Raw genomic sequence first — 48,844 nt, 5'->3', positions numbered from 1 at the left:
CACTGGTAGTTCTGCTTGCCATAGCTTTTTTTGCCGTGTATCGAAAAACTGGGACTGTGACAGTCGGGGCAATTGATCTGTATTTGTGTCTTCATAACCTCAAATATATCATCTTGCTTTGGCTGTCACCCTCCTTTCATCTCCTCAGCATACTTTCTGACACACCACCCTTTTTTTTAAAATTTCAACAAACGTAAAACTGGATAAATATCACCGATTAATGATTTATTTTTGGTAAATATTTATTCTGTCGTTAAACGTTACGGTCAGTATACGAAGCATTACTTAGTTGCCTGTTACGCTGTAATATTATTCAATATAAACGATTATTAAAGCATAATTTTGTCGTCTATTGGTTTTTGCCTTAGCATCACTGTTATTACTGTTATTACTGTTGGTGTAAGCCTTAGCTATTTTCAGCATCCATATTTAGTTATTTTTTATCCAACTTATTTGGTCTTTAAGCACTACGCTCTATAACACTGCCCCCTATCAGGCTCGGCCTAAGGACTCTCCTTTGTTCAACCACACGACGCTTATTATCATTATTACGGTTATTGTCAGTTTATTGGCGTGGCAAAACAAAACCCTGTTTAATCGCCTGATTTTTTATCCGCCGGCGGTGAATAACGGTCAATGGGATCGTTTTGTGACCCACGGCTTTATTCACGCCGATGCGATGCACTTGCTGTTTAATATGTTCACCCTGTACTTTTTTGGCCGGGCTATTGAAGGCTTATATCAGCCGTTTTTATTCGGTTATGGTTTTGTGGTTTTTTATGTGCTGGCTATCGTGATTGCCATGGTGCCAAGCTATCTTAAAAATAAAAAAAGCGCCAGTTATTTGAGCCTTGGTGCTTCGGGTGGGGTTTCAGCGGTGCTATTTGCATTTATTTTGCTGGCTCCGTGGGAAAAAATTTATCTATTCGCCATTATTCCTATTCCAGCGATAGTTTTTGCTGTCGCTTACGTCGCTTATAGTATTTACGCCGATAAACGCGGCGGCTCCAATATCAATCACATGGCGCATATGTGGGGCGGCGCATTTGGAGTGATTGCGACCATTATTTTAGAACCTCGCGTCTTGCCACACTTTTTAAATGCGCTATTGTCGCCTGGCCTTTAGAGCGGTTAGTTTTAGAATCTTTAGTTTTAAATTTGCTAATTGATAACGTTTGATGTTTTGCCCTAATTTGTATTTAACAACATGTTTAAGAATTTGATAAAGAATTATGATTATAGATATTATTGGTGATATTCACGGTTATGCAGACAAGTTGATTGGGCTGCTAAAACAATTGGGTTATGTGCATAATGGCAGCCACTTTGTACCGCCGTTAGGGCATCGGGCGCTCTTTATTGGTGACCTGATTGACCGTGGTTCGCAGCAGGTAGCTACTCTTGAAATTGTTTTTGCGATGCTAGATGCAGGCGTGGCCGATGCGGTGATGGGCAATCATGAATACAACGCCTTGGCTTTTGCGATGCTTGACCCAAAGCAGCCCGAGCGCTATTTACGCTCGCATAGCGATGTTCATGTACGCCAACATGAAGCGTTTTTAGCCGAAGTGTCCTTTGGCTCAGAAGCGCATCAATACTGGTTGCAGCGCTTTTATGAGATACCGCTTTGGCTTGAGACCGATTATGCCTGTTTTGTCCACGCTTGCTGGGATGTCGATAGCATGGCGGTATTAAAACCTTTATTAACTACTGATAATTGCCTAACCCCCGAAGCGGTCATTGCCAGCTCACAAAAACATAGCCCCGCCTATGAGGCGCTTGAGCGTGTGTTAAAAGGTGTGGAAACTGCGTTACCTGAAGGTTTGGTTATGGTCGATAAAGACGGTGCAGCGCGCTCACAAGTACGCGTGCGCTGGTGGCTTGATGAGCTAAATAAGCGGCCTATACATGAAATCGCCCGTGCGCCAAAATCGGGCTTGGCGCAGATTCCAAACGATGCCATGGCAGAGAACATTGAATTTGCCCTTAAAACGCACAAACCCGTGTTTGTTGGGCATTATTGGCTCACTGGCAATCCTGAACCATTGAGCAACCAAGTGGTTTGCACCGATTATTCAGCAGCCATAGATAGCGGTTATATGACCTGTTATCAGCTGGATACTGAGCTGCCATTACCATTGAAAGCCAGTAACTTTGTGCAATATCGCCATGATGAAGGCCCATTATAAATCGATAAAACCGCGACATAAAAAACTGCTATTTAGTCAGCTTTGACATTAAACGACAAACTTGGCTTTACGAAGGCAGCAAAACTTTTGTATGATGGTCTTTTTGAGGATATCAAAGCATGTGCACCACCTCCGCTACTGTGAACCCTACTACACAAAACGCTGCTATTGAGCAAAACGGCCCCATTACCTCCCCTGCTGGTCAACCAAAAGTTGGCATTATCATGGGCTCGCAGTCGGATTGGGCGACCATGAGTGCAGCGGCGCAGTTGCTTGCTGACTTTGATATTGCCTTTGAATGTGAAGTGGTGTCAGCCCATCGTACGCCAGATAGATTGTTCGATTATGCCAAAAGCGCGAAAAATAACGGTTTGCAGGTGATTATCGCTGGAGCGGGCGGCGCCGCGCATCTGCCCGGTATGTGTGCCAGTCAAACGCCGCTGCCTGTGTTTGGTGTGCCTGTTAAATCATCGATGCTTAGCGGTTGGGACAGTCTGCTTTCTATCGTGCAAATGCCAAAGGGCGTGGCTGTTGGCACCTTAGCCATTGGTACTGCTGGTGCCTATAATGCGGCCCTCCTTGCCATTCAGGTGCTGGCCTTGCATGATGAATCGCTTGCCACTAAGCTTGATAACATGCGTCAAGCGCAAACAGAGACCATTCTTGCAAGTCCAACACCCGGTATTATTAATCAATAAAGTAAGCAAGATGAGTTAACCTTTTAGCAAAAACTGCTGTTATCAATACTCTTGCTAGTAATATTTGATACTTACCATGCGCTAAACTTGATATTTATAGCCAAATGAGTTTTACTAAAGATAAGGTGCATACGGTGCACCTTTTCCTATTTCTAACCTTAATTTTTAGCCAATCATTTACTAAAAATCCTTATTCATTTTAAATGTAAAGAGCCTGCCATGACTACCGCCAATGCTTATCCTGTTACCCAAACCATCCGTACCATCGGTATTTTAGGCGGCGGTCAGCTTGGTATGATGCTCGCCCAAGCTGCCCTGCCGCTCGGTTATCAGTGCGTGTTTTTAGAAGACAACGCCGACTGCCCTGCCAGCCTTTACGGAAAAGTTTTTTCTAGCGAGCAATTAGATGAATTTATCGCGGCAGCTGACGTCTTTACTTTAGAGTTTGAAAACACGCCAACGGCGACTGTCGAGCAGTTAGCGCATCTATCAAAATCAGGCAGCAAACAAGGCATGTTTCCGCCACCGCTTGCCCTTGATATCGCCCAAGATCGCTTAAAAGAAAAAGGCATGTTTAATGAGCTTGATATCGCCACCGTACCATTTATGGCGGTCAATTCTGAAGCTGAATTGAAGCAAGCTTGCGCTGAGCTAGGATTGCCGATAGTGCTCAAGACCAGCCGCGGCGGTTATGATGGTAAGGGTCAGTTTGTCATCAAAGAAGACAGCGATATCAAAGCCGCTTGGCATGAGCTAAAAGACGCGGTTAGCGGTAAAGGTTCATTAACCCCAACGCCTGCGCCATTAATTGCAGAGGGCTTTATTAACTTTAGCCGTGAAGTGTCTATCATTGCCGTACGCGCGCAAAATGGTCAGGTGCGCTGCTATGATTTGGTCGAAAATCACCATCATCATGGTATCTTAGCCAAAACTCGCGCCCCAGCCGTTGGTACCAGCCATTTATTTCAGCAAGCAACCGATGCCATTACCACGGTGATGAATCACTTGGGTTATGTCGGTGTGATGGCGCTTGAGCTGTTTGTGAGTAAAGATGCGCGCGGTAACGATTATCTGCTAGCCAACGAGATTGCTCCGCGCGTCCATAACTCTGGACACTGGAGTATCGAAGGTGCGATTACCAGTCAATTTGAAAACCATATCCGCGCGGTGGTCAATCTGCCCTTAGGCGATACCGACAACGTCCATCCAGCAATTATGCTCAACGTCTTAGGTCAATATCCTGATATCAGCGCGGTGCTCAATATCGATGGCGCCCATTATCATAGCTACCATAAGGCTGAGCGCGAAGACCGTAAAATTGCCCATATCACCTTGATGCCAAATGACGTGGCGGATTTAGAACCTGCGCTAGCAAAACTGGTTGCCGTCTTACCAAATAAAGTGGGGCTTGATAAAAAACTGGCGCCAACCATGACCGATAAGCAAGCACTTGTATCTGTACCAGAGCAATCTACCAATGCCGAAACTGAGCGTACTTTAGAAAATACTAAAAGTGACGTGAAAGGTAGTCAAAAAGATGCCTTAGCAGAGGCATTATTAAAGACCGATAAGGCTGAGAAATAATGCAGATTTGGGTAGATGCCGATTCGGTGCCATTGATTGCTAAAGACTTAATCATCAAAACGGCTGAACGTACCCAAACGATGGCGATATTTGTTGCCAATCAGCCGATTAAATTGCGCAAATCACCGCTGCTTGTCATGACCGTGGTGCCGTCAGGGTTTGATAAAGCTGATGATTATATCCTCGAGCAAATCCAGCCAGGTGATTTGGCCATTACTAGCGACATTCCTTTGGCCAATGACATTTTGGATAAAGGCGGTATGGTTTTGACCACCCGCGGTGTGGTTTATGATAAAAACAATATCAAGCAAAAGCTCAATATGCGCGACTTTATGGATACCATGCGCGGTACAGGCGTGCTTGAATTGCAAGAAATGAGCGGGCATAAACCTTACGGCGACCGCGACAAGAAAGCCTTTGCCGATGGTCTTAATCGCTTGGTTCGTTAATTGGTGCAGTCATTTCTTTTACTTATCAATTTGAAAACCCTACTTTTTAAAACTTCTTAAAAAATTTCTTATCTCTCTAAATATTAACCTTCACAAAGTCCATTCTTGCAAACCCTATACACTCCATAACCAAACACTATGCAATCAGCACGCTTCATAACGAAGTGTGCTCGTCATTATTGTTAGGCTATATGCAGCTCTTAAAACAAATTATTTTAAAAAAATAGTTTTTGATTAAACGGTTCTTGAATAATCAGTTTTAAAACATAAATCTTTAAATAAAGATAAAGCATATAAAATTCATATAATAATAGGAATGATAATGAAAATATTAGTAATTGGCGCTAGCGGTCGAGTGGGTTCTGATTTGGTTAAACAACTATTAGCGGATAACCATCAAGTGATTGGCACAACCCGTCAAGATGAAAAATTATTTAGCGATAACAATTATAGTCAGTTAGATTTAGATATTACTGCTGAGAAAGACGCCATTCAACAGCAAATTAAATCAGATATCGATGCGGTTTATTTTGTTGCCGGCTCTGGTGGGAAAGATGTCTTAGAAGTCGATTTGCATGGCGCGGTTAAGACGATGCAAGCGGTTCAAGATAAAGGTATCAAACGCTATATCATGCTAAGCACGGTATTTTCCCTAGATACCAGTAAATGGAACCAGCCTGGTATTGCCGATTTAAAAGAATACTATATCTCTAAGCATTACGCCGATCAGTGGTTGGTTAAGAATAGCAGTCTTGATTACACCATTGTACAAGCAGGTGCGCTAAAAGAACGCGCTGGTACGGGTAAAATCATTATTAATGATGATAATGCGGGCGAAAACGCTATTGAAGATGTGGCCATGACGTTAGCAGCGGTACTTAATGCTGATAATACGATTAAAAAAGTCTTTAGTATGCATAATGGTGAGACTGCCATCGATGCAGCGCTGGCTAAACTTTAGTAAGTAAAAGCTATAACAAATAATAAGTAGTTTGTAGTGTAATAAAAAGTACAAAAATAAAAAAACACGTAAGCCCTGGTTTACGCGCTTTTTTCTTATGGGTTTTTTAATCATTGGCGACTATGTCAAAATCTACTAGCAAGCAACTAAGCTAGGCCACTTGGAAATGGAATGACGTCTTCTAAGCTGCTAGCGCCTGTGATGACCATCAGTAATCTATCAATACCGACAGCGATACCGCTACAAGGTATTAAGTCATCAGATGCTGCTAATAAATGCTCATCGATTGGCATTTGCGGCAGATTATGCTGCTTGCGCAATTGATTATCACGCTCAAATCGCGCTCTTAACGCCTGCCCGTCCGCCAGCTCATCATAAGCATTGGCAATTTCAATACCGTTAATATACAGCTCAAAGCGCTTGGCCACTGTATTACCGTCTTTATCGATGGCCGTCTTTGCTAGTGCTGCCGTCGCAGGCGGATATTCTATAATCAATGTCGGCAAATCGTGCCCCAAATTTGGCTCGACGGCATGACTAAACAATAAATCTAACCAACTTTGGCGAATATCTTCTTCACTATTGCTGGCACCATTTTCTGCACTATTAAAATCAAACCCTGTTAAACCTTTGTCTTCTGCCACCGCTTGTAGCGCGGCAAGATTCGCCGTTAAGGGATGAATACCCACAAAATCCATAAAGGCATCGACGTAACGATAATGGCTTAGCACAATCGGATAACCGTAAAGCGCTTCCAATAGCTCGCCCAATTCAGTGCCCATGTCCTCTAGACTATAGTTCGGCTGATACCACTCAAGCATAGTAAATTCAATATTGTGGCGCACGCCTATCTCGTTATCACGAAATACCGGACAAATCTGATAAATGGGCATCTGCCAGCTGGCAAGTAGGCGCTTCATGGCAAACTCAGGCGACGTATGCAGATAATAGGTACAAGGTTTATCTTGATACGTGACCTGCGCCGCTACCGACTGTAAAAAGGTATCGGTATTACCCGCTTGTGAGAGCAACGGCGTCTGCACTTCAAGCACGTGGCGACTGGCAAAAAACTGCCGAATAGCATTGATAAATTGCGCGCGCCTTTGTGCCATCGCTAATGTCATCGTTGGCGCATAACTGGGTTTAGAGGAAAGGTTATTTGCTTGGGTCATTACTCTCTACTGTAGTTTTCGAATAAAAAATCAAATAATTAAAATAGGCTTTGAAATTGAGTTTTAATCTTTAAAGCTGGTTGTCTTCTAAAACTGCCATTCGCGACGTAAATGATAATCTCGGCGCAATTGATCAAAGTCAGTACCCTTTATTTGTCCGTCTATTAATTTATCTCGCAGTGCCGCATCATCTGCCATGATGTCATAAAATTTCACCAATCTATCTGGATGCGCCTTTAATTCAGACCATAAAAACATATTGAGTGGCAGCAATTTATGCATGGTTTGCACAGGGGTCACTGTTAATTTTTCACACAGCGCATCATAAATCATTTGCGTACCGCGGAGCTTACCCTCCAAGGTATAGCCAGCAATATGTGCTGTGGCAATCGCAAGTTTCGATAGCAAACTTTCCGCTATCTCAGGCTCATGCTCAAACACATCAAGCACCACTTGGCGTCCAGTACGGGCAATATCTGCCTGCAAATCACCGGCATTAATCACTGGTCCACGCGCGCTATTAATCAACAAAGTATCTACTGGCATCGCAGCCAATGCTTCTTTATCAATTAAATGACGAGTTGGATAGTCGCTACCATTAGGATTAGTGGCATCTTTTTTATCGGTTAACGGCACATGCAAGCTAATTACATTACTTTGGCTCAATACTTGCTCAAAGCTGGCGTTATTGATGTTCGATGCAGGCAGTAGCGGATCGTAACCCAATACTTGCCAGCCTAAATCATGGGCATATTGCGCAAGAGTACTACCAATATTACCCAGTCCGATAATGCCCAAGGTCGCGGGCGGCGTCGATTGCTGCCAATATTGCGGACGTAAAGTTAAGATAGCGGTCAATACGTACTGCGCAACCGAGTGCTTACTGCAACCTGCGGCATTGGCAAAGGTGATATTGCGCGCTGCCAAATAGGCTTGATCGACATGGTCGGTTCCAATCGTCGCCGAACCAACAAATTGAACGCTATTATTGTTTGCCAATAGCGGCTCGCCTACTGGCGTCACCGAGCGTATCAACAGCACATCAGGTTGACACTCTGCAAGCAAATCGGCATTGATCGCGCGCCCAGCAACGCTAATAATATTTACTGGTCGTTTATTATGTTGCCCAAGCGTCGACGCATTAAAAAACTCATCAAGGCTAGCGATATTGCTATCAGCAACGATAGTTAGAGGACGCATATTTTCATTATTTGAAGCGCTCGCATGTGGCATTTTTAAACATCCCTATTTCTAAAGGTTTATTATCAATGATTGCTGGATTAGCAAGGTGTATTTTTTATAGGTTGGTTTTAATAGTTTTTAAATTGCTGTTTAAATTAAGCACATACCCTAATCCGTAGAAACAATATTTTCGTCTTTATTATTTTGTGCCGTAACTTTTGGTTGCAGCTGGGCGTCAGCAAGCATATCTTCGTGCTGCGCAAATAAATCATTCTTATGCTGCGATATCCATTCACGCCATACTGCAAGGCCGATTGCCAATACCACAGGACCAATAAACAAGCCGACAAAACCAAACGCCGTCAGACCGCCCAATACTCCGATGAAAATAATAATAAAAGGAATTTTGGTCGCACCGCTGATGACGATAGGACGTATAAGATTATCAACCCAGCTGATAACCAGTATACCCCAAAGCGCCAAACCAATCCCTTCTACGGTATGACCTTGGCTTAATAACCAAATCGATACCCCGCCCCAAACAAATGGCGTACCAAATGGGATTAAAGCGATAATAAAAGTGACAATGGTCAGTAGAATAGGACTTGGTGCACCAGCGAAATAATAACCAATACCAGCGAGCAAAGCCTGAGCCAATGCGGTCAAACCAATGCCATAGACTACCGCGCGCGTGGTCGTACCGACCGAATCAATATAACCATCGATGCGATTGCCAATGATATTGCGTAAGGCTTGGCGGATTTGACGTACCAAACTGGTACCATCGCGATAAAAGAAAAACAGCGTCATCAGCGCCATCCCCATTTTGGCAAGACCACTGAAAACGACATCGAACGCGACTTTGCCATAATATAGATGCGACTGTACCCACAGACGAAAGGCCTCTAGCGTGCCTTCTGGGTTTTTATTAATTCTCCACAACACATCTTTGACTTGCTGTCCGATGACGGGTAAGTCCTTGATAGAGTCTGGCACATCCAAATAGCCAACCTTGATACGATAAATTAAGTTGCTAATCAGGCTTAAGGCTTCTTGCTGCAAAATAAAGATACCAGCAACGAGCGGCAGACCTATCATCAATGTGATGCTCACCGTCATAATAGCGGCGCTAAAGTTTGAGCTAAAGCGAACGCGCTGATGAAAAAAATTATAAATAGGAAAGGTGACGTACGCCAAAATCGCTGCCCACAGTGCCGGTACAATAAAAAACTGTACGACTTGAAAGCACAATACAATCAGCACCACCAGCAAAGTAATAGCCAATAAGCGCTGAATAATAAATTCTTTTGTCCAGTTTTCGATCATAGCGTATAAACCAAGAGCGGGCAGCAGACAGCCAATTTGGCGCTGCTGTAACGTTTATAAATAGGTGGATAAAAATCACAGACCGTGTCCATTATTTATATCCCTTAGCGAGTGTGTTGCGTTATAAATTCTACGTTGTCAGCTTTGCGAGATATTTGCTTCATAAATTAGGCGAAATCATTGCGGAAAATAAGTCTAATAATAGCGCTACCGTACCATAGCGCGCTTTTATAAACATGTTATTTGGTTATAAAAAACAGTATTCATCTATAAAAATAATTGTGATTCATAAAATCGCTCTTAACTTGCCATTTCTCTATATTTAGAAGAGTAAGCCCAAACATAATAACGGCTTATTATGCCTCAAAGCCTGCCAAATAAATAAGGCTATGTTGTAATCTTTACTTACAATTACCTGCACGCTATCGGCACCAATATTATTAAGTATTAATAGGTACTTTCAAAAATACCTTATTAGAATCATTGCTTTAAAACAATAGTTATTTATCTGCTTTTTAATTACTTGTACGCTGACAACTTGCGCGCTAAATCACTGTGCAGTTCTATTTGTGCAGACAATTGATGTTATACTAAAGGGATTAATTTGCACATTTAAACGCTGTTAAGCAGGTTTGCTGTTATTGGTTTATAGCAAAATCAGCCCTAGCGTTATTAACACTATTTCTGAAAACCTTTATTGATTGCCCTATTCTAAGCGGTTTTAAGCACTACCATTTAGAGCAGCGCCGCATATTTTAGTAATACCGATATTCATTGTATTAATGGCTATCCAAGTGCCGCGCTCAGCATAGGCTCACGATTTATGAGCCTTGATATGGGGGCATAAGTGCATACTCATATTTTGCATTACTTTCATAACCTATTTTGCTTTGGTTTTATTTAAAACCCAGCTAGATTCAATACATTTACACAACCTATTGATAGGAACAATAACAATGTCAAAAGACACCACCAAAGATACTGACAATCCCAACTTTAATTCGTCAAACGAGGCCAATACAGGCTCTAAATCGCAAGACAGCGTTACTTTTGCGTTAGCACAATCGCATTTTTTGGTCGGCGATATCACCGCCAATGCTGAAAAAATGCGCGCCCTTGCCCTACAAGCCCGTGAGCAAGGCGCTGATGTCATCATTTTCCCAGAGCTTGCTTTATTAGGCTATCCTCCGCAAGATTTGCTGCTACGTCCTAGCCTATCTGGCCGTGTCAAAAGCGCGCTGTCTAGCCTGAGTGATATCGATGATATCGTGATGATCGTGGGCTATCCGCATGTCGATCATCATGGTACCTTTAACTCGGCTGCGATTTTGCATAACGGTCATCAAAAAGGCTTTTATCATAAGCAAATCTTACCAAATTATGGCGTTTTTGATGAGCGTCGTTATTTTGATAAAGGTCGCAATCAAGTCTTATTTGACTATAAAGGCATCACCATTGGTCTGCTAATCTGCGAAGATTTGTGGGAAAAAGGTCCGATTGCCGAGCTTAAAAAACAAGGTGCTGACCTTGTGGCCTGCTTAAATGCCTCACCGTTTGAAATTGAAAAACAAGACAATCGTAAAACCATGCTCGCCAAACGTAGCCGCGAAAATAACTTGCCGATTATTTATCTTAATGCCGTTGGCGGGCAGGATGATTTGGTATTTGACGGCGGCTCTATGGCCATCCAATCTGACGGCAGCGTTGCTCATGAAGCGTCGCGCTTTATGAATCAGTTTATGCTGACGACGTTTGACGTAAAAACCGCAAAATTCGATACGCAAACAAAAGCGCCGTTGTCATTGAGCCGCGAGTCGGAGATGTACCAAGCGTTGGTCGTCGGTTTGCGTGATTATGTCAACCTATCCGGCTTTACTGGTATTATCGTTGGCTTGTCGGGCGGTATTGATTCTGCGTTAACCTTGTGTATCGCTGTCGATGCGCTGGGCGCTGATAAAGTTTATGCGGTAATGATGCCGTACGAATATACTTCTCAAATCAGTTTAGAGGACGCGCAAGCGCAAGCGCGCCGCTTAAACGTTTCTTATACGGTTTGCCCGATTTTTGATGCCGTTGAAGGCATCCGTCATACTTTAGCGCCATTATTTAACAAATCGCCTGCTGATACCACCGAAGAAAATATCCAAGCGCGCGCTCGCGGTGTGGTACTAATGGCCTTGTCTAATAAATTTGGGCATTTAGTCATCACTACGGGTAATAAATCAGAGCTAGCAGTTGGTTACTCGACTTTATACGGTGATATGGCAGGTGGTTTTGACGTACTAAAAGACGTTTATAAAACGCAAGTTTATAAGCTTGCCAGCTACCGCAACCGTTTAGAAGACACGCCAGTTATTCCTGAGCGCGTCATCATACGTCCGCCATCGGCTGAGCTACGTCCTGATCAAGAAGACCAAGACAGCTTGCCAGACTATGACGTGCTAGATGGTATTTTGATGTCGTATATCGACGAAGATATGGGCTATCAAGATATTGTCGATAAAGGATTTGATGCCGATTTGGTCGCTAAGGTGATTAAGATGGTTGATAATAGCGAATTCAAACGTGCTCAAGCGCCGATTGGGACTAAAATCAGCCATAAAGCCTTTGGCCGTGAACGCCGTTTTCCTTTAGTCAATAAATGGTCGATAAAAGGCTAAGCGTCAACGACTAAAGTTGCTATTTCAATCTTTTAGATGTCTCTGTAGTCTGAATACACTATCCTTTAGATAAAGGCTAAAAGGTTGAATAACTTTACGTTTCTATATAATTTGATATAATATAATCAGAATGTTTTATAATAAGCTGGGTACTTACCCAGCTTTTTTAGTTTTTATTGATAAAGTTTTCTTTATATAAAACTCTTTGAATAAATAATTAAACCCAGTTCTCTACTTTTCTATATTTCAACTACTTTCAATTTAACTACCCTACCTATCGTTATCCGAGTCCGTCATGAGTTTGCTAACCGCTAGTATTTTTCTTTTATTATTACTGGCTTTGAGTGCCTTTGTTTCTGGGGCAGAAATTGCTATCGCTGCTGGTCGCAAGATTAAGCTGCAAATCATGGCAAAAGAAGGTGAAGTCCGCGCCCTTGATGTCCTGCATATGCAAGAAAATCCTGGTGGATTTATTACGGTAGTGCAAGTCGTGCTTAATGCTGTCGCCATTTCAGCTGGTGCGGTTGGTGAGTCGGCGATTAGCCCGTATTTACAGCTGTTAGTCAAGAATGAAGCGGTGTCATCGGTTATCTCTTTCGTCGTGATTACCAGCTTATTTTCCCTACTTGCCGATTTGATGCCCAGACGTTTGGCGATGTCTAATGCAGAAGTTTTTGCAGTGCGGCTGGTACGCCCTATGATGGCGCTGACATTTATTTTTAAGCCCGTTATTTGGGTCTTTGATGGCGCAGCAAACCTGATTTTTGAGTTTTTTAGTATCTCAACCACACGCCAAGATGATATGACGCCAGAAGACATCTATGCGGTGATGGACGCGGGCGCCGAAGCTGGGGTAATTAAAAAACAAGAACATCATTTGATTGAAAATATCTTTGAGATGCAAGAACGTACCGTTACTTCGGTCATGAATCCGCGTGAGCATATCGTCTATTTTGATAGCAAAACCAGCACCGAAGAAGTGGTTGAGGTAATGATTGCCCAGCCACATAATAAGTTTTTAGTCTGCGAGGAAGACGATTTAGAGCAAATTATCGGCTATGTAGAGTCGCGCAGCTTTCTAGCTTTGGTGCTCAATCAGCAAGAAGTTAGCCTAACCGATAAAGCGCTATTAAAACCGGCGTTATTTGTACCTGACACCTTGTCTTTGTTTGAAGTGTTGGAGATGTTTAAATCGACCGGCGCTGACTTTGCCGTGATCGTCAATGAATATGGCTTGGTAGTTGGTGTCATTACCCTACGCGATGTGATGAGTATTGTCATGGGTGAGCTAGTCACGGTTGAGGAGCAGCCTATCGTGCAACGTACTGATAATTCTTGGCTCATCGATGGTATGACGCCCATTGAAGATGTGGTTCGCGCGCTCGATATCGTTAATTTACCGCACAGTCAAAACTATGAAACCATTAGCGGCTTTATGATGTATATGCTGCGTAAAATCCCTAAAAAAACCGATACCATCGAATACGCCAACTATCGCTTTGAGATAATCGCGACTGACAATCTGAAAATTACCCAGCTACTCGTCACTAAACTTGAAGAAAAAGTTTTGTAAAAGCTGCATTTTAAAGTGCACTTCACGATAAATAACCGTATAAATTTAGAGAGTTTGAACCCCACTCTCAACTTATTTTTCTAAGGTATTGGTTTACTTAGTTTTTAAAATTTCAGTTAAAACAATTAAAATTTTAAATTCTATAAAAATCAAAGGCCTACGATAAGTTGAGATTGGCGTAGTTTGACCCTCAATTAATGGATTTAATGACATTAGAATAATCAGCCACGCGCGCCAAATATGGCTGTGCCAACGCGTACCATCGTAGAACCATTGGCAATCGCGGCGCTCATATCATCACTCATGCCCATACTCAGCGTATCCCACTGCTTTAATTCCGGATATTCTCGCTTGATACTGTCAAATAATTGTTTGGTTCGAGCAAAGGCGTCGGTATTAGCTTTCGCTGGAATAATCATCAGCCCGCGCAATTGCAAGCGCTCGTAATCTTTAATCGTGCTTATCAAGTTTGGCAGCTCAGCTGGCAAACATCCTGACTTACTGTCCTCGTTATCAATATTGACTTGTATCAACACATTAAGCGCTGGCAGCTCGGCTGGGCGCTGCTCATGTAAACGTTTGGCGATAATCTCACGCTCAAGCGTTTGCACCCAATCAAAATTCTCAGCAATATCACGGGTTTTATTACGCTGGATACTGCCAATATAGTGCCAAACGATGTGTTCGCATTGTGGCTGTTGTCGTAAAGCTTGTATTTTCTCAATAGCCTCTTGCAAGTAGTTTTCACCAAAATCTCGTTGCCCTTGACGCGCCAACGTCGCAATCATCTCAGCAGGTTTGGTTTTAGACACTGCTAATAAAGTGATCTCGTCTTTCTGCCTTTGCGCCTGTACAGATGCTTGCGCCACCTGCTCGCTTACTTGCTGCCAATTTGCAATCAATTCTGCCGCATCAAAATCATCTTCATTGTTTTTTTTATCAGCTAAACTCGTAGCGTTGTTTTGTGGTGTAGAGGTAGTGTTCATAAAAAACTCACAGAAATATTAGGTGATTATTTTATTAATTATAAATAGAAGGAGCTATGAAATTAAGCAGTTAAAATTTTGATAAAAAACAGACATAAACTTATATTAACAAAACAAAGTATATTTGGATTATTTTTACATTTTATGCATATAGTAGATGGTTAAATAGTGGCATAGAATCGTAAAGTATCATAATTTCTAAGCGTTTCTTTGTCCATTCTTGTTTGGCTCATTTTTGTCTATCAATAGGGATATTCCACTATGGCTGAAAAGCATCGTTTAAACATCGAAGACTTGTTGCGCTTTACCGTTAAGCACAAAGCGTCGGATTTACATATTTCAGCCGGTATGCCAGCGATGATTCGTGTCGATGGTGAGATGACCCGTATTAATATGCCTGAAATGACGCATCAAGTGGTGCATCAGCTTATTTATGACATCATAAATGATAAGCAACGCGCTGACTTTGAAGAGTTCTTTGAGACCGACTTCTCTTTTGAGATTCCAAATCTAGCACGTTTTCGTGTCAACGCCTTTAATCAAAACCGCGGCGCTGGCGCTGTTTTTCGAACCATTCCTTCTAAAGTTCTCACTATGGAAGACTTAGGTATGGGTGACGTCTTTAAACGAGTATCCGACTTTAAACGCGGTGTGGTACTGGTCACGGGGCCAACGGGTTCAGGGAAATCTACCACGCTTGCTGCCATGATCGATTATATCAATGAAACCCGTAAAGAGCATATTTTAACCATCGAAGACCCGATTGAATTTGTTCATGAGTCTAAAAAGAGCTTGATTAACCAACGTGAAGTCCACCGCGATACTTTGGGTTTCGAGCCAGCATTGCGCTCGGCTCTACGTGAAGATCCAGACGTTATCCTCGTTGGTGAGTTACGTGACCTTGAGACCATTCGCTTGGCATTGACCGCCGCTGAAACAGGGCATTTGGTCTTTGGCACCTTGCACACCAGCTCTGCTGCCAAAACCATTGATCGCGTGATTGACGTCTTCCCTGCAGCCGAAAAAGATATGATACGGGCGATGCTCTCAGAGTCGCTACAAGCGGTCATCTCACAAACGCTACTACGCCGCCAAACCGGCGGACGTATTGCTGCTCATGAAATCATGCTGGGCACGCCTGCGATTCGTAACTTGATACGTGAGAATAAAATCGCGCAGATGTATTCTGCTATCCAAACTGGTGCTGGTGAAGGCATGATTACTCTTGATCAAACGCTTAAAAACTTGGTTTCAAAAGGCACAATCAGTAAAGATGTCGCTCGCCCTTATGCCAAGCAGCCTGAAGCCTTTATTTAGTATGGGTTTACATAGTATTAAAAGTTTTAATATAAATTTTTGTTAAAGTTATAGGTAAACGATGAAAAACTCTTACTCAGCTTTAGTTATTTTAACGGTTGTTGTTATTGCCCGCTTTAAAAGTTTATTGCAGCAGTTTTAAACTATATATTCCAAATGTAGGTACGTTATGGACATTGATAAGCTTTTACAATTAATGATTAATAAAAACGGCTCTGACCTTTTTATTACTGCTGATGTCGCGCCGTCCATGAAAATCAATGGCAAAATCTTGCCGGTGGGTAAAACGCCGTTAACCGCTGAGCAAACCATGAGATTGGTCAAAGGGGTGATGACCCCAAGCCAGCAAAAAGAATTTGACGAAACCAACGAGTGTCAATTTGCGATTTCAGATCAAGCGCAGCAAGCGCGCTTTCGGGTAAGTGCTTTTATTCAGCGCGACATGGCAGGGATGATTTTACGGAAAATCGAAAATAAAATCCCGACCGTTGAAGAGCTACGCCTGCCCCCAGCGCTAAAAGAGCTGGCCATGAAAAAGCGCGGTATTATTTTGTTGGTTGGGGCTACAGGTACGGGTAAATCAACTACCCTTGCGGCGATGATTGGCCATCGTAACCAGAATTCACACGGTCATATTATTACCATCGAAGATCCGATTGAGTTTGTGCATAAGCACCGCGGTTGTATCATTACCCAGCGCGAAGTTGGTATCGACACCCATTCTTTTGAGGCAGGTCTTAAAAACACCTTGCGCCAAGCGCCTGATGTGATTTTGATTGGTGAGATTCGTAACCGCGAAGTCATGAGCTACGCGATTCAATACGCTGAAACGGGGCATTTGGTCTTTGCAACTTTACACGCCAATAACGCCAACCAAGCGATTGACCGTATCATTCACTTTTTTGAAACCAGTCGCCATAATCAGTTGTTTATGGATTTATCATTAAACTTGCAAGCTATTATCGCTCAGCAATTGATTCCAACGCCTGATGGTAAAGGACGCCGCGCCGCTATTGAGATTTTATTAAACTCACAGCTGATCAGCGACTACATCCGTAAAGGCGAGGTGCACGAAATCAAAGATGTCATGACGCGCTCACGTGATAGCGGCATGCAAACCTTTGACCAAGCGCTGTTTGATTTATATAAAAATGGTGAAATCACTTATAAAGAAGCCATTCTGCACGCTGACTCCCCTAACGATTTACGCTTAAAGATTAAGTTAAGTGGTAAAAATGGCAACGTCAACTTAGATGAAGGCGCCGATAGTTTATCGTTAGATATCACTTGATATGGCACTACTTACCTAGAATTCCCCATAAAAAAGCCCTCATCAAATGTGAGGGCTTTTTTGGCGTTTAAGTTAATACTTGAATAGTAATAGACTATAAATTATCAATATCAGATAATTTTTTTTCTAAAACGCTTACTTAGCGTTGTCTCTACAGGCTTGATTATCACAAATACCGTACAGCACCAAAGAATGACCAGATAGCTTAAAGCCATGCTCTGCCGCTACTTTGGTCTGCTCTTCTTCAATGGTTTTGTTATGGAACTCGACGATTTTGCCGCAGACATCACAAACCAAATGGTCATGATGCTCTTCTTGAGTAATCTCAAACACTGATAAATTGTTTTCAAAGTTGTGGCGCTCAACGATACCCGCTTGCTCAAACTGGGTTAATACGCGATAAACGGTTGCCAGCCCCACATCTTCACCTTGGTCAATCAGTGCTTTATATACCTCTTCAGCACTCATATGATGCAGCTCCGCACTTTCGAGCAGCTCTAAAATTTTGATACGTGGTAACGTTACCTTTAAACCCGCTTTACGTAAATCTTGATTGGTAAAAGAAGCCATAATATCCCTTCTGACTATGAAAGTCTTAGCAAATGAATTCAAAAAACAGGAGTTAAATAAACATCAATAGTTAATAATAAGTGCTGATAAAATATAAAAACAATAAAAAATGAACGATTATGCAGAGCATTTTTTGCGAAAAATCGCTGCCAAGTGTTTGAATTTAAAATATAAATAATAAAGGCGGTAAAATAGCACTTGGTAAATAATGTCGTAAGTGGTAGGCAATTGCAAGTAAATGACGTATCATTTGTGCAAGATTGCCTGCAAGACCCACATTATCGGTTTTTAGCGGCGCCTAACCCATTTTTTATGAGTCATTTTACCATGATAAAGACCTTTAATTTTCGTTCGTTAAGCTCTGCAAACGCATTACGTAAGATTGCCATGACGACTATGCTCGGTGCTACTGTGGCTATGTCTGGCTGCTCGTTACTGAGTGTCTATAAGATTGACTTGCCCCAAGGCACTGCCATTACCCAAGCGCAAGCGCAAAAAGTGCAAGTGGGTATGAATCAAAATCAGGTGCTTTATATTCTTGGTAGCCCAGCAATCAGAGACACGCTCGCGCCAAAACGCTGGGACTACATTTACGACTATAAAGCCGGAACAGAAGGTCGCCGTAAAGGTATCGCCGATGTCAAAAATGCCAGCCAGCATTTGATTGTTTATTTCGATGATAATGGTATAGTGACCCGCATTGAAGGTATCGATAGCCTGCCTGCATCATAAGTCTGATAGAAATTTCTAAAAACTAACCGCGAGATTTATTTTTGCGCTGAGACATGGGATCAGCGCTTAAGCTGCGATATACCTCTACCCGATCAGACGGCTGCAATATATAATTGAGTGGCTGCTTTTGCGCGTATACCCCAACATGCCAGCGCTTAGCCGTTGGCGTCATCGTATTGGCAACCTGCTCGCACCAGCTTGCTAGCTCTTCAAACTGTTTTAGCCAACCTGCCTGAGCCAAGGCCTCATACAAAGTTGTGCCCTGCCTAACTTGAACAGTTTGATAATGCTGACGCGTCGCCTCTTCTGCATACGCCAGAAATACTGTTATCAAATCACTCTGCTCAGCCTGAGTTAGGTTAACGTTAACCTCATCTTTATCAGCTGTACTATGGTTAGCAGCAGTCCTCAGCTTAACCACTGCATCACCCAACCGATTAACGCTAACAGTAATGCCAGCGGCACAATAAGGCGTATCGCCACCCGCCACAAGTTATAAAAAGCTTCATTGCCAAAGTTTAAAGACTTACGCAAGTGGCTAATTTTCATCTGCCAACCAGCAAAGACGGACAATAACAGCACGGCGATACTACTGATAATCACCAAAATACCGACTAGCCAATTGGTCGGTATGGCGACAACTAACAATAGCGCTAGCACAAACGTTAACACCACACTGACTAGCAAACCAAATTTATGCGCCAATTGCTGCGTACTATAATGGAGCAAATAGCTGACCACAAACAGCACCCCAACCCAATAAAGTAACTGCCCAATCGGTGGTAGCGCCATGCCACTGATAAATAAAGCGACCACACCAACCACTAGCTGTAATATCCAAATCGGTAATACCAGCTTGGTTGCGCGATATGCTTGCGCGGCACTATTACGAGTGGTTTGCGCATTGTGATTATCAGCCCTTACCGCCGTGACCGTTTGCTTGCTCACTAGGTGTTGACCAAACCAGTATAAACCTGTACCCGCACCGACGCTCACTAATGCCAACGCCACGGCGCGCGCCCACTCGCTCAAGCTGACATCGGTCATGGCAAAAGCGATATTTGGCAGACCGTTGGCCACACCCAATAATAAACCGACCAGCATTAAACCCAAGCCTATTGGTAACGGTGCCACGCCTAGTAAGCTTAATAAGACGGCGATAACCATCAATCCTGCAGCAATGGCGAAGCTTGGTATATTAGGTACGCTATTGAGCTCCGTCAAGGCGGCTAAAATGCCGGTGCTTGCTCCCGATATGACAAGCGCCGCAATGAGGATAGAAACCAGTGCCGCGAGCCAACCAAAACTGCGCCAAAAGGTGCTGGCATCGGCTTCACGCGTAAGCTTTTGCATACCCGCTAAAGGTGCTTCAGCGCTACGATAAGCCAACGCAATTTCCGCATACACAACGGGCAGCGAAACCAATACCATCGCCACAAGCCACAGCAACCAAAAGTCAATCTCGCCTATGGATGCGGGCGCAAACCAGCGAAATAACAATAGCGGTAGCAACGCGGCGATAAAGTAAGAAGCATAGCGAATCATCATAATCTAAATCCAAGCGATTCAAAGTGAATAATAGTTAAGGCTATAAAGTACTGATAGACATCTATATTTTCTATGATAGCGTCATATGAAAGCGCTTAATTCTTATAAGGGTTATCAAAGCTTATGCAAATTATATAAGGACTAACAGTTATAAAAAAACCCCGAAATCGGGGTTTAAGAGCTAAATCATAACGGCGGCAGCAAATTGCTTCACTTATTATATAATCTCACTAAGCGCGTCAAAGTGCGAGCCGCTACATAGGTAGCAGATTAGTGAATCGCGCTCACATAATCTGACAAGATACGAATATCGCGATCAGATAGTTTTGCCGCAACCATCTGCATCATACCCATCTCGCCTTCTTTTTCCGCATCGTTAACACGTTTTTGCTCATCGCTATCGATATCATCAACACGACCAGCAGCACGGAAAAGCTTTAGCTGAGTGGCAATATATTCAGCGTGCTGTCCGCCTAAACGCGGAAATGCAGCCCAAACGTTACCCGCAGCATCTGGACCATGACAGCCTGCACAACCGATCACGCCACGGGATTTGTCACCACCTAAAAACAGCTTAGTCGCTTCTTGCGTCGTCGCAGGATTACCAAATGCGACGCCCCAAGGTTTTTGGCTGGCATAATAGCCTGCGACGTTGGCTAAATCTTGCTGAGATAAATTGGCAACTTGTGACTGCATGATACCGTTTTTACGGTAGCCTGATTTAAAATTGACCAATTGCTTATATAAGTACTTTACGTTTTGACCGCCAAGATTCGGCTGGGCTGGCACAGGACTGACACCATCAACACCATGACAAGCCGCACAAACGGTTTCGGCAATTTGCTTACCTGCATTGACGTCATGTTCAGGAACAATAATAGCAGCTTGTACGCTGAAACTTGCAACACATAAGCTGGCGGCAGCGATTAACTTTTTCATTGATACAAATCCTACTAACTCGACGTAAGCATTATTTAGAGTGATTGCATTATCAAAAGCCGCACCCACTACAAAGATAGCATCTAATCAGCTACGCTATGTATTACGCGGTCTTTATCACAAGCAGCCCGAAAGTACTTACTAATATCAGGGTTTATTTTGGATTATTATAGCAAGACTTTTTACTATTTGCCTACTTAATCGTAGCATTGGTTATTTTTTCTGGCTGTTCGATATTTATTCACTTAATAAAAAAACAAAAAGCGCAATAGGTTTACTCACCCTGCGCCTCGTATCATTTATCATTACATTTATTTAGCCATACAAAACTACTTACTGCTTGGCTATTTATTATTCATTTACTACTTGCTCATATACTCGATAAGCTTACGGTAATCGTCATCGCTACAGTCTTGGCATAAGCCGCCCGCTGGCATTTGAATCATGCCATTTTTGACAGACTTAACCAGCGCTGGCATACCTTTTTGTTTGATAAGCTGTTGCCATTTGGCACTATCGCCTTTTTTAATCGCATTAAGTGCGCCACTATCGTGACAGGCGGCACATGAGTTATTATAGGATGTTGCAATATCGGCGGCGCCTGCACTACTGATCGTCGCCATACCAATGATTAAAGCAGCACTACTGGCAGCTAAGAAACGATAGCTTTTGGCAAAAATGTCGGTGATTGAGAACATAAGACACCTCATATCTTTTTCGTTCGCTTAATCCATAATTTTATTAAGCGGTTATCGTGCAATGATCATTCACTTTATCTGACTAAATATTGTAACAATATATGTCATATTAATATATATAAATATGGTTTAGCTTTGTTAACAACGTTTATTTAAATAAAAACTTCCACTCAAACACGATTTTATTTACGGTTATGTTGTCATTAATATGAGGGTAATTGCCTTTATTTCAATAACTAAGCGATGTAATAGTATAGAATAGGCATTATCCTAAAACACTTATATTATTAACTACCGATTTTTACCATTCATCTATTTTAGGCATCGCTCAGCGCTCTGCTTTATTCACAAACTTTTCACTACCGTATCTAATTTTTTAAGATTAATGAGTCATTTATGAGTACCCCGTTTAAAGATGTCGCCGCCGAACATGCGGATTTTAATACCAAAGCCCGTCAGCGCATTCAGCAAACTGAATTTATGACGTCAGCGCCGACTTTTCGCCTTTGTCCGCCCGATGTAGGGCTCGAAGTCGCTTTTGCTGGTCGCTCGAACGCGGGAAAATCGTCCGCTATCAACGCCCTAACCAATCAGCGCCAACTGGCACGTTCGTCTAAAACGCCTGGGCGTACGCAAATGATTAACTTTTTTAGTATCGGCGATACCGATACGCGTTTGGTTGATTTGCCGGGTTATGGTTACGCGGCGGTGCCACTTGAGATGAAAAAAGAATGGCAGGTTGAGCTTGAAGAATATCTGGTCTCACGCTCAAGTTTGGCAGGTTTGGTACTGATGACCGATATCCGTCATCCGCTTAAATTCTTTGATGAGCAAATGCTGCATTGGGCAAAAGATGGCGAGTTACCCGTGCATATTTTGCTCACCAAAGCCGATAAGCTTAAATATGGCGCGTCTAAAACTGCGCTGCTTAATACCCGTAAAAGACTTAAGCAGTTGGGTTTAGACTGCACGATACAGTTGTTTTCCGCATTAAGAAAAGAAGGTCTTGATGAGCTGGCAGGCGTCATGGGTAATTGGTATCAATATCAGGCCAGGGAGGATAAAAATGCTGAAGCGTCTGTTATTGAAAACCAAGAAAATAGAATAGAAACTAGCGACCAAAGCGCTGATAAGCAAAAAGGTACTGAATAAATTATCGTATTTGATGATTTAGAGGCTTATTTAAAGGCTAACCTGATTTAAAGACCGCCGCTTTTGCAAACGCTAAGCAGAAATTAAGAAGAGTTTATCATTTATAACGATAAACCCTTCTTTTATGGGTATTTTTTGAAAAATCTATTTGTTAAGATTAAATGGGGTTTTGGTTAAGCACTTAATTTATGCACATAACAATGCCACTAATTCTTGCGGCGTGTCCACTTGATAAGTTGGCTGCTCGGCAGCAAGCTCGCTGCTTGACGCTGTGCCATAATTGACCGCAATACTGGTCATGCCCAAACGATTGGCCATTTGTATATCGTAGATACTGTCACCGATAAATACTGCCTGCGAGATTGACTGCTTGGTGTAGTCTAAGATATCGCTCAGCATTTGCGGATCAGGTTTGGAGCCGGATTCATCAGCACAGCGCGTGATGGTAAAATAGTGATGGCTAGCAGAAGCCTCTAATACTCGATCTAACCCCTTTCTTTTTTTGCCGGTAGCGACCGCAAGCTGTTTATCTTGCTGCTTTAACGTCAGGAGCATATCGTCTATCGGCATAAAAAACGGCGTACGATGGCTGTTCGGAATATAATAATCCGCATAGCTTTGCTGAATGGCAAGCTTTTGCGTATCGCTTGCTTGCGGATATAAAATCTCAATGCCGTGCATTAAGCTTAGCCCAATAATGTCTTTGACGGCCTGATCGGTAGTCGTAAAGCCATGCGCCTCGCCTGCTACATGCATCGACTCAATGATTAGGCCAATCGAATCCATCAAGGTACCATCCCAATCAAAAATAATCAGCGTTTTATCAGCTAAATGATGCTCAGCTGCTAATTCAGAAGTATTGGTTGGCGCTGTTTTGTTAGCGCTAGATGCTGTCATGGACTAACCCTTTACAAATAACAAATGGCAAATATAAAAATGTCACAGGTCCTTATTTGGCGAATGTATGCGCAAATAAGCAACTGTGACGATTGTGTTAAATAGTCATTTCAAAACTGCATTGACTATCAGTCTTTAAACAGCCTTTAAAAAGAAATTTTTAAAACTTATTCAGGCAGCTGCATATCTGCTGGTAACCAATCTTTCATCTCATCTGGTAATGGCGCGGTAATGGTTTCATAGCCAGGAATATCTAAACGCCACGCATGTAAACACAAACGATGCACGCCCGATTTGTCATGCACATTGTATTTATCATCACCTAAAATAGCATGACCGATATGCGCCAAATGTACGCGAATTTGATGGGTGCGACCGGTCAAAGGTTTTGCTTCAAGCAGGCTCACTGGCTGATCGTTCAGCGTAAAGCGGCCATGCACAATGATATCGGTCTGGCTTTCTTTGGCTTGTGGGTCTTGCGCATCTACTTTTACGCGGCGCTCACCGCTAGCCAGCGTATAGCGCAGTAATGGCGCGTCGATACGCTGCTCATTGAGCGCAGGTTGACCTTTCGCTAGGCAAAGATAATGCTTTTGAATGGTTCTATCGACAAGATGCTGCTGGAGCACTTTCAACGTTGAGCGCTTTTTAGAAATCATCAGCAGACCTGAAGTATCTTTATCGATACGATGAATCAGCTCGAGATATTTTTTACCTGTCACTTCGCGCATGGCTTCAATAACGCCAAAATCTAAACCACTACCGCCATGCACAGCAATACCAGCAGGCTTATTAAGTACGATTAGACCCTCATCTTCGTAGACCACTCGCGCCAATAAGCTATTGGCAAATTCAGCGCTGATAATCGGTTTATCACGGGTCGCCAGCTGTACAGGCGCTATACGTACCACGTCTTCACGTTGCAATCTGTCATGCGCTTTACAGCGTTTATTATTAACGCGCACTTCGTCTGAGCGAATCATCTTGTAGATGTGGGATTTTGGCAAACCCTTTAGGCGATTGAGCAAAAAGTTGTCTAAGCGCTGGTCGTGCTGATGGCGCGTGACTTCAAGGTAATTGACCTTTTCAAAGTTACTGATTTCGTCGTCGGCACTTTGCGGGCGCGTTTTACTATTAAAGATAGCGGGCGCTTCGTGGATAGGCTGTTCGGTTGGCATTTTTGAGTTTGTCATTTTTAGTTAGGTATTTACACAAAGATTTGCTATAGTTTAGCATGTTGAGCGCCAATTAAGCAGAGGCTGCGACAATAATTCCTTGTTGTTACAGACAATATTACGCCTTTGCTACTACTGGTTAGTCAGGCAATAGCTGTTATAAAGGTTGCCAAACTTGTGCGTTTCATCTGATTTTAAGGGTGTTATATCCCTTGATATACCCTATAATGCCCCATAAATTGTAAGAACAACGCTGATAATCATCTATATATAGAATGTATCAGTACCCAAAATTTTTAGTACAACGTTTTTTAGTAATATAGTTTTTTATCAAGACAAAACACGCTGATATTAAACGACATCGCTTTGATGAATTGGCTAATAACCATTTTATCGCGCGATAACAACATAACATTTACTCACTACCGCCTAACCACGACTTATTTTGATAATTATTTATCACGCATAACTAATTATCAGCCAGTCCTTTAGCGCACAGTTGAGCAAGTATGGGTCGCTTAGAGCCAGAATCGAGCATCATTGATTGATTATCGATAGCTGCCTAAGTATTGGTGGTCAAACAGAGCACGCGAAGTAGGATAGACAAGAGACACCGCGCCGATAAGCCGGTCATTTATTCTGTTTGCCAAGTACGCCCCGCTGATGATTAGAGCAGCGCCACCTAGCTTTGAGTTACCCCAGATATTTTTGACGTGATAGCCAAAAGAACGATAAATAAAGAATGACCAATTGCTTTACCTAAAAGGATAACCGCTGCACGGCACTGTTTTATGCACTAGCACTTACCGATAAAACAGTTCTTTATTAACAGCGCTATGATTGCTAGACCTTGATTGATTAATTGTGACAACACGATGCTTTTTTGGTAATTGTGACCTCTTAAATCTCAGTCCTTATCCATCGCCGCCCTTACAAGGTGTGCGAATTAAACTTGGATAAATGGCTGTCAAAAAGACCACAAACCCGCGCGTGCCTTAATCGTTAGACCAAGCCTACTCATAATATGATATAGATAGTAGCTTTACACCCTACCTTGTCTATACGAACGTTACCGACATTAGCAGGATAAATGGCTAATACATTTTAGGTTAACAGCAGTTACGAAAAGCTCATGTGCTTGCCGTCATTTCTGCTTTACGTTCTACCGCTCATTAACATCTACTCAGGTTGATTTACCCTTAACCTCACTTGCTCACTTGCCCGAAAGCCTGCCCCGTCGTTGTTATGCGTACTCATAGGATTCAAACATGAAACGCATTTTAATCAACGCTACTCAAAACGAAGAAATTCGCGTTGCCCTTTGTAAAGGTAATCATCTTTACGATTTCGATTTAGAAAACCGTACCCGCGAACAAAAAAAATCCAACATTTATAAAGGTCATGTGACCCGTGTCGAGCCATCGCTTGAAGCGGTATTTGTCGAATATGGCTCACAGCGTCAAGGTTTCTTACCGATTCGTGAAATTTCTGCTGAATATTTAAGCGGCAATCCACGCGATGAAAACATCAAAAAACTGATCAAAGAAGGCGATGAGCTCATCGTCCAAGTTGAAAAAGAAGAGCGTGGTAATAAAGGCGCGGCTTTATCAACTTACGTGTCACTAGCAGGTCGTTATTTGGTGTTAATGCCAAACAACCCTCGTGGCGGCGGTATTTCACGTCAAATCTCGGGTAAATTGCGTGAAGATATGAAGCGTATGCTTGGCAGCTTAGATTTGCCAAAAGGCATGAGCGTTATCATCCGTACCGCCGGTATTGGCAAAACCCAAGAAGACTTGCAACACGATTTAAATCACTTGCTTAATATCTGGCAAGCCATCCAAGAACAAAATCAAAAATATCCTTCACCGCGTTTGGTACATCAAGAAGCTGGCGTCGTGACGCGCGCCGTGCGTGATTATCTACGTGATGATATTGCTGAGATTTGGATCGATAACGAAAACGCTTATATCGAAGCGGCAGGTTTTATCGACGCGGTGATGCCAAAACAAGCTGAAAAGCTACGTAAATACACCGATTATGAGCCGATGTTTTCGCGCTTTAATATCGAAAAACAAATCGAAACGGCCTATCAGCGTGAAGTACGTTTGCCATCAGGTGGCTCAATCGTTATTGACCAAACTGAAGCCTTGGTCTCTATCGATATTAACTCAGCCAAGTCAACCAAAGGCTCAGACGTTGCTGAAACTGCTTATCATACCAACTTAGAAGCCGCCGATGAGATTGCCCGTCAATTGCGCTTGCGTGATATGGGCGGCTTGATTGTCATTGATTTCATCGATATGAATGACAATAAACACCAAAAAGAAGTTGAAAAACGTTTAGTTGATGCTACCAAATATGACCGCGCCCGCGTACAGTTCGGTGATATCTCTAAATTTGGCTTGATGGAGATGAGCCGTCAGCGTCTTCGCCCATCACTAGAAGAATCGACTGGCTATATCTGCCCACGCTGTCATGGTAACGGCATGATTCGTGATTTGCGTTCGCTGTCACTATCGATTATGCGTCAAATTGAGCAAATCGCCTTAAAAGAACGTCAAGGTGAAGTACAGGCAGAAGTACCGACTGATATCGCTGCTTTCTTATTAAATGAAAAGCGTGATGCCTTGGTCTACCTTGAGCAAGACAGTGGTACGCGTATCACGATTTTGCCACACGCGCATTTAGAATCGCCAAACTTTAAGCTGCACTTTAATCGTGATGGTTTTGCCCCATCGAGCTATGAGCGTATTACCGATACCCAGCAACAAGAGCACAGCGACCTAGGTTATAACGTCGATTGGCAGACGGCTGATTCAGTGCGCCCTGAGCAGCAGCCGACGCGCCAGCCCCGTCAAGTAGCTGATAATGGCAGCAATAAAAACAGCCAAGCGACTCCTCGTGCCAATAGTCAGCAGCATGCACAGCAACAGCAGCAAAGCACGACCAGTCATAGCAATGACCATCGTAGCAATGCCAATGCTAGCGCTAGCAATGTAGCAACACGTGTACCCCAACCTCAAACTCAGTCACAAAGTACGCCAACTGTTGCGACTACCGCGGCGCCAGTAGCTTCGCAAAATAATAACGCGACTACCGCCCAACCTCAAGCAGTCGCTTGGTTATCCAACCTATTTGCCCAAGCGCCACAAGCATCGACGACGCCTAAAGTCAGTAGCCATGATGCCGCCGAAGCGATTGAAGCACTGGTAAATACTGGCGCTCAAAGCCTTGGTTCGTTTGGACAAATCGACAACAGCGCCTTAGACACTAACACTCAAGCCGCAGCAGCGCCGCAAACGTCGAGCAATCAGCAGAACACTGAGCAACAGCCGAATACTAATCTTCAGCAAGCCGCTAATAGCAATACTGATGATAGCAACGACGCTGAAGACAGAAGAAGACGCAAGCCGCGTAAATCAAGACCCTCTAAAATGCGTCAAAGAAAAGAGCCGTCAGATGAGCCCAATGGTAATGCTGCTAGCAACAATGTAGAAGACAGCCGCTCAACTAGTACTGACGACAAGCAAGCTGACAGCCAAGATAAACGTCAGCATGATAATCGACGCCCTAATGACCGTAATCGCAACAACCGTCAAAACAGCGGTCGTAATGGAAATGGAAATAGTAATACCGAGCACAATGACGCTGCTAGAAAAGACGTTAATACAACAGATGAGCAAACGCGTGCCAAGCGTAAATCAAACAGCCAGCGCTCCTCACGCGGAAAAATTGAGCGCGGTGAGACGTTAAGTGCGAATAACGAGCACAGCAATAAAGAGACCAGTCATAGCAATGACAAAAATCAGACCAGTACCCGCCGCAACCAAGACCCTAATGAAGTGGTGTTACAGGTCAATGAAGCGGCTACGGAGCTCAAGTCACCCGAAGTTGTGCATTTGTCTTTAGATGACAGCAAATCGGTAACAGCAACGCGCCAAGCGCCTGAAAAGCAAAGCGCTGAGAAAGCTAGCAATGAAGCTGATAAGCAGAAAGCAAGTAAGGAAGACAGCACTCCGGAAAATGCGGATAAGCAGGAAGCCGTTGAGCAAATGACTGACAGTCAAGCTGCTAAAAACAGCCGTGACTCGGTTGATAGTAGTCCAAAAACCAGTACGCAAACTGTGACTGCCGACGCTGCTAAAAGTGACAATCCTGCAAGTGCCGATGCGGTGGTAGCGGCAGCAAAAATGGACGACGCTAAGACAAGCACCACTGAAGACAAAGTACAAAAGTCTGACGCTAACTCTGTAGACGAGCGTAATGTCGAGGCTACGAAACCAGCAGCGGATGAGCAATCGACCTCTAAAAGTCGTAGTGCTGTCAAAACTAGCGACAAAGCTGATGATGTAGCACCTACCGAAGCGCAGAAAACTGCTGCTGATGTTGATGCTAATACAGATAATACTGACAGTAGCAATCAAGCAGCGTTTGAGATTGACCATGAAGCTTTATTTGCCAAGCGTTATGTAACGGCTGAAAAGTTCGGTCAAGCCAGCAATGATCCTCGCGTAGTTCGTCGTCAGCAGGCTCAAGTCTCGTCAACTACAACGTCGAATGAGCAAACGCCTGTGGTAAATGAGCAACGCGCTGTGAACGTTCCAGCTATCCGCGGTACGGTTGGTGAGTTTATCCGCGCAACCTTGCCAGAGGCGCAAGCGCGTTTAGCCGCTGAAGGCGTGATTAATTGCTTTAATGCGGCTATCGCTTTGCATCTAGAGCAAGCTAACGCTGTTAACGTAAAGGTAGATAGTAACAACGAGTCTAAAGTCGAGACTGGCAAGACTGCCAAGCAAGATTTTGACTTCAGTAACTATGGTTATGAGCCTTTAGCAGCGGACTATCTCGCACGCTTTGAGGCGATGACGCAAGCCGTCAGTCAATTTGCCGCAGCGCAGGGTAAAACAGCCGTTCAGCCCCGCCCTATTAGCAAGCGGGCGAGCAACGACCCACGTGGTCAGCATCCTGACTATCAGGAGCCAGCTGCAACCACAGTCGCCGAAGCGGCCAACAGCAATGCTGACGCTGACATTAACGTTGACGCTCAGAATGTAGATGCGACTGCGCTGGCCAATCAAAGTCAGACAGAAGATGTCAGCGCTGATAGTGACGAGCTGCTAAAAGTAGAGCAAGCACTAGAAGCAGAGAACGCTGAGCAACCTGAGGTTAATGCTGTAGAAGCGGACAACGTTGAAGTAGCAGATACTGAAGCTAAAGATGCTGACTCTGATGTCGAGCAAAGCGAAAACGAGCAAGCGTCTGAGTCTACTGAACAGCTATCAGAGCAAGCGACGAAAGAGGAAATCCAGGCGGCGAAGTCAAAAACGACCATCGCCAGTTATAAAAACATGATCGAAAATGTGGCCGAGCAACTACTGCCACAAAAAGGCATGTTTAATTTAACGACGCCAAAAGTGCCAAAAGCGCGGACGCGTAAGCCGAAAGCGGAGCATAAAAAGCCGACGCAAGCGGAAAAATCAGAAAATGACGATTCTGATAGCGAAAGCTAATAGCCGTCATAAATAATCTTTTAAAAAATATTAAAGCCCCAAAGTTGTTAGCAACTTTGGGGCTTTTCTATGAATATAGCTTTATAAAGATCTTTTAAAGTCAAAATATCCTAAAAACGCGACGGTATTGCTGATATCAATTTTTTGTAGCCTCTGTCTGCGCAGACACAGCAAGCAAGAAAAATTGATATCAGCAGTGCGTGATGTATCAATATTACTTTTCACTCACTATATATCAATGCCACGTTTTGATAATCCTAATCTTTGAAAAACAAACTTAATGGATAGAAGGCTCGTCTTTATGACGTATCTTATTGATAACCGTAAATAGCGCAACAATCGCAGCGCCAATAATAAAACCGATAACGCCATTTAATAAGGCAGTGGTAAAGCTCTCAAATATGCCAGTCAAATGCGCAATATCTTCAACTTCATGGTGCAAAAAGTTGATGCCGTGTACCAAAATACCGCCACCGACTAAAAACATGGCTAAAGTACCAGCGATTGATAAAAACTTCATCAGTTTGGGGGCTGCCGCAAATAAGACCTTACCGGTTTTTTGGGTAAAATCGCCGTCTTTTTGCATCATATGCAAGCCTAAGTCGTCGATTTTAACGATGCCCGCGACCAAACCATAAATACCGACAGTAATACCAATGGCTAAAATAGACAGCACCAAACTACGCTGTAACAAAGTAGCGGTTGCCGTCGCACCTAGCGCAATCACAATAATTTCTGCTGATAAAATAAAATCGGTACGCACCGCCCCTTTGATTTTTTCTTTTTCAAAGGCGACCAAATCAACGTTTTTATCAGCGTTGGCTTGCCGACGAGCATTTTGCTCTTCATCATCTGGCAGGGCATGCGGCCAAAATCGATGAATCACTTTTTCAGCGCCTTCATAAACCAAAAACAAGCCGCCACACATCAGCAAAAAGGTGATTAAAGGCGGATAAATGGCGCTAATAAGGATGGCTGCTGGCACCAAAATAAGCTTATTAATAAACGAGCCTTTGGCAACCGCCCAAACGACTGGCAGCTCACGATTTGCTGTGACGCCGGTGACCTGCTCGGCATTCAACGCCAAATCATCACCCAATACCCCCGCGGTTTTTTTGGCGGCGACCTTAGTCATGACCGAAACGTCATCGAGTATCACACTGATATCATCAAGTAGGGTTAATAAACTGGCACCTGCCATAGGGTCTCCTTAGAAAGTTAGAAAGTTAGAAAGAAAAATAATAATAGAAAAATTATTTTAATGAATAATTTAATGTTGATGACAGTAGCCTACCTAGACATAAACCTAGATGAAATAGTGCAAATGTATTTTATATCGGCTTTTTAATGGCTATCTGTAAATAATACATTTGCCGATAATATTTACCGTTAATAAAGTTGGCAATGTCAACAAATAGCCTTTGGTGGTTATTTCTAAAAATATGTTAATATAACCAGTATTGCTACTTATCTTTTATTATCAATAAATTGCCCCTCGTCCTTGAAATATATCGCGCTGACAACAAAATCTAGCGTATACGGGATAAGCGTTCATACACCATCTATGTCCCTGTTTTTATATCTATATCTTGCTTAGGCATCACCGCCTAAAGGAAATATCTATGTTTTTACCTTCTTTCTCTAAAGCCACCCCTGCTCGCGCTCTATTTTCTCGCAAGCCTTTATCGCGGATGATGATGAGCGCATTGCTGGTCGCGATTGCCGCAGGCTGCTCGAATAATGCGGCTGATGCGACCAGCAATACAGGCATCGTCAATAGCGCCGAAGCCAAAGTAAGCACCGCGCAAGTCGCCGATAATGATGCAGCAGTGGTCAAAGCCTTACAAGCAAATCTAAAAGCCTCAGGGATTGAAGAAGAAATCATTTCAGCTGTACCAACAGATATGGACGATATTTACTGGGTAACGGCATCAGGCTTACCATCGTTTTTTACCGATAAATCTGGCAAACATATTATCCAAGGACAAATCATCGCCGTTGGGCAAGATGCGCCAGTCGATATCAGTGGCGCTTTGGTTGCCAAAGCCGCGCAAGACGCTCTAAAAACGGTCGATAAAAAAGACATGGTTATTTATCCAGCAAAAGGCGCGACCAAATCAGTTGTTTATGCGTTTACCGATGCCGACTGCCCTTATTGCACCAAGCTTCATGAAGAAATGGGCGATATCAATGCACGCGGTATTGAAGTACGTTATTTAGCGTGGCCACGCAGCGAAGGCAGTATCCCAAAGATGGAAGCCATTTGGTGTAGCGAAGATCGCAAGGCGGCGATGGATCAAGCGAAAATGGGTGCTAATGTCCAAGCGCCTAGTTGTAATAGCCCGGTGAAAGAGCAAATCGAGCTTGGAATGTCGCTAGGGGTACGCGGCACGCCAGCTATCTTTACCGAGTCTGGCCAACAAATCGGCGGCTATCTACCAGCGGCGCAATTGGCGCAAACAGCGATTGATGCCAGCTAGTCATCTATCTTGATATTGCTGACCTTAGCGACAGTGAGATTGGGTAGACGCCACAAGCGCTTATCGGTATGATACGATGAAGCGCTAGGTAAAATTAGCGGTGTATTTTTATACTTTTCTTCTTTATATCAGCCTCATTTATAAACACTTTTATATAAGTCTTTTTATGTAAGCGCTGTCATAGAAGCATTTTTATCCAACTCTATAATCTCTTGAGGATACTGTGAGCAAATCCATCAAACTAGCGATACTTGGTCTGGGCACCGTCGGAACGGGCGTGATCAATCTAATCAATGACAATTTAGATGAGTTAAAACGCCGTAGCGGACGAGACATTGTGATTACCGAAGTCGGTACCCGTCGTCAGCGCGATGATATCGACGCTACCATCGTACAAAATAGTGACTTGATGGCAACTGCTGCCAGTGACAATGTCGATATTGTCATCGAGGTGATTGGCGGTACGACCTTGGCTAAAGATGTGATTATGCATGCCATTAAACACGGCAAACATGTGGTCACTGCCAATAAAGCCTTGCTCGCCGAACACGGCAATGAGATTTTTGCCTTTGCCGAAGCCCATAATGTGCACGTTGCTTATGAAGCGGCGGTGGCAGGTGGTATTCCAATTATCAAAGTCATGCGTGAAGGCCTTGCTGCCAATAAGATTGAGTGGTTAGCTGGTATTATCAATGGCACTGGCAACTTTATCATGACTGAAATGCGTGATAAAGGTCGCCCGTTCGCCGATGTTTTAAGCGAAGCACAAGCACTTGGTTACGCCGAAGCCGATCCAACCTTTGATGTCGAAGGTATTGATGCGGCGCATAAGCTTGCGCTCCTCGCCTCTATCGCCTTTGGGATTCCGCTACAGTTTGACAAAGTTTACTGCGAAGGTATCACCGGTATTACCTTGCAAGACGTCAACTACGCCGAAGAGCTTGGCTACCGTATCAAACATCTAGGCTTTGCGGTACGCCGCGAAGACAACGGTTCAGGTGATGGCCAAGGAAATAACGGCGCGGCTGGTATCGAGCTGCGTGTTCATCCAACCCTCATTCCACAGAACGCCCTACTTGCCAACGTTAATGGCGTAAAAAATGCGGTATTAGTCAACTCGCACCCACTTGGTCAGACGCTATATTGCGGTGATGGCGCTGGTGCTGGAGCAACGGCTTCTGCAGTCATGGCGGATGTCATGGATTTGGTTCGCGTTCTTGGTAGTAAAGATAGCAACAATGAAAGCACGAACGGTCACCATGTGCCGCATCTAGCGTTTATCCCAGAGCAATTATCAGACACACCTATCTTGCGTGCTGAGCAAATGATTACCGGTTACTATCTGCGCGTGCATGCGCATGACAATCCGGGCGTTTTGGCGGATATCACTCGTATTTTGAGTGACGCGGGTATCAATATCGATGCCATTTTACAAAAACCTGCGCATAAGCTGGGCCAAGTACCAGTGATTATCTTGACCCTACCTGTGGTGGAAAGTCAGATGAATCTGGCGATTGAAAAAATCGAGAAGCTCGATACCATTACAGATAAAGTCGTCCGTATTCGCTTAGACGAGCTGGCGTAATCTATCTAGCGATTCATCTATAAACGTGTGACCTTAGCTAGAAACTTTTATTTTAATGACTAAAAAAAACTTTCGTTTCAAATACCGAAAAAGGAAAAATAACGATGTCAAATGATGCAATTGTAATTTTAAATGGCGCCCGTACTCCGATGGGCGGTTTTCAAGGCGCTTTAAAGGACGTCAGCGCAACTGAACTTGGCGCAACCGCTATCAAAGCAGCCGTTGAGCGTTCAGGCGTGAGCGTTGATAATATTGATGAAGTCATCATGGGCTGTATCTTGACTGCTGGTCTTGGTCAAGGCCCTGCCCGTCAGGCGATGCGTAAAGCAGGTCTAAATGATGCCACGGGTGCTGTCACCATCAATAAGCTTTGTGGTTCTGGTCTAAAAGCAGTTATGCAAGCGCACGATGGTATCAAAGCGGGCAGCTTCAACGTCGCAGTCGCTGGCGGTATGGAATCGATGACCAATGCGCCTTACATCATGCCAGGGTCACGCGGCGGTTACCGTATGGGTCATAAAGAAGTCAAAGACCATATGTTCTTAGACGGTCTAGAAGATGCCGAAACCGGCAAATTAATGGGGCAGTTCGCGCAAGAAATGGCCGATGAAAAAGGCTACAGCCGTGAGCAAATGGACGAATTTGCTATTGAATCGCTAAACCGTGCTTTGACAGCGATTAAAGACGACCATTTTAAAGATGAAATCGAGCCTGTCACTTTCAAATCGCGTAAAGGCGAGCAAACGGTTGATACCGACGAGCAGCCTGCGCTTGCCAATGCCGAGCGCATTCCTACCCTGCGCCCTGCTTTTGCAAAAGAAGGCACGATTACAGCGGCAAACGCCAGCTCAATCTCAGACGGCGCGGCAGCGGTTGTGATGATGAAAGAGTCGCAAGCAAAAGCCGAAGGTTTGGATTATCAAGCACGTATTGTTGCCACCGCTTCTAACTCGCGTCATCCAAGCGAGTTCACCATTGCTCCGATTGGGGCGATTGAAAAAGTACTAGACAAAGCTGGCTGGTCAATTGCAGACGTCGATTTATGGGAAATCAACGAAGCCTTTGCGATGGTGACCATGGCTGCGATGGATGAACTTAAAATCGACCACGCTAAAGTCAACGTCGAAGGCGGCGCTTGTGCCCTTGGCCATCCAGTTGGCTGCTCTGGCGCGCGTATCTTAATCACCCTTATCAACTCGCTTAAGCGTACTGGTGGTAAAAAAGGCGTTGCAACCTTATGTATCGGTGGCGGTGAAGCTGTTGCCGTTGCCATTGAACTGGCTTAATTTTAAGCCAATTCAACGTTTGAGCTTTTAAATTCGAAGTTCTGATTTAAAATATCGACTGATTTTCTTAAAATTTTAAGACCGCATAGCTACTAGCTGTGCGGTTTTTTTATACCTAAAAATGACAAATACCGCAAAGCGGTGAACACGCTGTAAGAAAGCCTTAACTTAATTTTATATAGTAACGGCGTCATTTACAGCCTATTACACGCAATTACCTCAAGCGCACACTTTGCTACCTTGCTCATATATCGTATCGAAAAACCTGCTGCTACGATAATAACAAGTTGATGGAGAGGCTGCTTATTAACGATAGCTAGTCCTTAATGATAGCGAGATTCTATTAATAATCATGGAAATATCTTCTTCATCTAATCTTGTTGATTTATAAAATCTAAGTTTAAACCAGTTCAAAAGAAATAGACGACAGTTTTTTAGCAACGCAAATTTTTACTGTATTGCTATTTTATAAAAAATAATTATTAATCCAATCAAATAAATTTACTCATAAAAAAGGAAGATAATAATGAGCCAACTAATTCGTTTAAGAGATATCCAAGCAACTCACCGTGACCTAATTGGTGATGACTATTATGATCCAACTGGTAAAACTGCTTATGGCGTCAATGAAGAAAAAATCGGTAAAATCGAAGGCGCGCTAGTAGAAGATACCACTGGTCGTATTCGTTATTTAATCGTTGATGCAGGCGGTTGGTTCAGCTCAAAAGAAGTTCTAGTGCCAGCAGGTCTTGCTCGTATCGTCGGTGACGACGTCTTCTTTGATAGTTTAACGCAAGCACAAGTGGAAGCGATGGAAGTCTATGATCACGATTATCAGTACAGCTATAAAGAGCAGTACGAAAAAGATCGTCAATCATTCGCTGCTGATACTGTACCAGAAGCAGAGCGTATGGAGATTGCCGACCATGCGTATAATGCGCCAAACACGCTAGAGCTACTAGAAGAGCGTTTGACAGTCAATAAAGACCGCATCGTTGCAGGCTTAGTAAAAGTTGGTAAGCATGTCGTTACTGAAGAGCGCAACATAGATGTTGACCTTGAAGAAGAGCATGCCAATATCCAACGTACCAATGTAGATCGTCCAACAGATCGCCGTATCGGTGATGTAGATAGCAATCAAACGGTCGAGGTTCAATTAGAAGCAGAACGTGCTCGCGTCAATAAAGAAACCTATGTCGCTGAAGAAGTAAACGTTGGTAAAACTACCGAGCGTCATACTGAAACCATCGCTGAAACCATCCAACGTGAAGAATTAGATATCGATGGTGATGGTAATGTGGTTGACCGCGAAGGTAACCTTTTTGACCGCGATGATATCACAGCCGAAGATGTCCGGCGCGCTCGTGGTATGTAATACGCCATACTTGCGCACCTTGCATAATTCTTAAGGAAGATTTCTTAGCAATTGATAATAAGAAATAATAATTAGAAAAATAACAGTTAGCTATGCATCGCGCGATAGTAATGAGCAGCTGAGTGACAAGCTCAGTAACTAAGACCAGAGCTTGCCTCTGGTCTTTTTTTATACCTCTTTTTAAGCTGCCTCACCATTTAAGGAGCACTACCATGATTAACGACGACAATAAAGTTAAACCGCAACAAACCAATCAGCAAGCATCTTTGGCAACTGACTCTACTTCGCACTTAGAGCAAATTGCTAATCATAGCGGTGAGAACAAATTGCCTGCGCCAGATTTGTCCGCTACTGATTTATCCAATACTCATCAGCAGCAAACTGTGTCGAGTCGTTCACAAGAAGGCTTAGAAAATAATTTATCTACTAATTTAGCAAACCATCGAACCGATACAGGCAATGGTGGCTATTTAGAATTATTAGAAGAGCGTCCTGTCATTAATAAAGAACGCTTAGATGTTGGCAAAGTGACGGTAACCAAGCACAGACGCACCAAAACCATTGAGGTGCCTATTGAGCTGGTAGAAGAATATATTACCGTGCGTACCGACTATCAAGACGTACAGAGTCAGGATTTACTATCAGGTGATTATGATGATAAGGACATATTGCGTCATGTTGAGCCGTCGCTAGATAGTAAAGCAGTCGTGACCATCAATGGCAAGCAGGTTGAGATTGGTGACGCGCCGATTGAGATTATCTTATCGCGTCAGGTAGCGACGATTACCAAAGACACTCATGTGATCCAAGAAATAGAGATTAATAAAACCACGCATACCCATACCGATAGCATTCAAGTAGCGCTCCAACACGAGGAGCTAGACGTTAAAGAAGAAGGTTATCTAGCCCATGAGCAACAAAGCAATGCCGCTGATAAAAAATAGCGTTTATAAAAAATAGGCTGATAAAGCATTTTTGTAAGCAGTCGTAAGACCAAACCAAAAAAAAGCAACGTTAACGTTGCTTTTTTTATGCGAGGTATTTGTTGTTAGGCGGCTGTTTCTGCCGTTTTAGTTTCAGACGCTGGTGATGTTTTACATTCATAGGTACTGACGTTTTCTGAATCGGCACCAGCAGTACGCATCACACCAGTTTCACGATCTTCGTGCGCCACGCGCCACTGGATAAAGCCTTCACCACCGTCAAACGCTGTATCTAGATTGAAAACTTCAGGGTTGGTCGCATCATTGGTTTTGGTCAGAGTTACTGTACCTTGAGCAGTCTCAAGAATCACTTGTTTGTCAGCGTCTTTGTAAGTGGCTTCGACGGCTAGTGCCGGTGAACATGAGTAGCTCATTTGCTTGACGCCAGAATTAACAGACGCTACGGTATCCTCTTCCACATCGCTGACTGGCGCATCTACCACCACATCACTTGGCTCGGCAGGCTCAGCGGACATAGGCACCGATTGCTCTTCACTGATGCTGTCTTCTAGACTTGGTTCTGGCTCTTGCTGTTGTTGACAAGCACTAATTGTCATCGCGCCAGCGAGCAGACCGGTAACAACGACAGAGGTACGAAATTGTTTTAATAATTCTATATTCATGACACTCTCCAAAAAAATATGTTAAACACTATAGCGTGTATGTAAATTCACGCCTATGTTGAATTTGTAATTAATCACTACAAAAGCGCTGTTACTTTTATATTCTTAATAGTTAGACTATTTATTAATAGAGTTACAGTCACTTAAAAGTGCTAAAAAGAAAGGTAGAAGATATCGCCCGATAATTTTTCCTATCGAAATTCTTATGGCTATAAATCTTATCGCTATAAAAAAGTCCCTATCTAAATAAGACAGGGACTTTTTATCATAGCTTAACAATTTTTGATTATCAATATTTAGATTTTACCGTGACATTGTTTATACTTTAGGCCTGAACCACAAGGACATGGCGCGTTACGGCTAATATTCATCCCAGCGTATGGGTCAGGCTCACTGGCATTGTTGCTACCACTGCTCGCGATAGACCCTGCTGTTACGCCAGCAGCAACGCTACGGTTTTGCGCCGCTGGTCGCTCTACGCCGCCATCTATATTGTCGATATCACTGTGTTCAAACTGCATTTGCATATGCGCGGCGTTTTCACGCTGCTGAGCTTCTAACGCTTCTAACTCTTCTTTGGTTGGGATATGGACGCGTGATAAATCTTGTACGGTTTCAGATTTAATCGCACCAAGCATCATTTGGAACAGCTCAAACGATTCACGCTTATATTCTTGCTCAGGATTTTTTTGCGCATAACCGCGCAAATGGATACCTTTACGTAGCTGATCCATTTGGGTTAAATGCTCTTTCCAGTGCTTATCCAAACTTTGTAGCATAAAATGACGCTCGAGCTGGGCGGCATCTTTTTCGCCCATTTGCTCACGGCGAGCATGATAGCGATCCAGCGCAGTTTGGATAATTTTGGCACGTAAACCTTCTTCATCTAGGCGGCGGTCTTCATCCAGCCAATCGTTAATCGGCATGGAAATTTTAAACTCATCTTCAAGCTCGTCTTCTAAGCCGTCGATATTCCACTGATCATCAATAGAGCCTGGCGGGATAAACTGATCAATCATGGCATTGTAGACTTCATGATGCATGACTTCGATGGCCTCCAATAAATCCATCTCTGCCAGCAAGTCATCGCGCTGACCATAGATAACTTTACGCTGCTCATTGGCGACGTCATCGTATTTCAATAGGTTTTTACGGGCATCAAAGTCACGACTTTCGACTTTACCTTGGGCATTTTCAATCGATTTTGAAACCATTTTATGCTCGATGGCTTCATCTTCTTTTAGACCCATCGCCCGCATCATATTAATAACGCGGTCACCGGCGAAGATACGCATCAAGTCATCTTCAAGCGATAAGAAAAAGCGCGACATCCCAGGGTCACCTTGACGACCGGCACGACCACGCAACTGGTTATCGATACGGCGTGATTCATGACGCTCAGAACCAATGATATGTAGGCCGCCAGCCGCAACGACTTGGTCATGCTTGACCTGCCATTCTGCTTTTAGGCGCGCCATCTCTTCCGGACTGACCGCATCAATGTCTTCGATAAACGACTGCCAGTTACCGCCCAAGATAATATCGGTACCACGACCTGCCATATTGGTGGCGATGGTCACCGCTTTTGGACTACCTGCCTGCGCGATAATTTCTGCCTCACGTTCGTGCTGCTTGGCGTTTAGGACATTATGCTTGATGCCTTCTTGATCGAGCAGATAAGACAACTCTTCACTGGCTTCAATCGTCGCCGTACCAACTAAGACCGGCGCACCTTTGGCTTGGATCTCTTTAATCTCGCGAATGATACCTTTGTACTTTCCTAACTTGGTTAAGAAAATCTGGTCATCCATATCGATACGAGCAATCGGCTCGTGCGTTGGAATCACGATGACGTCTAAATCATACGTTGATTTAAACTCTGCTGCTTCGGTATCGGCGGTACCGGTCATACCGGATAGTTTGTCATAGAGACGGAAATAGTTCTGGAAAGTCGTCGTCGCAAGGGTTTGGTTCTCTGCTTGAATCTCGACGTTTTCTTTGGCCTCTACCGCTTGGTGCAAGCCTTCTGACCAGCGGCGACCGGGCATGGTACGACCGGTGTTTTCATCGACGATAATCACTTCGCCGTCGTCAACGATATAATGGACGTTTTTGACAAATACATGATGGGCGCGGATTGCCGCTTGTACGTGAGCGAGTAGCGGCAAACGACTCGGGCTATATAAACTTTCGTTTTCACCAAGCTCGCCCACTTCGATTAAGAAGCGCTCAATTTTCTCATAGCCTTTTTCGCTGATTTCGATTTGACGATTTTTTTCATCAATCCAAAAATCTTCGTCTTCATTATTTTTATTGGCTTCTTCATCTTTTGAGCGTTTAAGCCGTGGAATAATGGTATTAATCAGCGCATACATACGTGATGAATCTTCTGCTTGACCCGAAATAATCAGCGGCGTACGCGCCTCATCGATTAAGATAGAGTCAATTTCATCAATAATGCAATAATTTAGCGGACGCTGTTTTTTCTCAGCCAGGCTAAAGACCATGTTATCGCGCAGATAATCAAAGCCATATTCGTTATTGGTACCGTACGTGATATCCGCTTGATAAGCGTCGATTTTTTCTTGTGGTGGCTGCTGCGAATAAATAACGCCGACCGTCATACCCAAAAAGCCAAATAATGGGCGGTTTAACTCGGCATCACGCGCCGCCAAATAATCGTTGACCGTGACCAAATGCACGCCTTTGCCACTAATAGCGTTTAGATACATCGCCAAGGTACCCATTAAGGTTTTACCCTCACCGGTTTTCATCTCAGCGATTTTGCCTTCGTGCAAGGTGATACCGCCGATGAGCTGCACGTCGTAGTGACGCATACCATTGACGCGTAAGGAAGCCTCGCGGCAGACGGCAAACGCTTCTGGTAATAAGGCGTCTAAGCTTTCACCGTTTTGGTGTCTTTCTTTAAATTCTGCGGTTTTTTGTTGTAATTGCTCATCAGACAGGGCTTGAATGTCAGCCTCATATGCGTTGATTTTGCTGACCACTCTACGCATGCGCTTGAGTTCGCGGTCATTTTTGGTGCCAACGACACTGCCTATAATCTTTGATAACATAATTTTTTGACCTATGGAAATATTCGATAATTAGTGCGCATTCGCCAAGGGTTTATATACTGCCGCTTGGTCATTTCAATGCTGACAATCATCACTGACTAAATACCTTTTAATAACTTACTGATTAATAACGCCCTGATTGTCAAAATGCGGATTAACAAAGCACGCAATAATAAGGTACTGCCTAATGATGAGTCGCTTAATGAAGTATCGCCCAATTAAGTGTGCCGTCATTATATATGGTTATGACGCCGATGGATACAAGGGCAGCGAGTAGATATTTGCCGACGTAAAAAGGTCGCTGAACGTGTTAAAATAGTGCCTATATCCTTCATTTAGCAGCTGTTTCGCGATATCAATAAACGCAAATAACTGCCAACCTGCATCCCTGATTTATTCTAAAAAACAGCCATTGTTTCTAAGCAAACCCAATTAAGCAACATAAGAGATTCTGCATGACCGTAAAACCATCCGCGAAAAACCCTAACGCTTTAATATTTGATACATCTAAAACCTTAAAAGCTAAGCACGTAAAAACTGAGCATTTAAATAACGATCAGTTGCTAATCGGCGATGCTATTTATCATTTAGCCGACCATACGCCGATGATGGTGCAATATCTAACCATGAAAGCCAACTATCCACAAGCGCTACTGCTGTACCGGATGGGTGATTTTTATGAGTTATTTTTTGATGATGCTAAGCGCGCGGCGCAGATACTCGATATCACGCTCACTCGCCGTGGTACGGATAAAGCCGGCAATACCATTGCGATGGCAGGTGTACCGTTTCATGCGGCTGATAGCTATATGGCGCGGCTCATTGCAGCTGGGCAGACAGTGGTCGTTTGTGAGCAAATTGACGAGTCAGTTACTAGCAGCCCGTCCAATACACCGACAATGGGCGATAAGCAAAAGAAAGATAAAAGTAAATCTGCAACCGGCACTATCATGCGCCGTGAAGTAGTTAAAACCCTGACTGCCGGTACGATTACTGATGACGCCTTAATTGCACCCAACCACACCCCGACTGTCGTTGCCATTGATATCGAAACTCCTAAATCGAACAGCAAACAACCTATGCAAGCTGCTATTAGTCAAATGGATTTAGCCGCTGGAACCCTAACCACACAAACACTCAGCGCGCCTCATGGTGATATTGAAGGTTTGCAAACTCAAATACTGACGGTGCTGGCACGTTTTGCGCCGAGTGAATGTATTATTAGCGAGGTGCATGGAAACAGTTTTGACAGTAGTGGTAGTAATGGCGAAGATTGGCTGCTGTGGCTACGGCAAAATCTCGACTGTCCTATTATCGAAGTTGCGGCTAATGACTTTCATCGTGAGCATGCCAGCGAGACGCTTTGCCAGCAGTTTGACGTCCAACGCCTCGATGGACTTGGTATTAATGACTCGCCACTTGCCCAATCTAGCTGCGCCGCCCTTATTCATTATGCACGGCAAACCCAGCAACGCCACGTGCCACAAGTGAATCAGCTTATCGTTGAATATAATGATGATTATTTAATCATTGATGCCAATAGCCAGCAAAATCTTGAGCTGTTTACCCCCGTTAGTAGCAATGGTACATCATTAATATCAGTGCTCAATCATTGTCAAACGCCGATGGGACGTCGTTTACTCATGCAGCAAATGAAGCGCCCACTGCGTCAGCATTCACGTATTAATCTGCGCTTAGATGCAATCACTAGCCTTTTGCAGTCAGACAATAATTTTGGCGAAAATAAGCAGGTTAATGAAAATTTAGAAAAACATTCATTGGTCAGCAGTTTACGTGAAACCTTAAATGCTATCGGTGATATCGAACGTATCAGTAGCCGTATCGGTCTAATGAGCGCCAAACCGCGTGACTTGCGTAAATTGGCTGATGGTATTGCTAGTAGCAAGCTGCTTAATACCCTACTGAGCAATGCAGGTATCAGTCATAAGCGAGCAGGATTATTGCCCATGCTGATGCAGCAATTGCCAGACCAGCTACCGGCGGTGCAATCTGTCGCCGAGCTGATTGAGCGTGCCATTATCGCAGAACCGCCGGCGCATATCCGTGATGGTGGTATGCTAGCAGTTGGTTTTGATGCTGAGTTTGACCGCCTCACCCACTTACATGACAATATCCAAGTAACGTTAGATGAGATGCTTGAACGCGCGCGTCAAGACTACCAATTACCTAGCTTAAAAGTAGGCTTTAATAAAGTCAGCGGTTTTTATTTTGAACTGCCCAAAATGCAGGCAAAAAATGCCCCTGCGCATTTTATCCGTCGGCAAACGCTCAAAAGCAGCGAGCGCTTTATTACCGATGAGTTAAAAGCAGTCGAAACCGAATATCTAAGCGCACAAACATTAGCATTGACTCGTGAAAAACAGCTGTATAATGAACTATTGACCATATTAGGCGGTCATTTAGCGGAACTACAACAGCTGAGCGCGGCTATCGCGCAGATAGATGTGCTTAGCAATTGGGCACAGCTTGCGACCCTTTATAATTGGCAACGTCCAGTCATGAGTAATGATTCACAAGATGGCAATTATTCGAAAAATGGTAGCCAAACCAGTATTGATATTAAACAAGGTCGTCATGTCGTTGTCGAAGCGGCGCTCAACCCCGCCAACATTAACAATACTACTCAACAGAGCAGTACGAAACCTAGCAGCCATTTTGTCGCCAATGACTGTGCGCTCGGCAGCGATGCAGACCCTGAAAGACTTCTGATGATTACTGGCCCTAATATGGGTGGTAAATCCACCTATATGCGCCAAACTGCACTCATTGTTCTACTTGCGCATTGCGGTAGTTTTGTCCCAGCATCAAGCGCTCATATTGGTGATATCGACCGTATCTTTACTCGTATTGGCTCAGCGGATGACTTAGCAGGTGGCAAATCGACCTTTATGGTTGAGATGATTGAAACCGCGAATATCCTTAATCAGGCGACCAATAAATCGCTGGTACTAATGGATGAAGTCGGACGCGGCACCGCAACTACGGACGGTCTAGCAATCGCTCATGCTTGTGTCAATCGATTGGTCGAGATTGGTTGCCTGACATTATTTGCCACCCATTATTTTGAATTGACGCAATTGGTCAACCCTGCTGAGAGCCAACACGCCAGCATTCGTAATGTGCATGTCGCCGCCAGTGAAATCGATGGTCAACTACTACTACTCCATCAAATCCGCGAGGGCGCAGCAAGCTCTAGCTTTGGTTTACATGTGGCAAAAATGGCAGGGATTCCTACGCAGGTATTAAATGATGCCAAGCGCTATTTAGTAGATAACTTAGAAACTGAGAGTACCAAGACCATTGATGATAAAAATGAATTAGCTAAGTCGTTAAACGATAAACAGCAGCAAAATCATTACAATGAAGTAGAAAAACCAAGCTTACGCGACAATGTTCAACCTCAATCGATAAGTAATATTCCACAACAAAATCAATTGTTTAGCTTGCAAGATGAACTGACAGCAATTAATCCTGATAACCTGACGCCAAAGCAGGCGCACGATTTACTGTATCATTTAAAGGAAATCATTAGTCATTAAAGGGATTTGTCAAATAGTGGCAAAAGCGCTAAAATATGTCTTATTTTCAGCTATAGTACTTACAATTGTACTTTGCCAAACCAATAACAGGTAGACCACTATGACCTTTGTCGTTACAGATAACTGCATTCTTTGCAAATACACCGACTGTGTGGAAGTCTGCCCTGTGGACTGCTTTTATGAAGGCCCGAACTTCCTTGCTATCGACCCTGATGAGTGCATCGACTGCGCGCTATGCGAGCCTGAATGCCCTGCCAATGCGATATTCTCAGAAGATGAAGTACCAAAAGGCCAAGAAGTGTTTATTCAATTGAACGAGGAGCTGGCGCAAAAATGGCCAAACATCACTGAGATGAAAGGTCAGCTGCCAGAAGCGGCGAAGTGGGACGGCGTCGAAGGTAAGATTCAGTATTTAGAGAAGTAGCTAGTGTTTTAAAGCCGAACAACGTTGAGACAATAAAAAACCACCTATCTATTATTTAGATAGGTGGTTTTTTATGGCAAACGAATCTTTATAAGGACTTTAAGGTAATACCACACATGGCGTACCTTTAGGAATATTACATTCGATACGCGCGTTAGAAGGCGCTTTTGTAATTGCTTCAATCTTTTGCCAAGTGTTTAATGTCCAACCTGTAGCATCCGTAATAGATTGACAGGAATTCAAGATTAGTGATCTTGGAGTTGAAGCAGAGTCTTCATCGTTTAATACAATGAAAACTTCGTTACCATAGCTTTTTACTTCTGATAGACAAGCATTAACTTTTGCTTTATTTGAGTAAACCTGATACGCAGGTGTAGCAATGGCTGCTAATATGCCAATGATAGCAATCACTATCATCAACTCTATGTTCCACCCATTTTAATGCCATTCATATTGTTTTTAGATTTATCTGTTTGCGAGGCACTAACTAGACTAGTATCACTGGTCATAATCACACCAGCTAAAGGAGTGAAAGGGTTATTGGAGTCCGCCATACCTAAATTACTAAGCCTGATACTTTTCTCAATATTTTGAATACCAAAAATACTCGCTTCTAATATATCTGTACCACCGGACTGCACGCTACTGGTTTTTATACTTGTGAGATAAACCTGCATAACTGCTGCTGATATGAGAAGCCCTAGTGTGAGGGAAATCATGAGTTCGATTAATGAAAAGCCATCTTGAGTATGTTTAGCTTGCATTAGTATGACTCCATGATCAAACAGTCAGAACCTGCATAATAGACGCCAGATGTATCAGCACAAGCTTTATTACTGTCTGTATTAGCACCAAAGACTGGTTTAGTACCACTCCAGGAAGTAATAATACAGTGGCGTAATTGTTTGTTTGCTGTACCAGGACAAGTAACCATATTTAATAAAACACCATTATCACAGGCTTTTTGCATGGCATTCGAGCTATTATATTTTCCTAGTTCCTCTGCAGTGCATAAATCATTATCACAATTTTTTGTGACACTCGCAGCTTTATATGCTGCAACAGCAGTACAATAATCTTTTGTATCAGATACACTGCCTAAAACACTTTGAATATCCTGTTGATAAATTAATATATTGTCAGGATTCAATCGTAAGTCTTCAGATAAACCACGCATTACTGTATTGGCCTTGGCAATTAATACACTATCATCTGTGGCTTTCACTGAAACCATATTTAATGCGCTGAATCCTAAAACCGCAACCGCTAATAATAATAGAGCTACCATAACTTCTATTAATCCTACACCACTTTGAGAGTTTGAATTCTTCATTAACATGTTCCTCCCAATTTAGTAGTGATATTAGCGATTTTATTAACCTCAATCTGGCGCGGCGTCGCATTATTACTGCTATCACAGATTGTGTAAGTACGTGCCGTGTTAACCCGTTTACTTGGCTCAAAGACAATAGTTACGGGTGTGTCTGGCTTGATAGTACTTTTAACGTTATAACTATAATTTGCGATAGTGTTTGAATCAGGGGCAGTAATCGTAATCACTTTAGGTGTGCTAGTATTGTTATAGCTCAAAGTAAGGTTCTGCCGACGAATAATGCTTTCAGCTTTCGCTTCTTTTAACGCATTAGCCAGTGTAGCAGTCGTCGACTTTACGCGCTGATTGGCAAGCTGAGTACTGATACTAGGTGCAGCAATACTGACAATAATAGCAAGCACGGCAATCGTTACCATCAGCTCAATCAGGGTAAATCCTGAGCTGGTCATTTGTAACTTTTGTGCTACCTTATTCGTAGATGCGTTCACATCAAATCCCTATCTATAGCTGTCATTGTCTTTGATAAATGCTAGGTCTGTCATAGTAATAATTACCGTACCTAGCCCTTCTAAAATCTATTCTCAGCTTATTATTTTTTAACTATATCCATTAAGATACATGCAATTTTTGTTCCAATAGAAACAATCGTCATACAGTAACGATACTTTTGTCCAATGTATTTTTTGATTTAAGCGTTTAGAACACGAATCGGAGTTATGGGATTTTATTTAAACGATAAAAATCGAAATATGTAGGTAAAATGTGTCAATAATATAACGTTAAGGCAACATATTAGCAACATAATAGTTATTTTAAATGAATAGAAGCAATTTTTTGATAGGAACAGATTTTACAATTGACTGCCGTGTGCTAACGCATAGGCTGATAGATGATATTGATGAGAGTTCTTAGAATTAATGACTGACAAGCCTGTAGATTGACTGCTTAAAGCATGACCTAATGCTTGTAGGCTAGCACCTGTAGTCGCGACATCGTCAAATAATAATAAGCGTTTAACCGGAGGGTTTTCGCTTAAAGCAAAGGCGTTTTCTAAGTTGGTTAAGCGTTCGGCACGTGTCAGCCCTTGTTGACTGATAGCATCATCGATACGTTCTACGCCTTGCCAAAGTGGAATGTGCCAATGCTTAGACAATTGCGCGACTAAAATACTGACCGGGTCAAAACCTCGTTTAATAAGGCGTTGCTCCGTCGTCGGCATCGCAACAATGACACTATTATCCTGATGACAGCCGTGCGGCCTAGGCAATTGACGTAATACATGTAGCAATAACGGCAACTTGGTCATATCTTCATGATGCTTAAAAGCACGGGTGGTGTTCTAAAAAGTATGCTGGCGATAGAAGTCAATAAGAAATCTATGCTAAGTTCTCTGATTCTATAGGGCTTTCAAGGCTTCAAAAATTGTTCAAGTTTTAATCAGCATACTTTTTGACACACCACCAAAGCACGAATAGCTTGACGTATCGGATAATCGTAATAGGTCGC

40 protein-coding genes (1 of these 40 running past the window's edge) are annotated in these 48,844 nt (G+C 43.3%); 20 read left to right on the top strand and 20 right to left on the bottom strand.

All coding sequences use genetic code 11. The features are described 5' to 3' along the window. The first annotated feature begins 517 nt into the window (after positions 1–517). The 6 genes from A7325_RS07500 (at position 518) to A7325_RS07475 (ending at position 5,881) form a co-directional block, all read left to right on the top strand. Positions 518–1,126, top strand: a complete 609-nt coding sequence (locus tag A7325_RS07500) for a rhomboid family intramembrane serine protease (protein ID WP_068406432.1) — start codon at positions 518–520, stop codon at positions 1,124–1,126. 106 nt (positions 1,127–1,232) lie between these two features. Then, positions 1,233–2,189 (top strand): metallophosphoesterase, encoded by a 957-nt coding sequence (locus A7325_RS07495; RefSeq protein WP_068406431.1) that lies wholly within the window; start codon positions 1,233–1,235, stop codon positions 2,187–2,189. Between the two features lie 119 nt (positions 2,190–2,308). Beyond that, positions 2,309–2,887, top strand: coding sequence for a 5-(carboxyamino)imidazole ribonucleotide mutase (gene purE / locus A7325_RS07490; protein ID WP_082894341.1), 579 nt, complete (start codon positions 2,309–2,311; stop codon positions 2,885–2,887). Positions 2,888–3,106: 219 nt separating this feature from the next. Continuing rightward, entirely contained in the window at positions 3,107–4,471 is a 1,365-nt protein-coding gene (locus A7325_RS07485; RefSeq protein WP_068406426.1) for a 5-(carboxyamino)imidazole ribonucleotide synthase, read from the top strand. Further along, on the top strand, positions 4,471–4,920 hold the full coding sequence (locus tag A7325_RS07480; protein WP_068406425.1) for a DUF188 domain-containing protein: 450 nt from the start codon (positions 4,471–4,473) through the stop codon (positions 4,918–4,920). Before A7325_RS07485 ends, A7325_RS07480 begins: the two co-directional genes overlap by 1 nt. Positions 4,921–5,242: 322 nt before the next feature. Further along, positions 5,243–5,881, top strand: coding sequence for an NAD(P)H-binding protein (locus A7325_RS07475; protein WP_068406419.1), 639 nt, complete (start codon positions 5,243–5,245; stop codon positions 5,879–5,881). 146 nt (positions 5,882–6,027) lie between these two features. Here the strand turns inward: A7325_RS07475 and epmA are convergent, their stop codons facing one another. The 3 genes from epmA to A7325_RS07460 form a co-directional block, all read right to left on the bottom strand. Beyond that, positions 6,028–7,053, bottom strand: a complete 1,026-nt coding sequence (gene epmA, locus A7325_RS07470; RefSeq protein ID WP_068406417.1) for an EF-P lysine aminoacylase EpmA — start codon at positions 7,051–7,053, stop codon at positions 6,028–6,030. Positions 7,054–7,140: 87 nt separating this feature from the next. Beyond that, positions 7,141–8,253, bottom strand: coding sequence for a 4-phosphoerythronate dehydrogenase (locus A7325_RS07465; RefSeq protein WP_068406459.1), 1,113 nt, complete (start codon positions 8,251–8,253; stop codon positions 7,141–7,143). A gap of 150 nt (positions 8,254–8,403) precedes the next feature. Next, complete coding sequence (locus tag A7325_RS07460; RefSeq protein ID WP_068406415.1) at positions 8,404–9,561, bottom strand: AI-2E family transporter; 1,158 nt, start codon at positions 9,559–9,561, stop codon at positions 8,404–8,406. Between the two features lie 956 nt (positions 9,562–10,517). Here A7325_RS07460 and A7325_RS07455 point away from each other — a divergent pair. Then, entirely contained in the window at positions 10,518–12,221 is a 1,704-nt protein-coding gene (locus A7325_RS07455; RefSeq protein WP_068406413.1) for an NAD+ synthase, read from the top strand. A 295-nt stretch (positions 12,222–12,516) separates the two neighbouring features. Next, on the top strand, positions 12,517–13,794 hold the full coding sequence (locus tag A7325_RS07450) for a hemolysin family protein (protein WP_068406411.1): 1,278 nt from the start codon (positions 12,517–12,519) through the stop codon (positions 13,792–13,794). 221 nt (positions 13,795–14,015) lie between these two features. On the opposite strand, the gene A7325_RS07445 is transcribed toward A7325_RS07450, so the two are convergent. Next, entirely contained in the window at positions 14,016–14,780 is a 765-nt protein-coding gene (locus tag A7325_RS07445; RefSeq protein WP_082894340.1) for a YggS family pyridoxal phosphate-dependent enzyme, read from the bottom strand. A 261-nt stretch (positions 14,781–15,041) separates the two neighbouring features. Here A7325_RS07445 and A7325_RS07440 point away from each other — a divergent pair, with 261 nt between their 5' ends. Beyond that, complete coding sequence (locus tag A7325_RS07440; RefSeq protein ID WP_068406410.1) at positions 15,042–16,097, top strand: type IV pilus twitching motility protein PilT; 1,056 nt, start codon at positions 15,042–15,044, stop codon at positions 16,095–16,097. A 169-nt stretch (positions 16,098–16,266) separates the two neighbouring features. Next, positions 16,267–17,388, top strand: a complete 1,122-nt coding sequence (locus A7325_RS07435; RefSeq protein ID WP_068406407.1) for a PilT/PilU family type 4a pilus ATPase — start codon at positions 16,267–16,269, stop codon at positions 17,386–17,388. Between the two features lie 135 nt (positions 17,389–17,523). Here the strand turns inward: A7325_RS07435 and fur are convergent, their stop codons facing one another. Further along, positions 17,524–17,958 (bottom strand): ferric iron uptake transcriptional regulator, encoded by a 435-nt coding sequence (gene fur, locus A7325_RS07430; protein ID WP_068406404.1) that lies wholly within the window; start codon positions 17,956–17,958, stop codon positions 17,524–17,526. Positions 17,959–18,270: 312 nt separating this feature from the next. On the opposite strand from fur, the gene A7325_RS07425 reads away from it, so the two are divergent. Beyond that, on the top strand, positions 18,271–18,690 hold the full coding sequence (locus A7325_RS07425; RefSeq protein ID WP_068406454.1) for an outer membrane protein assembly factor BamE: 420 nt from the start codon (positions 18,271–18,273) through the stop codon (positions 18,688–18,690). A gap of 22 nt (positions 18,691–18,712) precedes the next feature. Here A7325_RS07425 and A7325_RS07420 read toward each other — a convergent pair whose 3' ends face one another. The 4 genes from A7325_RS07420 to A7325_RS07405 form a co-directional block, all read right to left on the bottom strand. Beyond that, positions 18,713–19,111 (bottom strand): RnfH family protein, encoded by a 399-nt coding sequence (locus A7325_RS07420; RefSeq protein WP_227514961.1) that lies wholly within the window; start codon positions 19,109–19,111, stop codon positions 18,713–18,715. Beyond that, complete coding sequence (locus tag A7325_RS07415; RefSeq protein ID WP_068406401.1) at positions 19,099–20,238, bottom strand: hypothetical protein; 1,140 nt, start codon at positions 20,236–20,238, stop codon at positions 19,099–19,101. Before A7325_RS07415 ends, A7325_RS07420 begins: the two co-directional genes overlap by 13 nt. Before the next feature lie 270 nt (positions 20,239–20,508). Then, positions 20,509–21,177, bottom strand: a complete 669-nt coding sequence (locus tag A7325_RS07410; RefSeq protein WP_068406399.1) for a c-type cytochrome — start codon at positions 21,175–21,177, stop codon at positions 20,509–20,511. A 362-nt stretch (positions 21,178–21,539) separates the two neighbouring features. Beyond that, positions 21,540–21,875, bottom strand: a complete 336-nt coding sequence (locus tag A7325_RS07405; RefSeq protein ID WP_068406397.1) for a c-type cytochrome — start codon at positions 21,873–21,875, stop codon at positions 21,540–21,542. 396 nt (positions 21,876–22,271) lie between these two features. Between A7325_RS07405 and yihA the strand changes: the two genes are divergently transcribed. Then, positions 22,272–23,027: a ribosome biogenesis GTP-binding protein YihA/YsxC gene (gene yihA / locus A7325_RS07400; RefSeq protein WP_068406395.1), complete on the top strand. Its 756-nt coding sequence runs from the start codon at positions 22,272–22,274 to the stop codon at positions 23,025–23,027. A gap of 186 nt (positions 23,028–23,213) precedes the next feature. Here the strand turns inward: yihA and A7325_RS07395 are convergent, their stop codons facing one another. Next, a complete protein-coding gene (locus A7325_RS07395) occupies positions 23,214–23,924 on the bottom strand; it encodes an HAD-IA family hydrolase (RefSeq protein ID WP_068406392.1) in 711 nt (236 codons plus the stop codon). 167 nt (positions 23,925–24,091) lie between these two features. Continuing rightward, positions 24,092–25,117: an RluA family pseudouridine synthase gene (locus A7325_RS07390; protein ID WP_226928766.1), complete on the bottom strand. Its 1,026-nt coding sequence runs from the start codon at positions 25,115–25,117 to the stop codon at positions 24,092–24,094. A gap of 1,250 nt (positions 25,118–26,367) precedes the next feature. Here A7325_RS07390 and A7325_RS07385 point away from each other — a divergent pair. Next, positions 26,368–30,612, top strand: coding sequence for an Rne/Rng family ribonuclease (locus A7325_RS07385; protein WP_068406391.1), 4,245 nt, complete (start codon positions 26,368–26,370; stop codon positions 30,610–30,612). A gap of 277 nt (positions 30,613–30,889) precedes the next feature. Here the strand turns inward: A7325_RS07385 and A7325_RS07380 are convergent, their stop codons facing one another. Next, a complete protein-coding gene (locus A7325_RS07380; RefSeq protein ID WP_068406389.1) occupies positions 30,890–31,813 on the bottom strand; it encodes a DUF808 domain-containing protein in 924 nt (307 codons plus the stop codon). Between the two features lie 421 nt (positions 31,814–32,234). Between A7325_RS07380 and A7325_RS07375 the strand changes: the two genes are divergently transcribed. From A7325_RS07375 to A7325_RS07355, 5 genes are all read left to right on the top strand, one after another. After that, positions 32,235–33,092: a DsbC family protein gene (locus A7325_RS07375; protein ID WP_068406386.1), complete on the top strand. Its 858-nt coding sequence runs from the start codon at positions 32,235–32,237 to the stop codon at positions 33,090–33,092. 223 nt (positions 33,093–33,315) lie between these two features. Further along, complete coding sequence (locus A7325_RS07370; RefSeq protein ID WP_068406383.1) at positions 33,316–34,677, top strand: homoserine dehydrogenase; 1,362 nt, start codon at positions 33,316–33,318, stop codon at positions 34,675–34,677. A gap of 104 nt (positions 34,678–34,781) precedes the next feature. Beyond that, positions 34,782–35,963 carry a thiolase family protein gene (locus A7325_RS07365; protein ID WP_068406381.1) on the top strand — a complete coding sequence of 394 codons (1,182 nt, stop codon included), beginning with the start codon at positions 34,782–34,784 and terminating at the stop codon, positions 35,961–35,963. Between the two features lie 526 nt (positions 35,964–36,489). Next, entirely contained in the window at positions 36,490–37,338 is an 849-nt protein-coding gene (locus A7325_RS07360; RefSeq protein ID WP_068406378.1) for a DUF2382 domain-containing protein, read from the top strand. Between the two features lie 212 nt (positions 37,339–37,550). Continuing rightward, positions 37,551–38,282, top strand: a complete 732-nt coding sequence (locus A7325_RS07355) for a YsnF/AvaK domain-containing protein (RefSeq protein WP_082894339.1) — start codon at positions 37,551–37,553, stop codon at positions 38,280–38,282. A gap of 104 nt (positions 38,283–38,386) precedes the next feature. On the opposite strand, the gene A7325_RS07350 is transcribed toward A7325_RS07355, so the two are convergent. Together A7325_RS07350 and secA are read right to left on the bottom strand one after the other, a co-directional pair. Beyond that, positions 38,387–38,944 carry a hypothetical protein gene (locus A7325_RS07350; RefSeq protein WP_068406375.1) on the bottom strand — a complete coding sequence of 186 codons (558 nt, stop codon included), beginning with the start codon at positions 38,942–38,944 and terminating at the stop codon, positions 38,387–38,389. A 296-nt stretch (positions 38,945–39,240) separates the two neighbouring features. Next, positions 39,241–42,021, bottom strand: a complete 2,781-nt coding sequence (gene secA / locus A7325_RS07345; protein WP_068406372.1) for a preprotein translocase subunit SecA — start codon at positions 42,019–42,021, stop codon at positions 39,241–39,243. A 455-nt stretch (positions 42,022–42,476) separates the two neighbouring features. Between secA and mutS the strand changes: the two genes are divergently transcribed. Next, positions 42,477–45,581: a DNA mismatch repair protein MutS gene (gene mutS, locus A7325_RS07340; RefSeq protein WP_082894338.1), complete on the top strand. Its 3,105-nt coding sequence runs from the start codon at positions 42,477–42,479 to the stop codon at positions 45,579–45,581. A gap of 100 nt (positions 45,582–45,681) precedes the next feature. Continuing rightward, entirely contained in the window at positions 45,682–46,005 is a 324-nt protein-coding gene (gene fdxA, locus A7325_RS07335) for a ferredoxin FdxA (protein ID WP_068406370.1), read from the top strand. 99 nt (positions 46,006–46,104) lie between these two features. Here fdxA and A7325_RS14175 read toward each other — a convergent pair whose 3' ends face one another. The 6 genes from A7325_RS14175 to A7325_RS13835 all read right to left on the bottom strand — a co-directional run. Next, a complete protein-coding gene (locus tag A7325_RS14175; RefSeq protein ID WP_068406368.1) occupies positions 46,105–46,422 on the bottom strand; it encodes a hypothetical protein in 318 nt (105 codons plus the stop codon). A 5-nt stretch (positions 46,423–46,427) separates the two neighbouring features. Continuing rightward, positions 46,428–46,769: a PilW family protein gene (locus tag A7325_RS07325; protein ID WP_068406366.1), complete on the bottom strand. Its 342-nt coding sequence runs from the start codon at positions 46,767–46,769 to the stop codon at positions 46,428–46,430. Next, complete coding sequence (pilV, locus tag A7325_RS07320) at positions 46,769–47,338, bottom strand: type IV pilus modification protein PilV (protein ID WP_068406365.1); 570 nt, start codon at positions 47,336–47,338, stop codon at positions 46,769–46,771. Before pilV ends, A7325_RS07325 begins: the two co-directional genes overlap by 1 nt. Next, complete coding sequence (locus A7325_RS07315; protein ID WP_068406364.1) at positions 47,338–47,787, bottom strand: Tfp pilus assembly protein FimT/FimU; 450 nt, start codon at positions 47,785–47,787, stop codon at positions 47,338–47,340. Before A7325_RS07315 ends, pilV begins: the two co-directional genes overlap by 1 nt. A gap of 401 nt (positions 47,788–48,188) precedes the next feature. Then, on the bottom strand, positions 48,189–48,644 hold the full coding sequence (locus A7325_RS07310) for a ComF family protein (protein ID WP_227514959.1): 456 nt from the start codon (positions 48,642–48,644) through the stop codon (positions 48,189–48,191). A gap of 131 nt (positions 48,645–48,775) precedes the next feature. After that, positions 48,776–48,844 carry the 3' portion of a hypothetical protein gene (locus tag A7325_RS13835; protein WP_068406361.1) on the bottom strand. Its footprint extends 288 nt past the window's final position, so only the last 69 of its 357 coding nucleotides appear in the window; the start codon falls outside the window, past its right edge; its stop codon occupies positions 48,776–48,778.

Source organism: Psychrobacter sp. SHUES1, assembly GCF_001652315.1.
In the GTDB taxonomy this organism is placed as follows: domain Bacteria; phylum Pseudomonadota; class Gammaproteobacteria; order Pseudomonadales; family Moraxellaceae; genus Psychrobacter; species Psychrobacter faecalis.
The sequence above is the reverse complement of the archived record's forward strand: the minus strand, read 5'-3'. Positions and strand labels throughout refer to the sequence as shown.

Excerpts from the sequence above, each read along its gene's own strand:
- A7325_RS07495 (WP_068406431.1), top strand. The coding sequence starts at position 1,233 with ATGATTATAGATATTATTGGTGATATTCACGGTTATGCAGACAAGTTG.
- purE (WP_082894341.1), top strand. The coding sequence starts at position 2,309 with ATGTGCACCACCTCCGCTACTGTGAACCCTACTACACAAAACGCTGCT.
- A7325_RS07485 (WP_068406426.1), top strand. The coding sequence starts at position 3,107 with ATGACTACCGCCAATGCTTATCCTGTTACCCAAACCATCCGTACCATC.
- A7325_RS07480 (WP_068406425.1), top strand. The coding sequence starts at position 4,471 with ATGCAGATTTGGGTAGATGCCGATTCGGTGCCATTGATTGCTAAAGAC.
- A7325_RS07475 (WP_068406419.1), top strand. The coding sequence starts at position 5,243 with ATGAAAATATTAGTAATTGGCGCTAGCGGTCGAGTGGGTTCTGATTTG.
- epmA (WP_068406417.1), bottom strand. The coding sequence starts at position 7,053 with ATGACCCAAGCAAATAACCTTTCCTCTAAACCCAGTTATGCGCCAACG.
- A7325_RS07465 (WP_068406459.1), bottom strand. The coding sequence starts at position 8,253 with ATGCGTCCTCTAACTATCGTTGCTGATAGCAATATCGCTAGCCTTGAT.
- A7325_RS07460 (WP_068406415.1), bottom strand. The coding sequence starts at position 9,561 with ATGATCGAAAACTGGACAAAAGAATTTATTATTCAGCGCTTATTGGCT.
- A7325_RS07455 (WP_068406413.1), top strand. The coding sequence starts at position 10,518 with ATGTCAAAAGACACCACCAAAGATACTGACAATCCCAACTTTAATTCG.
- A7325_RS07450 (WP_068406411.1), top strand. The coding sequence starts at position 12,517 with ATGAGTTTGCTAACCGCTAGTATTTTTCTTTTATTATTACTGGCTTTG.
- A7325_RS07445 (WP_082894340.1), bottom strand. The coding sequence starts at position 14,780 with ATGAACACTACCTCTACACCACAAAACAACGCTACGAGTTTAGCTGAT.
- A7325_RS07440 (WP_068406410.1), top strand. The coding sequence starts at position 15,042 with ATGGCTGAAAAGCATCGTTTAAACATCGAAGACTTGTTGCGCTTTACC.
- A7325_RS07435 (WP_068406407.1), top strand. The coding sequence starts at position 16,267 with ATGGACATTGATAAGCTTTTACAATTAATGATTAATAAAAACGGCTCT.
- fur (WP_068406404.1), bottom strand. The coding sequence starts at position 17,958 with ATGGCTTCTTTTACCAATCAAGATTTACGTAAAGCGGGTTTAAAGGTA.
- A7325_RS07425 (WP_068406454.1), top strand. The coding sequence starts at position 18,271 with ATGAGTCATTTTACCATGATAAAGACCTTTAATTTTCGTTCGTTAAGC.
- A7325_RS07415 (WP_068406401.1), bottom strand. The coding sequence starts at position 20,238 with ATGATGATTCGCTATGCTTCTTACTTTATCGCCGCGTTGCTACCGCTA.
- A7325_RS07410 (WP_068406399.1), bottom strand. The coding sequence starts at position 21,177 with ATGAAAAAGTTAATCGCTGCCGCCAGCTTATGTGTTGCAAGTTTCAGC.
- A7325_RS07405 (WP_068406397.1), bottom strand. The coding sequence starts at position 21,875 with ATGTTCTCAATCACCGACATTTTTGCCAAAAGCTATCGTTTCTTAGCT.
- yihA (WP_068406395.1), top strand. The coding sequence starts at position 22,272 with ATGAGTACCCCGTTTAAAGATGTCGCCGCCGAACATGCGGATTTTAAT.
- A7325_RS07395 (WP_068406392.1), bottom strand. The coding sequence starts at position 23,924 with ATGACAGCATCTAGCGCTAACAAAACAGCGCCAACCAATACTTCTGAA.
- A7325_RS07390 (WP_226928766.1), bottom strand. The coding sequence starts at position 25,117 with ATGACAAACTCAAAAATGCCAACCGAACAGCCTATCCACGAAGCGCCC.
- A7325_RS07385 (WP_068406391.1), top strand. The coding sequence starts at position 26,368 with ATGAAACGCATTTTAATCAACGCTACTCAAAACGAAGAAATTCGCGTT.
- A7325_RS07380 (WP_068406389.1), bottom strand. The coding sequence starts at position 31,813 with ATGGCAGGTGCCAGTTTATTAACCCTACTTGATGATATCAGTGTGATA.
- A7325_RS07375 (WP_068406386.1), top strand. The coding sequence starts at position 32,235 with ATGTTTTTACCTTCTTTCTCTAAAGCCACCCCTGCTCGCGCTCTATTT.
- A7325_RS07365 (WP_068406381.1), top strand. The coding sequence starts at position 34,782 with ATGTCAAATGATGCAATTGTAATTTTAAATGGCGCCCGTACTCCGATG.
- A7325_RS07360 (WP_068406378.1), top strand. The coding sequence starts at position 36,490 with ATGAGCCAACTAATTCGTTTAAGAGATATCCAAGCAACTCACCGTGAC.
- A7325_RS07355 (WP_082894339.1), top strand. The coding sequence starts at position 37,551 with ATGATTAACGACGACAATAAAGTTAAACCGCAACAAACCAATCAGCAA.
- A7325_RS07350 (WP_068406375.1), bottom strand. The coding sequence starts at position 38,944 with ATGAATATAGAATTATTAAAACAATTTCGTACCTCTGTCGTTGTTACC.
- secA (WP_068406372.1), bottom strand. The coding sequence starts at position 42,021 with ATGTTATCAAAGATTATAGGCAGTGTCGTTGGCACCAAAAATGACCGC.
- mutS (WP_082894338.1), top strand. The coding sequence starts at position 42,477 with ATGACCGTAAAACCATCCGCGAAAAACCCTAACGCTTTAATATTTGAT.
- fdxA (WP_068406370.1), top strand. The coding sequence starts at position 45,682 with ATGACCTTTGTCGTTACAGATAACTGCATTCTTTGCAAATACACCGAC.
- A7325_RS14175 (WP_068406368.1), bottom strand. The coding sequence starts at position 46,422 with ATGATAGTGATTGCTATCATTGGCATATTAGCAGCCATTGCTACACCT.
- A7325_RS07325 (WP_068406366.1), bottom strand. The coding sequence starts at position 46,769 with ATGCAAGCTAAACATACTCAAGATGGCTTTTCATTAATCGAACTCATG.
- pilV (WP_068406365.1), bottom strand. The coding sequence starts at position 47,338 with ATGAAGAATTCAAACTCTCAAAGTGGTGTAGGATTAATAGAAGTTATG.
- A7325_RS07315 (WP_068406364.1), bottom strand. The coding sequence starts at position 47,787 with ATGACCAGCTCAGGATTTACCCTGATTGAGCTGATGGTAACGATTGCC.
- A7325_RS07310 (WP_227514959.1), bottom strand. The coding sequence starts at position 48,644 with ATGACCAAGTTGCCGTTATTGCTACATGTATTACGTCAATTGCCTAGG.